Below are 54896 nucleotides of genomic sequence, written 5' to 3'. Positions count from 1 at the left end.
TGTCCCTTGGCGAAGCGCTCCGCGCAGTCTCGCGGCCGCGCGCCCAGCGTGCGCAGGTGCAGCAGCGTGTCCATGCAGTGCAGCCGGATGCTGGCCACCAGGATGGCCGCCACCGGCACCAGCGCGATCGCGTGGCCCGTGTCTAGCCGCATGCGCAGCACCGCGCGCTCGTTGCGGCAGAACAGCCGCTCGATGCGCCTGAGCGCGATCGGGTTCACGTTCCAGGTGTCGCCGGACAGGTAGGTCAGCCGTTGCAGCGTGCCGTCGTGCGGCGCGTGGAAGCGGTGGTACATGGCCGAGGTCAGGCGCAGCGTCGCGTACACGCCGTCGTGCCAGGGGCGGGCCGCCTCGGCGTCGCCGAACAGTTCGCCGATCTCGTACGGGAAGCCCTTGGCCTGGAACACCTGCGTGCCGGCCACCGGGCCGCAGGCGCCGACGATGGCGTCGCAGGGGCTGGTGAGCACCTGCGGATCCATATCCACCGGGCGCGCGCCGGGTTGGAGCGCGCGCGTGAACATCGCATGCAGGCTGCTGAATTCGCGCTCCTGCGCGTCGGACAGGTCGATTTCGGTGCAGGCGCGCCACACGGCGATGGAGGCGCGGCGCACCAGCGGCTGCTCGATCCTGCCGAACCAGCCCATGAAGCGCGTCAGCGCCGCGCGCGGCACGCGGTTGGTCAGCAGGAAGTTCAGGTCCTCCTGCAGCAGCAGGCGGTCGCGCCAGCGCGCGCGGGGGGAGGGGACGGGGGCGTGATTCATCGTGTTGACAAGTAGCCGGGTTACCAATGCGGGGTCTTCACTCGCACGACCCCATGAACGAACTCACCCTTCTGGGCGGCCTGGGCGCCGCCGCCGCGCTGGCCCTGCTGCCGGCCGCGCAGCAGCGGCTCGCGCTGTCGCGCGCCAAGCACCGCTCCCTGGCCGGGCACTCCAAGCTCGCGCGCCGCGTGGCGCGCGGGCTGCCGTACTACGGCTTCGGGCCCGAGCGCTTCTTCGACTCCGACGGCGCGCCGGCCGAGGTGGCCGCGCGCCGCGAGGCGGCGCTGGCGCGGCTGGCCGCGCTGTTCGCGCAGCGCCATCCGCGCACGCTGGCCGCGACCGAGGCCGCGCGCGAGGGCATCGCCGACCTGCAGTTCACCGGCCGCTACCGCGTGCCGTTCCAGTACAGCCGGCTGCTGCGCGAGCGCCTGCCGGTCGGCGCCTTCGTGCAGGCCACGCGCGGCGTGCAGGTCCAGGACCTGGACGGCCACTGGTTCTACGACCTGGCGGGCTCCTACGGCGTGAACCTGTTCGGGCAGGACTTCTACAAGTCCTGCATCGCCGAAGGCAGCGCGCGCGTGCAGGCGCTCGGCCCCGTGCTCGGCAGCTACCACCCGGCCGTGCTGGACAACGTGCGCGCGCTGCGTGCGCTTTCGGGCATGGACGAGGTGTCCTTCCACATGTCCGGCACCGAGGCCGTGATGCAGGCCGTGCGGCTGGCGCGCTACCACACGCGGCGCAAGTACCTGGTGCGCTTCTGCGGCGCCTACCACGGCTGGTGGGACGACGTGCAGCCCGGCGTGGGCAACCCGGTGGGCGCCAGCCACACCTACACGCTGCGCGACATGGACGAACGCGCGCTGCGCGTGCTGGCGCGGCGGCGGGACATCGCCTGCGTGCTGGTCAACCCGCTGCAGGCGCTGCATCCGAACGCCAACGCGCCGTCCGATGCCGGCCTGCTGGCCGGCCGGCCGGCGCCGGCCTTCGACCGCGCGGCCTACACCGACTGGCTGCGCCGGCTGCGCGAGGTCTGCAGTGCGCGCGGCATCGTGCTGATCCTCGACGAGGTGTTCCTGGGGTTCCGGCTCGCGCCCGGCGGCGCGCAGCAGTACTTCGGCGTGCGGGCCGACCTCGTGGTCTACGGCAAGACGCTGGGCGGCGGCCTGCCGGTCGGCGTGGTCTGCGGGCCGCACCGGCTGATGCAGCGCTGGCGCGAGGACCGGCCGGCCGACGTTTGCCTGGCCCGCGGCACCTTCAACGCGCACCCCTACGTGATGGGCGCGATGCAGGTGTTCCTCGAACGCCTGGCCACGCCCGGCGTGCAGGCACTGTACGAGGGCCTGGACGCCACCTGGGGCGCGCGCGCCGCGCGGCTCAACGCGCTGCTGGAGCAGGCCGGCGTGCCGGTGCGCGTGGGCGCCATGTCCACCGTCTGGGCGGTGGGCTACACGCAGGCTTCGCGCTACCACTGGATGCTGCAGTACTACCTGCGGGCCGAGGGCCTGGCGCTGAGCTGGGTCGGCACCGGCCGGCTGATCTTCAGTCTGGACCATGGGGAGCAGGATTTCGAGGAAGTGGCCCGCCGCTTCGTCGCCGCCTGCCGGGCCATGCAGGCCGACGGCTGGTGGTGGCAGTCGCAGGGGCTCACGCAGGCGTCGATCCGGCGCAGCATCCTGCGCGAACTGCTCCGGCGCTGAGAAGCGGTGGTGAACCCATCCCTCACACCCACGCGAGCTTCCCGATGAGTGTCCACGTGCACCGCCAACGCGGTGCCCGGGGTCTCGCCCTTCGGGCCGGGGCACGCCAGGCCGCATGCGGGCGCTGCCGTCCTGGCCCCGGCAACCCGCCCGGGCGGCGGCCTGCGCCTACGCCAGGGGGCCGGCGGCGCCTCCCGTCGTGGGCGCGATCGATCCATTCACGGCCTCTGACGCGGCGGGCCGGTCCGTGTCAGCGGGCCGCGCCGTGCATGGGGTCGATCAGCTCGCCGCGCAGCAGCGCGAGCGGGCTCTTCCAGTACAGCCTGATGTCGTGGAAGGGATCGGTCAGGATCTTGGTGGCCCAGGCCAGGCCGCTCACCACGCCCTGCAGGAAGAACAGGTGCACGGTGCGTACCAGCACCGCGGCGGCGCCCAGCGCCAGCCAGGCCAGGCCCACGTGGCGCAGCCAGCCGTCCAGGCTGGTGGCGGGTTGCAGCAGGCCGAAGGCGCCGGGCTCCAGCCACAGCGCCAGCGGCACGGCCAGCCACAGCAGCATCAGCACCACCTTGCGGCGCAGGTTGTAGCCGACCTTGATCGCTTCCTTGTGGGCATGCGTGGCCTGGTTCACATGGTCGTAGCCCTTGGGCTCGAAGAAGAAGTGGCCGGCCTGGCGCGCGCACATCGCCACGGTCCAGCCCAGCAGCGCGGCCGCGGCCGGGTCCACGAACAGCAGGGCATAGCAGGCCACGAAGGTGCAGGCCGACAGCAGGTGCAGGCTCTGGTTGATGCGGCTGTGGTGGTAGTAGCGGTGGTCGTCGTCGCGCTGGGTCTGCAGGGTTTTCAGGAAATCGTGCACGCTGGCTCCCGTGGTGATGCGGGGCGATCGTGGCGAGAGGGAATGAAGGGCTGATGACAGGGCGGCCGGCGCTGGGGCCCTGACGCCGGACCGACACGCAGCCGTCACGCCGCTGTCGCGGCCGCCCCCCAGCATCGGGCCATGCCACCCGCCGCCCCCGCCCCCATCGCTGCGGACGCGCCGGCGCCCGCGCGTCGCCCGCTGCGCATCGCCGTCGTCACCGAAACCTATCCGCCCGAGGTCAACGGCGTGGCCGCCACGCTGGCCTGCTGCGTGCAGGGCCTGCGCGCGCGCGGCCACGCGGTGCAGCTGGTGCGTCCGCGGCAGGACGCCTCCGATGCCGCTGCCTCCGAGGTACTGCTGCGCGGCCTGCCGATCCCGTGCTATCCGCACCTGCGCATGGGCCTGCCGGCCACGCGCACCCTGGTGCGGCTGTGGACGGCGGCGCGGCCGGACCTGGTGCACGTGGTGACCGAAGGGCCGCTCGGCTGGTCGGCGTTGCACGCGGCGCGCCGGCTGCGGCTGCCGCTGTCCTCGGACTTCCGCACCAACTTCCACGCCTACGGCCGGCACTACGGCCTCGCCTGGCTGCACGGGCCGCTGATGGCCTACCTGCGCCGCTTCCACAACCGCTGCGGCCTGACCATGGTGCCGACCGAGTCGCTGCGCCGGCAGCTGGTGGACGAAGGCTTCGCGCGGCTGCAGGTGGTCGCGCGCGGCGTGGACACTCGGCTGTTCCATCCCGGCCGGCGCAGCGAACCGCTGCGCGCGGCCTGGGGCGCCGCACCGGACACGCCGGTCGTGGTCCATGTCGGCCGGCTCGCGCCCGAGAAGAACCTCGGCCTGCTGTGGCAGGCGGTGCAGGCCATGCGCACGGTCGATCCGCGCGTGCTGCTCGTGGTGGCCGGCGACGGCCCGCTGCGGCCTGCGCTGGAGCGGGCCTGGGCCGGCCAGGGCGTGGTGTTCGCCGGCGTGCTGCGCGGCGAGGCGCTGGCCGCGCACTATGCCAGCGGCGACGTCTTCCTGGCTCCCAGCACGACCGAGACCTTCGGCAACGTGACCACCGAGGCGCTGGCCAGCGGCCTGGCGGTGCTGGCCTACGGCTACGCCGCCGCCGCGCGGCTGATCGTGCACGGCGACAACGGTCTGCTCGCGCCCTACGACCAGCCCACGCGCTTCCTGGCCGAGGCGCGGCGCCTCGCGCGCGCGCCGGAACTGGTGCGGCGCCTGTGCGCACGCGCGCCACAGGCCGCCGCAGGCCTGGCCTGGGACCGGATCGTGGCCGAGATGGAGACCGCCTTCGTCCAGCTGCTGCAGGCGCACGCGCCCGGGCGGGCCGTGCGCGCGCTGCCACCCGCCGTCGCGGGGCTGCCATGAAGGTCGATCTCGTCTACTTCGACGCCGGCGGCGGACACCGTGCGGCCGCGCTGGCGCTCCAGGCCGCCTGCCGGCTGCAGCAGCGGCCCTGGCAGGTGGAACTGGTGCACCTGGTGGACCTCGTGGATCCGCAGGGCCTGTTCCAGCGCTGCCTCGGCATGGCGCCCGAAGACCTGTACAACAAGCGCCTCGCCCGCGGCTGGACGCTGGGGCTGGCGCAGGAGCTCAAGCTGCTGCAGGGCCTGATCCGCATGGCCCACGGCCTGTTGTGCCAGCGCCTGGCCGGGCACTGGCGCGCGCGGCGGCCGGACTGCGTGGTCTCGCTGATCCCCAACTTCAACCGCGCGCTCGGCGAGAGCCTGGCCCAGGCGCTGCCGGGCGTGCCCTTCGTGACGGTGATGACCGACATGGCCGACCATCCGCCGCACTTCTGGCGCGAGGACGGCATCGCCCAGCACCTGGTCTGCGGCACGCCGCATGCGCTGGCGCAGGCGCGCGCGGCCGGCCACGATCCGCGGCGGCTGCACGCGGTGGAGGGCGTGCCGCTGCATCCGGACTTCCACGCGCCGCTGGCGCTGGACCGGCAGGCCGCGCGCCGCGCGCTCGGCCTGCCGGCGCACGATGGGCAAGGGCCGCCCGTCGGCGCCGTCATGTTCGGCGGCGCCGGCTCGATGGCGATGGAGCGCATCGCCCGCGCGCTGCCGGACACGCCGCTGATCCTGCTGTGCGGCCGCCATGCGCGGCTGGCCGAGCGGCTGCGCCGCCAGCCGGCCGCCGCGCCGCGCGTGGTGCTGGGCTTCACGCGCGAGGTGCGGCGGCATCTGGCGCTGGCCGATTTCTTCATCGGCAAGCCCGGCCCGGCCAGCCTGTCCGAAGCGCTGCTCACCGGCCTGCCCGTGGTCACCACGCGCAACGCGTTCACCATGCCGCAGGAGCGCTACAACACCCACTGGCTGGAGCAGCAGGGCATGGGGCTGGTGCTGCCCGGCTTCGGTGAGGTGGGACCGGCCGTGCGCGACCTGGCCGCTGCGCTGCCCGCCTACCGCGCGCGCGTCGCGGGCTTTCGCAACCGCGCCGTGCTCGAACTGCCCGACCGCATCGCCGGCGTGATGGCCGCAGCCGCCGATGCCCGGCACCTGCGCCTGGCCGCCTGAGCCGAGAACGTCGAGCGCCTGAAAAATCTCCGTTGTCAAGTTTTCTTGCGGCAGCAATTTGTCGATCTGACATGCACTTGGTCAGTTGCACATAGGCCGCCGCAGTTGCAAAGGGGAAATCAGAGAAGGTAGGGATGTAACGGCTCCCCGTTGGCCCTGGGGACGGGCTTTTTCATCAACTCGACGATCCAGTCGATAAAAACTCGCAGCTTGGCACTGACATGGCGGTTCGGGGAAAATGCCACGTACAGAGGCATGGGGTCGAAACGCCATTGCTCAAATACCGGGATCAATTCGCCACGAGCCTGATGTGCTGCCGCCATATAGGTTGGCAGCCAAAGCACCCCTAGCCCAGCCAGCCCCGCTTCGAGGTAGGCATTTCCATCGTCGACTGCGAGCACATAGCGGCTCTTGACTTCAATGCGCTCATTCCCGCAGTGCATGGTTCTAGGCTCGACCATACCGGTGCGTGGGTGCATGAATCCCACGATGCGATGGTCTGTGTTCTCCATTTCTCGTGGATGCTCAGGAGCGCCAAGGCGTTCTACATAGCTCGGTGCGGCGTAGGCACCGATTTGCAAATCGCCGACATGACGTGCCATAAGGGATTGATCGGTGATTTCACCACCGCGCACCACGCAATCGACGTTGTCGCCGATCAGATCCACCATCCGGTCGCTTACGCCCATGTCGAACTGGATATCGGGGTAGCGCGCGTGGAAAGCTGGTAGCGCTGGCACCAGAACCAGACGGGCCAGTGGGCTGGGGACATCCACCCGCAGCCGCCCCTTGGGCGCAGCCGCAGCGCTGGACAGGCTGGTTTCAGCGTCGTCCATGTCTGCCAGCAGGCGTACGACGCGCTCGTAGTAGGCAGCCCCATCGGGCGTGACACTGAGCTTGCGGGTGGTGCGATGGAGCAGTTTGACGCGCAAGCGCGCCTCCAACTGCTGAACCAGTTGCGTCACCGTGGTTTTGCTCATTTGAAGTGTTTGGGCCGCTTTGGTGAAGCTGCCTGCCTCTACCACCCGGGAAAAGGCGCGCATCGCATCAAATCGATCCATCCCTTGTCCTCCATTACCTTGGATTGTTTGTATTCTACAAACAATGATGAACAAAGTCGCTTGTTTATCAATGCGACCAGTCGGTTGTAAAGTGCCCTCTTCGCTCATCGGGCGGATTTCTCCCCGTTGCAAAGGTATGGACATGGCAAAACGTGAAGTGGTCTTTCCCGCCGGACGACAGGCGCTTTATGAGCGCAATCGGTATTCGCCGGCCGTCAAATCCAATGGTTTTTTGTTCGTCTCGGGACAAGTTGGCAGCCGCGAGGATGGTTCGCCTGAACCCGATCTGAAAGCGCAGATCAGGTTGGCGTTCGACAATCTCGATGCGGTTCTCGCTGCTGCGGGCTGCACGTTTGACGATGTGGTTGACGTCACCCTTTTTGTCGTCGATCCCGAATCGAATCTCGACGCCATCTGGAGTGTCCTTCCGGCATATTGGGGCGAAGCCCCTTATCCGACCTTGACCGGCATTGGCGTGACGTGGCTCTACGGTTTCCAGTTTGAGATCAAGGTGGTCGCCAAGCTGCCTTAAGTGCGCGTTTACGTTCCAAGATAGGGCTGCCGCCACGACGCGCAGGGTCGGAGCGGCGTGGCCGTGGAACGGCTCAGGGCCGCCCCGCCGAGGATGCCGTCCAACACTTGACGCTCTCGCCCACTTGCTCGCGCAGCCATGCATGGGCAGGGTCTCCGTCATGGCGCCGATGCCAGGTCGCGACGACGGGCAGCGGCGACACCGCCAGCGGCAGTGCGGCAGTCTTCAGCTTCATGGCATTGACCAGCAATGCGCTGACGCGCTCCGGCACAACCACCAGCAAGTCGGCGGCCCCTGCCATGCACAAGGCCGCGGCGACCGTCGGCGCGGAAGCGGCTACGCGGCGCGACAGCCCTTGGGCGGCCAGCAGTTCATCCACCGGATCGTGCAATCTGCCCCGGCGAGAAACCGTGACATGGTCGGCCGCAGCGTAGCTGCGTACCGTGAGCCGGCGGCCTGCCAACGGGTGCTCCGGCCGCATGGCGACCATGAGCCTGTCTTCGCCCAGGATGGCGTGCAGCAGATCCGCCTGCGTGGGAATGGTCGCGCCGATATGCAGGTCAACCTGGCCCTGGCGCAGTTCCGGCGTGTCCATCGATGCCTCCGCCAGCACCCTCAGGCTGGATCGCGGCGCCGCGCGGCGCAGGCTGGCCAGCCAGGCGGGGCCGAGCGCGCAGGCCAGCGCGTCGTGGCACTGGATGGTGAAGCTGCGTTCCATCTCGGCCGGCTCGAAGCGGCGCTGGCGCGCCAGCACGGCCTGCGCGCGCGTGACCACGGCATGCACCTCCTCGCGTATGGCCAGCGCGTAGGGCGTCGGCGACATGTGGCGGCCGGTGCGCACCAGGATGGCATCGCCCGTCATGTGCCGGATGCGGTCCAGCGTGCGGCTCATCGCGGGAGAGCTGACGTGCATGCGGGCCGCGGCGCCTCCCACGCTCCCCTCGTCCAGCAGCGCGTCAAGCGCCACCAGAAGGTTCATGTCCAGTTGCATATGGGTTAATTGATCGTTAACGACGTTTGATTTGATGTTAATTGGGCGGCGGCCAAAAATGAACCCATCACACACCCGGGCGGCAACGCTGCAACCCTCAAAGGCATGAAATGGACTCCTCGACCAATCTCTCTCTCGCGACCGCCCAGCGCTTCGCCAGACACGCCGCCACCCATGCGGACGACGACGGCGCGCTGCTCGCAGCGGTCGTAGCCGCCGTGCGCGCCGCCGGCGTCCACATGCTGGCCCGCTTCGACGCCCAGACGCGCACTCCCGACGATCTGCAAGGCGTCGTGGCCGCCATCCATGCAAACGACGACGCATCGCTCGCCGTGGCGCGCGAACTTCTCATGGCCGCCCGCCCGAACGCTGGCTGGGTGGACGATGAGCTGGAAGGCGGCGCGCTGTCTGGCGGAGAGTGGTGGGTGTTCGACCCCGTGGAAGGCAACGTGAACCACGTGCATGGCCTGCCCGCATGGGGCGTCAGCGCGACGCTGGTACGCGACAACGTTCCCGTGCTGACCGCCGTCCACGAACCCGTGGCCGGCCGCCTTTACACCGCCGTGCGCGGCAGCGGCGCGGCATACGTGAACGGCGTGCCGATGCGCCCGTCCACCAAGACCGAACTCAAGGCCGCCATCGTCACCACCGGCCAGGCCAGGCCCGGCGAGACGCCTGAAACCCACCGCCGTCTCGGCGAATCCATCACGTCCATGCTGAATGCGGCGCTGGTGGTGCGCATGACGGTGCCGGCCACCTTCGAACTCGGGATGGTGGCTGCCGGGCAGATCGAAGGCTTCTGGCAGTACAGCGACGTGCGCTCGGGCTTGGCCGCAGGCGCGCTGCTGGTGTCCGAGGCCGGCGGTGTCGTCACCGACACCCGGGGCCGTCCCTGGACATTGGCCAGCGAGGATTTCCTGGCCAGCGCGCCGGGCGTACATGGCGAAGCGGTGCGCGCGCTGAGCCCCGTGGCCTGAACACCGCCGTCGAACCTACTCATTTCATTTCCAGGAAACCCTCATGAACATCAGCATCCTCGGCTCCGGCCGCGTCGGTACCACGCTCGCACAAGCTCTGGCCGCCAAGGGACACGACGTCACCCTTGGCCACCGTGACCCCGCCATCGGGAAGAACCAGTGGCAGGGACCGCCGCTGCGGCATGCGTCGCTCGCCGACGCGGCAGCGGCGTCCCCACTGGTCATCAACGCGACGCCGGGCGACACCGCCCTGCAGATGCTGCAGGCGCTGCAGGCGCCGCTCCAGGGCAAGGTGCTGCTGGACGTCTCCAACGCCACGGAGCGCACGGCCAACGGCATGCCCAGCGGGCTGCTCTACCCGAACAGCAGCCTGGCCGAGCGCCTGCAGGCCGCACTGCCGCAAACGCGCGTCGTGAAATCACTGAACACCATGCTTTTCACCGTCATGGCGGCACCCCAAAGCCTGCCGACTCCGCCCACGGTGTTCATCAGCGGCGACGACACAGGCGCCAAGGACCAGGTGAAGGCGCTGCTGGCCGAGCTCGGATGGCTGGCCGGGCAGATGCTGGACCTGGGCGGCATCCAGTCCGCGCGTGCAACCGAGGCGCTGATCCTGATGGCTCCCTACCTGATCGCCGCCCGGGGGCTCAAACCGTTTGCATTGACAGTGGCGTAACCAGACGAGAGATGCAGGCATCGATGAGGAAAGACCCGTTTCCCAGGGGCCTCATCGGGCCACCAGCAGGGAAGGCGGGCCAGGTTTCGGAACGCACCGGCATCTGGCGAGCTCGCCCAAGTCATTGATAAACCTGCTGTATCCGGCTTTGGCGTAGTCCAGCGAAATGCGGCGCTGGAGTCATGGGGAAATGAAAAAAGGCGGCCCGCAGGCCGCCTCGCGTGGGATGCCGGACCGCTTCAGTCGCGGCGACGGCGGCGGGCCGCCACCAGGCCCATGCCCAGCAGGCCGCTGGCCAGCAGGGCGATCGACGCGGGCTCTGGCACTTCGCCCGGTTCTTCGGGGTCGACGGGCTCCAGGGCCGCGTTGAACCAGATGTACTTGTTGTCCACGACGTTGTTCATGCCGGCCTGGTTGGAGCCGGCGATCACGATCGCGTTGCCTGCACCGTCGCCGAAGCCCACGGCGGCCGTGGTGCTGGTCTGCGTGCGTTCCCAGTCCATGTCGCCGTAGAAGAAGCCGATCAGGCCCTCGCCGGCGGGCAGTGCATAGCCGTCGCGGCGGATCACGATCTGGAAGCTGTTGAGCGGGCTGCCTTGCGTGTTGTAGTAGCCCACGTGGTCCCAGGTCACGACCAGTTCGTCGGCCGACAGGTTGTAGTGCATCACGCCGGAAGCGGTGGCGCGCGTGTCCACGTCGCCGAAGAAGGCCGAGATCACGGGGGAGTTGGCGCCGGTGGGGCCGGTCGGCACGTAGGCCGAGATCCCGTTACCGAAGCTGAGGTTGCCGTTGTTGTTCAGGTACAGGCTGTTGTAGGTCGAGCCGAAGAACGTGAAGTTGAAGCCCAGGCTCAGCGCCATGAAGCCGTCGTCGTTGCGGCCGCTGGCCGCGCCCACGTTGGCCGCGTTGCCGCCACCGGTCATGACGGCCACGGCGCCCAGGTTGTTCGTGTAGTAGCCGTTCGGCGTGTAGACGTTGGCCGAGGAGTGCAACGCGGAGGCGGGAAGCGTGACGATGTCGGCGAACGCCGCAGGCGCCAGCGCGCCGACGAGTGCCAGAGCCGCGGTTGCCTTGTGGATGAGCTGCATGGATGACTCCGTTGGATGGATCGAGGGAACACATTGCCAATGTGGCCAAATGCAACAGCACGTTACATGCCTGTTTTAATACACGCATGTTTTACAAAGGGAATCTGTGAGATTTGACAGGTCTGCAGTGCTTATGAGGAGCTAGTCTGTCAAGTTTTTCGACGGATTGGTGGCGATGCCAAGGGACTGATGGCGGCCGTCTGCACCACATCGCGCGTCGTGGGTCGTGCAATGGTCACGGAATTGACACAATTTTTGCCGTGTCGACAGTGTCCAATGCGGGTTCGCCCTAGTGCCCCGAACGAGGAACCTGCCTTTGAACGCCATCAAGGAAGCCAAGAAACTGATCGCCAAGGACCCGTACGCGCCTGCCGCCAAGACGCTGGCCGACCTGGTCCTGTCGCTCGAATCCCGCGAACCCTTCCACCTCGAGCGCCTCTACGCGCTGAGCCTGGCCGAGTTCGACCTGGCCGTGCAGATCGTCAAGGAATGGCGGCTGGACCGCTACTACGCCGGCAAGGCCAAGCTGTACGACGTCGCCGTGCAGGTGCAGGGGCTCGGCGCACCCGAGGGCGGCGCCAAGCCGGCCTGAGCGCCGGCTAGCCCTTCTTCTTCCAGAACCTCGGCGCGCCGCCCAGCGCGCGCAGGGCCTTGCGTCCTGCGCGCGCGAGTTGCGTCTGGCGCGCCTGCAGCCAGCCCACCGCGAACCAGGCCTCGGGCACGCGGGCGGCCAGCGTGCGGCATGCCGCCAGCGCCACCTGCTCGTCCAGGCAGGCGCCCAGGGCGTCCTGCGCGGGCGCCAGCAGGCGCGCGAACCGTTCCGCGCCCCCGGCGCCGAAGACCGGCCCCGCGAACTCCGCCAGGTAGCGCAGCCGCTTGAGCCGCTTGCGCAGCGCGTGCTGGCGCTCGGGCGGCAGCGCGTCGAAGTGCCGGCCCTCGTGCAGCAGCCCCGCGTGCAGCCGGTCCAGGCGACGCTTCAGGTGGCGGCGCACCGCCTGCGGCGCCATGCCCGCGCCGGCGGGGCCGGCCGCCGCGCCGATGGCCTTGACCAGCACGGCCTGCAGTGCCTCGCCGCGCACGACCGGCCCGGCCGCGGGCGCGAGGTCGTCGCCCTCCAGCGCCAGGGCCGGTCCGCCGGCCGCGCGCAGCTGCGGCACGACCACGGCCTGCAGCAGCTGCCGGTCGCGCCGCGCGCCGAGCGCCGCGAACGCCTCGCGCAGCGGTGCCTGCCAATGTGCCGGCAGGTGCGGGCCCAGCGGCGCCAGTTCGCGCAGCGCCGTGCGCAGCCGGCGCAGGCCGACGCGCAGCTGGTGGATGTGCTCGGCCTCGTCGCTGCCGGCGGCGACCTCGCTTGCGTTCGGCAGGATCTGCGCCAGGCAGGCGCGCAGCACGGCCTGCTGCAGCGCCGCGCCGCCGGGCATGCCGCCACCGGGGTCCGGCGGCCGTGCCTTGACGGCCGGGCCCGTGGCGAGGTCCCGCGCCAGCCGCAGCCCGCGCTCGGCCTTGGACACGGTGCTGAACCACAGCCCGTGTTCGCGGGCCCACTGCCCGGCCAGCGCCGCCAGGTCGGCGACCTCGCCTTCGAGCAGTTCCAGCTCCAGTTCGCAGACCGCGGCGCGGCGCGCCGGCGGCGCGGTCACGTGGCCTTCGTCCAGCGCCAGCTCGATGCGGCTGGCGCCATGGGCGACGACGCGCGTGGTGCGCCGGATGTCGGTACCGTAGACCTCCAGCAGCGCGCCCGACCGGCCGGCGAGCGCCTGCCGCAGCCGGTCGCCGGCCGGCGTGCCGGCATGCAGCTCGGGCTGCACGATGGCCGGCGTGGCGGCGCCCAGCGCCACGTTGTGCTCCAGCCGATGCACGGGTCCCTCGCCCAGGGCCTTGGCCGTCTGCACCCAGTGCCGGCCCTCCTTGCGCAGCCGCAGCACGGCGCCCTGCGCGGCCAGCGCGCCGTCGGCCGTGTCGAAGTAGCGCGCCTGCAGCCGCTGGCGGCGCGTGTCGCCGGCCTGCAGGGCCTGGGCCACGCCGGCCAGCCGTTCGGCCGGGATCTGGAACTTGAACTCGATCTCCATGGGGCGATGGTCGCACGCGGCCCGCGGGAGCGGGCGATTCAGCGCTCGCGCCCGGCGCGCCAGGCCAGCCAGCCGGCGAACACCGTGAAGGCGCCGACCAGCGCGACCAGGATCCAGAAGCCGTGCGGGTTCTCGGCCAGCGGGATGCCGCCCACGTTCATGCCGAACAGCCCGGCCAGGATGTTGATCGGCAGCGCCAGCACCGTCACGATGGTCAGCACGTACAGGCTGCGGCCCGTGCCTTCGTTGACGGCGGCGGCGATCTCCTCCTGCAGCAGCTTGGTGCGCTCCTGCAGCGCCGCCATGTCGCGCAGCGCGACGGGGAACTCCTCGCAGGCCTGGCGCAGTTCGTCCACGTCGCCCTCGGCCATCCAGGCCGGCGGGCGCTGCAGCAGCCGGAACAGCGCGGCCGGCTCGGGTGCCAGCAGGCGCTGCAGCCGCACCAGCAGCCGGCGCAGCACCCCGAGCCGCGTGCGTTTGTGGTCCAGCTTGCCGGCCAGCAGGTCGTCCTCCAGGCCGTCGATGCGGCGCGTCACGCCGCGCACCACGTCCACCAGCACGTCGGCCTGCGCGCGCAGCAGCCGCTCCAGCAGCTCGGTGGTCGAGCGCATGGTCTCGCCGCGCTTGATGGCGGTGCGCAGCCGGTCCACCGAGCGCAGCGGCGACTGCCGCGCCGTCACCACGAGCCGCCGGTCCACGCCGATCCACAGCGTGGCGATGTCGGAGGATTCGAACGCGAAGTCGAACTGCACGTCGTTGATGACCGCGATCAGCGCATGCGCGTCGCGCTCGATGCGGGTGGAATGCTGGCCGTCGTGCAGCGTGTCGAAGAAGGCCTCGGGCAGGCCGGCGTGGCGGCGCAGCCAGCGCTCGGCGCCCGCGTGCGCGAGGTTGAAGTGCAGCCAGGCGAAGCCGGCGCCACCGTCCGGCGCCCCGGCTTGCGCCAGCCAGCGCGCGGCTTCGTCCGAATCCAGCGCCTCGGCCGGCGCCAGCGGGTCCGCGAAGCGGTAGCCGCAGATCAGCCCGTGCGCGTCGGCGCCGTACCGGGTGCATTCGAGCAGGCGGTCGCGCGAGTGGGCAGGCGGGCGGTCTTGGTCCATCGGCAGGCAGGGCGCAGGTCCGGCATGCTGCGTCGGCGGTGTGACGGCACCGTGACAAAGGCGTGACCGACGCCGGGCATTCCGTTCGGCAGGCCATCGTGCGGCAGGCGGCCGTGCCGTTCAGCGGCCGTCATCGTCGTCGCCGGTGCCCTCGATGCCTTCGTCCGCGCCTTCGCCGTCCTCGCCGGCCAGGCCCGGCACTTCGCCGTGGCCGTCGGCCGTGGCGCCCACGCCGGGCGCCACGATGCGGCCGGGCCGGATGTCGGCGCCGTCGCCAGCGGCATCGCCGGCCGCGGCGGCGCGCTCGCCGGTGCCGGCGGGGCGGGTAGGGGCGGGGGGTTACCCCCGAGGAGGCTGCTGCGGGCGGTGTCGTTCATGGCGTTTTCCAAGCCAAGGCATGAGCCAATGGCTAGACGCCTCTCGGCCCCAGGGCTTGCAACCGCTCCACGAAGCGGGCCAGTGCCTGCGACGGCTCGGCGTCGCGGCGCAGCAGATAGGTGGTCAGCGGGGGTGGCTTGCCCGCCAGCGTCCGGCCGACACGAAGGTCATCAGCATGCCCGCCTTCCTGATCCGCTTGGGTGCGGATTCCGGCATCGTCATCGAGGCGTTTTCAACAGGCGAACCGGGCATGCGGCGGGGGTTCAGCCGTTGTCAGAACCCGATGCGCGCCACGCTCTCGGGCGCGTCCTTCGGGTCGTTCGGGCCGTTCTTGACCGACACGTACAGCACGTTGCGCCGCGCATCCAGCGCCAGGCTGTTCGGGTGCGTGGGCAGGCTCACCGTACCCAGCGGCGCGTAGCTGGCGCTGTCGTAGACGTTCACCGTGCCTGCGGCCCGATTGGTCACATACAGGCGCTTGCGCGGTGCATCCAGCAGGATGCCCATCGGGCCGGCACCCGTGGGGATGCTGTGTACCAGCTTGCCGCTGTTGGCGTCGAGCACGGCCACGCGGTTGCCGGGGTGCTTCGAGGTGAAGCCCGGAATGCTGCGGGTCTGGAAGGCGCGGATGTTCTCCGCGCCCTGATCGGTCACGAACAGGCGCTGCGTGGCCGCGTCGAAGGCGATGTTCAGCGGCTGCTCGGCCTCGGTCTTCACGCGGTTCGTGATCTCCAGCGTGCGGGTGCTCAGGGTGATCAGCTCGCCCAGCAGGTTCGTCACGAACAGGCGCTGGCCCGCCGCGTCGAAGGCCAGTCCAGGGGCCTTGGCGTTGCCCAGGCCGGGGATGATCTTCTCGACCTTCAGGGTTTCGGTGTTCACCACGTACAGCACGCTGCCGTTGGCGCCGCCGTGGCCCTGCAGGAACAGGCGCTTGCTGGCCGCATCGACCGCCAGCTCGCGCAGGTCGCGCGGGTAGCGCTGCACGTCCTTGCCGTCCTTGTCCTTGGCGGCGACTTTTTCCTCCAACTGCACCACGCCGACCACGCGGCTGTTGACGATGTCCACCACGGTCACCGACAGGTCCACGGTGTTGCCCACGTACAAGCGCCCGCCTGCGTCATCGAGGGTGACGCCGAAAGCCTTGCGCTCCAGGGGAATCTCACGCTCGACGGCAAGGGTCTGCGGGCTCAGGCGCAGCACCTTGGCCGGCGCCGCATCGGGGCCGAAGCCGCCCGAGGAGGCGACGAACACGGCGTTCTGGTGCGGGCTGTAGGCCAGCTCGTACAGGCCCTTGGCGAGCGCCTGGCGCTGTACCTGGGCCGAGGCGGTGGCCACGGAGGCAGAAGTACCCGAAGCCGTGGGGCCATTGCCTGCGCAGCCGGCCAGTACAACGCTCAGAGCAGCAGCGGCCAGCAGGGAAAAGCGGAAAGTCATGACAGTACCTTTCAGAAAGAGACAACAGAGAAAAAAGAAGAACGGGGGGCGAAGGCTTGCACACCATTTTGTGAACCATGGATTACAATTCCCGCATGTACACCCTCCGCCTGATGCCGCAGTTCGAGGCTTGGCTGTCCGGGCTGCGAGACGGTATGACTCAGCGCCGTTTGCTGGCCCGGCTTCGCAAGGCTTCGCTTGGCAACCTGGGCGACGTGAAGCCGGTCGGCAATGGTGTGTGCGAGATGCGCGAGTTCTTCGGTCCGGGCTGGCGCATGTACTACGTGCAGCGCGGTTCCGTGGTGATCGTGATGCTGGGCGGTGGGGACAAGTCCACCCAGCAGGCGGACATCGCGGCTGCACGGGCACTGGCCGCGACTCTGGAGCCCGAAGAGGGCGAGACGAAGGAGTGAACCATGAGCAGCAAAGTCAAAGTTGCAGAGTTGGCGGTGTTCGATGCCGCGAACTACCTGCAGGATGAGCAGGCGTGCGCGCAGTACCTGTCTGCCGTGCTGGAGGATGGCGACCCGGCGCTGCTGGCCGCCGCCCTGGGCGACGTTGCCAAGGCACGGGGTATGACTCAGGTCGCCCGCGATTCCGGCCTGACGCGCGAGGGCTTGTACAAGGCGCTGAGCAGCCAGGGCAACCCCAGCTTCGCCACCGTGCTGAAAGTGCTGCATGCGCTGGGACTGCAGGTCAGCGTGCAACCGGCGGCGCGCGCCTGAACGGCGGCGGTTCGTGGCCTGCATGGGCCTCAAGCCTCCTGCGCAGCAGCTTGCACAGTGGGCGCAACGGGCGCCTTGCGCGCCGACCACACGCTGTCCACCGGGCCGTGCTTCACGCGCCGCGCCGCGGCCCGTGCCATCAGGCGAAGCACAGGGCCGCAACGGCCAGCGGGGAAAAGCGGAAAGTCATGACAGCACCTTTCAGAGAGGGAAAAGAGAAAAAAGAGGTGTTCAGCGTAGCCGCCAGCGCTCGATGCCGAGCAGCGCCAGGAACACCGCGCCCGCGCCGAAGCTGGTGTGGCCTGAATAAGCCACCAGCCCGAGCGACCAGCCAGAGGCGCGCACCAGCAGCGCGAGGGCCAGCAGCAGCAAGGCCCAGCCGCCGAAGCGCAGCAACCGGGTGCGCGCGGGCGCCAGGGGGGGCTTGAACAGGTCTTCCTGATGACGCTCCATCGCCAGCGCCAGGCCCGCGAAGCCCGCCACGCACAGCAGCGCGGCGATCAGGTGTACGGTCGTCATGGGTTGGCCTCGCGCAGCGCAGGCTGCGGCTCGGCCTTGGCCGCCGCCTTGCGCACCGGGCGCACCTTGGGCTGGTGGCGCGCCGTGCGGATCGCCAGCGCCGCATGCAGGGCGGCCAGCGCCCACAGCGTCAGATCGAAGCCGGCGAACACCCAGTCGCCCTCGGCCAGGCTGCGCCACAGCGGCCGCTCGGTCGTCAGCGCGCTGAGCACCGGCAGCAGCGCCAGCAGCGCGGCACCCGCCCACAGCAGCTCCACCCATGCCTTCTTGGCCGGCCGCGCGAAGGTCCATACCAGTGTCGCGCCCCAGGCGATGAACATGGCGTGGATCTCCCAGTCGCGCCGGCCTGACAGTCCAAGCGGCAGCAGCCGGTTGGCCCACAGCATGGCGGCCATGCCCACGGATAGACCCGCGATGGCCGCAATGTTCAGTCGCTCCACCAGCCAGAAGCCGAAGTACGGCTTGTCGGGGGCGGGGAGCTTGGCGCGGCGCTTGACGGTCCAGAGCACCAAACCCGTGCCCACCATGGCCGTGCCGGCCAGGCTGACCAGGAAATACAGCCAGCGCGTCACCGTGTCGCTGAAGCGGCCCAGGTGCAGTGCGTACATCACGCCGTGCGTTTCGGCGGCGGGGCCGACGCGCTCCTTGGCCTGCAGCAGCCGGCCGGTGGCGCCGTCGAAGAGCAGGTATTGCGGGCTGACCGAGGCGCGACCCTCGTCGCCGCGGGTGATGCTCACGCGCGCGCTGGCGTCGCCGGGGTTGGAGACGATCACGCGGTCGATGTTGTCGCGGCCCCAGCGCGCCTGGGCCTGGCGCACCATGTCCTCGATGGAGGCCAGTGGCGCGGTCTGCCCGGTGGGCTTGCCGGGCTGGACGAAGGCGCTCGTCTCGGCGCGCAGTTGCTGGCGCTCGGGCGCCGTCTTGAAAGCCGCCTGCTCGCCCCACGGCATGTACAGCGACATCAGCGTCACCAAGCCGGTGTAGGTGATCATGGCGTGAAAGGGCAGGCCGAAGACGGACAGCGCGTTGTGCGCATCGAGCCAGCTGCGCTGCCCCTTGCCCCAGCGGAAGGTGAAGAAGTCGATGAAGATCTTCTTGTGCGTGATCACCCCGCTGACGATGGCCACCAGCATGAACATGGCGCACAAGCCCGCCAGCCAGCGCGCCCACAGCACCGGCATGTAGTGGAACTGGAAGTGAAAGCGGTAGAAGAATTCGCCGCCGCCAGTGTCGCGCGCTGCCACCTTGTGGCCGGTGGCGGGGTCGAAGGTGGCGTTCTGGAAGGCCCGCCCCCCTTCCACGCCCGGCGTGCGCCAGAAGGCGCTGGCGATGTTGTTGCGCGCATCGGGCAGGCCGATGCTCCACTGCGGGCTGCTTGCGGCCACCATCTGCAGCTCGCCCGCGATGCGCGCGGCCACCAGCGCCGGGTCGGGCACCTCGGCCTGGTGCGGCAGCTCGGGCCGCATCCATTGCGAGATCTCGTCCTTGAAGTAGCTCACCGTGCCGGTGAGGAACATGGCGTAGAGGATCCATCCCGCCAGCAGCCCGGCCCAGATGTGCAGGTCGGACATGGTCTGGCGGATGCCGCGCGGTTGCGGCCCCGCCTGGGCCGGCTTCGTGTCGTTGGGGCGGCGGGTCATGAGGGGGAGCCTCCGTTCCAGACGGACCAGGCGGCCAGCCCCAGTGGCACCGCCGCCACCAGCAGCCCGGCCCAGGCGCGCCGCGCGCTGCGCACGGCGAACACCCAGACCACTGCGCCCGCGTACACGGCGAAGCTGGCCAGCATGCCCGTGAGCACGGCCTGCGCGCGGTCGATTGGCAGCGCCACCGCGGCCACGCTGGCGAGCGCCGCCAGCGCATAGCCGCCCAGCACCGCGGCGGCGATGCGCGAGACAAGCGGCCCCGCGCCCAGGGCCCTGGCGAGCACGGCGCTCACTGGTTGGGCGCCGCTGCCGGGGCGGGTGGCACGCCACCCGTCCTGATGCGGGTTATTGCACCGTCCTTGGCGGGTTGTTCGAGCCAGAGCTGGTGAGCATGGGCCGATACAGCCAGGCTGGCTTGGGTGAGTGAGAGCAGGGTTCTCATCAACATTGGGCTCTCCATTGATCAACAACAGCTATCCGCGATTGGCTGGCAGGCGCCGGAACCCGGTTCGACTAGAAATCCATCGACGCCGAAAGCCGGACGGTGCGCGGGTCGCCCGCGAACAGGCCCTGCTGCCAATAGCTCCTGTCGGCCACGTTGAGAACGTTCGCGCGGAAGGTCATGCCGCGTCCCTGGATGCGGGTACGGTACTGGGCGCCGACGTCGAAGCGCGTCCATGCGGGAATGCGGAAGGCATTTGCGTTGTCCAGGTACTGTGGCCCGGTGTAGATCATCCCGGCGCCGAAACTCAGCCCAGGCACCGCTTCGATGTCTTTGTCCACCTGCAGGTTGAAGCGCGTCTTGGGCTGGCCGGGCGCCGTGTTGCCCTCGTTGGCGCCATCGCTCGTGCGGGCCAGCTTGGCGTCGATGTAAGCCAGGCCGCCCAGCACGCGCAGGCCGCGCCACGGTTCGCCAAAAACGTTCAGCTCGATGCCGGAATTGCGCTGCTGCGCGTTGACGCTGTAGTGCCGCGTGGACGGGTCCAGACCGCCGCTGGGCTTTCTGATCTGGAAGACGCTGGCCGTCACCGCGAAACGCCCCAGGTCGAACTTGACGCCCGCCTCGCCCTGCTTGGATTTGTAGGGGGCAAACACATCGCCCGCGTTGGCCGCCGTGGCCGGTGCCATTTCGCCGGGGCTCAGCCCCTCGATGTAGTTGGCATACACCGAGGTGGACGGGCTCAGCTTCCACAGCACGCCCACCATGGGCGTCAGCGCGAATCGGTCATAAGTGGTCGCCTGAATCCCGGTCGTCGCATTGAAGCCGAGGATCTGAACCTGCTGGCGGCGCAGGCCCAGCGTCAGTTGCACGCGATCCTCGGCAAAGCCCAGAGTGTCGGACACGGCGACGCTGGACAGCCGCCGCCGACCACTTCTGACGGTCGAATCGGGCATGTTGATCGCCGTCGGATAGGGCGCCACGACGGGGTCGTACAGATTGGACGTCAAAGTACCGGGCAGCACGGTGCCCACCCGGTTCCAGCTCTCGTAGTCCAGCCACGCATAGCCGACGTTCCATTCGTGGCCGACCGCTCCCGTCTTCAGGCGGCCTCTCATGCCGACGTTGGCAGCCCTGACCTCGTAAGGGGTGACGTGCGTGCGGAACGCCTGCCTCAGCGTACCCGCATCGTCCAGGATGGTTCCATTGGACGTCACGTAGTGCTGTTCGCTCTTGTTCCGCCCCGCAGCGCCGTAGAGGGAAAGATGCTCCGAGATGTCGTATTCGGCCCTCGCCGCAACGACGCTGTCATCAATGTCGCTGCTTTCCCAGGGCTGGTTCCAGTTGCGGGTATTGGACGGCGCGGCGGGCACCTTGGTGACCGTCGGCGCCAGGGCGGGAGAACCCCATAGCCCGCCATGCGTCACCTGCTTCTGCTGCATGACATCCAGTTCCAGGCGCAGGCGCTCGCCCCTGTAGTCCAGGCCCAGCGCCATCTGCCGGCTGCGTTCCTCCGCCGAGTCGCGCGCGTGGTCGCCGCTTCTGTAGGTGCCGTTGAACCGGATGCCGAACTCTTTTCTTTCTCCGAAGCGGCGGCCCAAATCCACGCTCCCCTGCCCCACGCTCTTCGACTCATAGCTCGCCGTCACGCGCGAAATGGGCGCATCTGTCGCGCGCTTGGGCACGACGTTGATCGCTCCGCCCACGTTGCCGGACGGGGCAGAGCCGTTGAGCAAGGCGTTGGGGCCTTTCAGCACCTCGATGCGCTCCAGGAATTCGGGCATCAGCCGCCACACCGGCGCGATGCCGGTAATGCCGTTGAACGACACGTCCACGCTGTTGAAGGCCAGGCCGCGAATCTGAAAACCGTCCGCGAAGGTTCCCTGACTGCCGTACGTACGCACCGAGGGGTCGGCGATGGACACCACGTCGGCCAGGCTGCGCGCCTGCGTGTCCTCGACGACCTGGCTCGTGTAGTTCGTGACGTTGAACGGCGTCTCCATGAAATCCTTGTTGCCCAGAACGCCAACGCGGCCGCCCCGCGCGACCTGTCCGCCGGCGTAGGCTTCGGGCAAATCGCCTGGGCGCACTGCCTGCGCACTGACCATGACTTCCGCCAGCGTTGCTGGTGACGACGAAGATGGCGCCGGCGCGGGACGCACCACAACTTCGGTCCCATTGATGCTGGCCCCCAGTCCGCTGCCCGCGAGCAGCCGATCCAGCGCTTGCCGGGGCGTCAGGTTGCCCGATACGGCGGGGGCTTGCTTGCCGGCCACCAGATCGGGATGAACCATCAACTGCAACCGCGCCTGCCGCGCCAGTTCGTTCAGCGCCGTGCCCAGCGGCTGCGCGGGCAGCGAGATGGCAACGGGGGCTTCGGCGCTCTGAGCGTGGGCCGGCAGCGCAGCAAACCCCAGTGAGGACAAGGCCAGTGCGGTGGCCAGGGTGAGCGGGGCGAGCCGGAAACGTTGGGCCGGGTGCGGCATGGGTGCGATCTCCACAGTAGAAAAATAGGGTTCCTACCTGTGCTGACGCACGACCCGCAAAAGTGTTGAGGTCGCCGGGCGACTTTTTTCATTGGTCCTGGGCGACGCGGCGAAGCCATTGAGCTTCGAGCAGCAACTCGCCAACGGTCGCGACGGCTCGGCCAGCCAGGTCGTTCGCGCCGGACTGGCCCGCGCATTGACGTGGTAAGGAGTTTTCCTTGCGATGAGGGGTCGCCATCGGGAGAACCGTCATGCCTGCTATCCATGAAGTCGCCACACTGACCTCCAAGGGCCAGATCACGCTGCCCAAGCCCATCCGCCAGGCGCTGGGGGTGGATACCGGCGGCAAGGTGGCGTTCGAGCTGCGCGACGGCGAAGTCGTTGTGACCCGTGCTGATGCCGAGCACGAAGACCCCGCCATTGGTGCGTTCCTGAACCTGCTTGCTCGTGATCTCGAAGCTGGCCGGAACATTCGCGGTCTACCGGAGGATCTGGCACGCACGATGCTGGAGCACGCGGGCCACAAGCTGAGCCTGGACGACGACTTCGACGAGGACGTGGAAATCTGATGCAACGGCATGGCTGGGCACTGCTGTTCCACGACAACCTGATCGGGCAGTTGATGAAATTGCGCGCAGCCGTGCTGCGTGCGCAGGAGAACGACCCGCAGGGATTCGGGTCGAACGCCAACGTCAAGTTCTTCCGCGCGTTGGTCCACTTGATGGAAGACGTGGTGCCGGGTGATCCGGCGCATGACGAGTACCGTCGGGTCAATACGATGGGGCCAGCCTATCGCCACTGGCGCCGGGCCAAGCTGGGGAGGCGGTATCGGCTGTTCTTCCGGTACGACTCGAAGGCCAGGGTCATCGTCTACGCCTGGATCAACGATGAGCAGACCCTGCGGTCATCGGGCAGCAAGTCCGATCCGTATGCCGTGTTCGAGAAGATGCTCGGACGCGGAAACCCGCCGGACGAGTGGAATGCATTGGCAAAGGCAAGCAAGAAGGATTGGCACAAGCCCGGGCCAGGAACCGACGCTTGACCTTACCCGCCGGGGGCCAGGGCGATCTCGGTTTGCCCGTCCCTGGTGTGCAGCCGGACGGGCAGGACCTGCGGCAGCGCCTTGGCGAAGGCGCCGACCCGCCGCACATCGAAGCTGCCATGCACCCGGAGCGCGGCGACCGCCGGGTCGCGGATGACCAGGCCGGTGTCGCCATAGCGCTCGAACTCGGCCAGCGCCTGCGCCAGCGGGGTGCCGTTGAAGCTGACGCGCCCCTCGCGCCAGGCGGCCGGGGCGGCATCGCGGCCCACCGGCCCCAGCGTGCCGGCGGCATTCACCGTGACGGCCTGGCCCGCGCCGAGTTCGATGGCCTCGCCCTCGGCGGCCCCCGTGGCGGCAGGTTCCTGCTCCTGCCCCGAACGGCTGGCGACGCGCACGCGCCCCTCTTCCACCACCACGCTGACGCCGCCTTCGTCACCCAGCCCGCTGCGCGTGCGCCGCACCGTGAAGCGCGTGCCGACCACGGTGACGCGCGTGCTGCCCGCCAGCACGTGGAAGGGCTGACCGGGGTTGGACTGGACGGCGAAATGCACCTGCCCGTCCGCCAGTCGCACCTCGCGCCGCTGGCGGTACAGGGCCACCTCGATCCGCGTGGCGGTGTCCATCATCAGGGTGCTGCCGTCGGGCAGCTTCACGTTCTGCTGCTGGCCTCGGACGGTGGTGAATGCCTGCTCGAAGACGGGCTGTCGCTGCCACACGTTCCAGCCGTACCAGCCGCCGCCCACCACGGCCGCCGCCGCCGCGGCCTGGGGCACGAGGCGGCCCAGGCCCAGCAGCCAGGAGCGCCGGCCCGGGGATGCGGGCGACGAAGGCCGGGCCAGCCGCCGCCGTGGCTCCGTGGCCTGCGGAGTCGGTGCCGCGACCGAAGGCGGCAGCACCGCGCCGGTGGCATGCGACGGCAGCCCGGCCTTGAGCGCATCCACGCCTTCCTCGGGCAGTTCTTCCAGCCGGCCCCAGACGCCCTCCACCTGTTCCAGGGCCTTGGCATGGGCCGGGTCGGCCGCCAGCCATTCCTCCAGCTCGGCCTCTTCCTCGGGCGTCAGGCCGTCCTGGCGGCGCACCATCCAGCCGGCGGCGGCCGCATCCACCGGGTCCTGGCCTGCGATGAATTCGGCGAAGTCGCGTGCGTCCGCTTCTTCCTGCGGGGATGGCGGTGTGTCGGCCTTGGGGGAAGGACGGCTGGGATCGGGCTGGCTCATGTGGGAAAGGTGGGCTTCCTATCTGTACAGACGCACGAGAGCCCGATCAGTGGAGGTCTGAAAGCAGCTGTTTCGGTTTTTTATTCCGCTGCCTTCGTTCTTCGGCCATGAAACCGGTCGTCGCAGGCTTTGCAGACCAGCACGCCCCGGATGACGTGCTGGGCCACCATGTTGCGCGAAATACCCATCTGGTCCGCTACTTCCTGATGCGAGAGGCCGTCGAAGCGGTTCAGGATGAAGGCTTCGCGGCAGCGCGGCGGCAGGCTTTCGATGGCGGCGTGGATGGTCTGCGCGTACTGGCTGAAAGCATGGACTTCTTCGGGCTGCAAGTGCTGGGGCGCCAGGGGCTGGTCTTCTTCCAGCAGCGTGTCCAGGCTCAGGTGCTCGCGCACTTTCGCGCGCCGGTGCTGGTCGGTCAGCAGGTTGCGCGTGGTGCGGAACAGCAGCGCGCGAGGGTTGGCAATGGCCGCGCCGGACTGCTGTGCGCCCAGGAAGCGCACATAGGCCTCCTGCACCAGATCGGCCGCGGCGGCGCGGTCCTTCAGGGTGCGGGCGCAGAAACTCAGCAGTTGGTTGTAGTAGTGCGCTGCCACGGAGAATCCAATCCACCCTGCAATGACGATGCCCCGTCGTGCAGCGGCTGAGACGTGGCAGCGGCTGGATCCATGGCGCAAGGTGTGACGGGGAGCACCAATTATAGATGTCCAGGTGAGAATAACTCGCATTAGCACGCCCCGGCCGCCTGAAATGCGACAGGGGTGGGCTCAGACGGCCGGCCCGCGCTGGCGGCCAAGCTCCCACGACACGCCTGCGCCGCGCACCGTGGCGCTGATCTGCTGGCCCAGATGCCGCTCGATCACCGGCTGCCACGGCACCAGGCTGCAACCCGGGCCGTCGTCGAGCATGGCGTGGCGCCCGCTGGCGAGCATGACGCTGCGGCGGTAGATGCCGGCCGTGCGCTGCCCATCGGCCACGGGCCGGTGCTCCAGGCTGGTCTCGGCGGCGTGGTGCTGCCGGTCACGGGATCGGTGGGCGGAGCTGCTCCATCAGCCCGTCGACACCCCGGGCGATCAGGTCGAAGGCGTGTACGAAGTCCTGCGCGCTGCCGTACCACGGGTCCGGCACGTCCCGGCCCTCGGCGCCGGGCACGAAGTCCAGCAGCAGCGCCACCTGCGCCTGGCTGCCGGCGGGCGCCAGCCGGCGCAGCGCCGCGCAGTGCGCGGCGGTCATGCCCACGATCCAGTCGAAGCGCGCGAAGTCGTCGCGCCGCACCTGGCGCGCGCGGTGTTCGTGCGCCGGCACGCCGCGGCGCCGCAGTTCCGCCGCGGCGCGCCGGTCGAACGGGTTGCCGCGTTCTTCGTCGGAGATCGCGGCGCTGTCCACCTCGACGGGCAGGCCGGCCGCCCGGGCCTGGTGGACCAGCAGCGCATGGGCCGTGGGGGAGCGGCAGATGTTGCCGGTGCAGACGAAGAGGATGCGGGGCGGTCGGGCGGCAGAGGGCATGGGCGCGGAAGGGAAGAGGGGCGCGCGGCCATCGTACAAGGGTGTCAGCCGCGGGGCGGCGGCGCATCCGCCGGCGGCAGGTTCCGCATCGACCCGTACTGCCGCGCGTACAGCCAGGTGAACTCCGCCCCCAGCAGGAACACCTGGGCCGAGTAGTAGACCCAGACGAAGATCACGATCACCGAGCCCGCGGCGCCGAAGCTGGAGGCCACGCCGCTCTTGCCGATGTACAGCCCGATCAGGAAGCGGCCCACGGTGAACAGCAGCGCCGTGACGGCCGCGCCGATCCAGACGTCGTACCAGCGCACCTGCACGCGCGGCATGATCTTGTAGATCATCGCGAACACGCCGGTCGTCAGCGCGAAGCCCAGCACCACGTTCAGCAGCTGGGCCAGGACTTCCCAGCCGGCGAACGCGCTGCTCCACCACTTGCCCAGCGCCGAGACCACGGCGCCCAGCACCAGCGAGACCATCAGCAGGAAGGCGAAGCCCAGCACCATGCCGAAGGACAGCAGCCGCGTGTGCAGCAGCTTCCACAGGCCGCCGGAGGTGTCGCGCGCGGGCGCGCGCCAGATGCGGTCCAGCGCGTTCTGCAGCTCGCCGAACACGGTGGTGGCGCCGATCAGCAGCACCCCCAGGCCGATCAGCGTGGAGACGATGCCCTGGGCCGGCTTGTTCACGCTGGCCAGCAGCGTCTCCAGCGCGCGCGCGGCGTCGGCGCCCATCAGGCCGGCCAGCTGCTCGAACAGCTCGCCGTGCGCGGCGCGCTCGCCGAACACCAGGCCGGCGACCGAGATCACGATCAGCAGCAGCGGCGCCATCGAGAACACGCTGTAGTACGACAGCGCCGCGCCCATGCTGGGCGCGTAGTCGCCGGCCCAGCGCGTCACGGTCTGCTGGCACAGCGCCAGCCACTGCCGCGGCGTGGGCATCAGCGGGCGGTCGGGACGGGGCGCCTGCTCGGCCGGCGCCGGGGTGGAAGGGGAGGTCGGTGCGTTCATGGTTGGGCGGTGCGGGGCTTGCGTGGATCGGGTTCGGCGGCACGCGTCGCGGGGCCGGCCTGCGCCAGCAGCTGCCGGCAGTCCGTCTCCTCGCCGGGCCCGGTCTCGACCAGCGGCAGCAGCGCGGCCAGCGGGTTGACCAGGGCCAGCGCCAGCGCGCCGCCGCCGCGCAGCGCCAGGCCCGCCTTGTCGAGCTCGAAGCCGGGCGCGCGGAAGCTGCCGTTCACGTGCACGGGCGTGCGCAGCGAGAGGATGCCAGGCTTCTTGGGCTTTGGCGCGATGGTCAGGTCCAGCCGCTCGTGCGCCAGGTCGAAGCCGCCCGTGCCTTCGATGCGGGTGTCCTCGGTGTCGATGACGAACAGGTCGGCGCGGCCCTGGCCGTCCCGCACGCCGAAGGACGCGGCGCCGCAGCGGACCGCGATCGGCTTGTCCCCGCCCAGCAGCAGCGCGATGACCTTGCCGCCGTTCAGGCCGGAGACGGCGTCCAGCAGGTTGGAGACCTGGCCGCGCGACAGCGCGGCCTGCACCTGCCCGTCGGCCCCGGCGGCCAGGTCGGCGATGGAGTTGCCGCTGCCGCGCAGCTGCGCGCGCAGGCCCACGGTGCCGGCCGCGGGCGCCAGCCGGGGCGAGGGGGGCACCAGCCGCGCCAGGTGCAGGCGCCGGGCCGTCAGGTCCACTTCGGCGCGCAGGCGCTGCTGCCGCGCGTCCAGTCGCAGCGTCGAGCGGATCTCCCCGTCGGCCAGGTCGACGTCGAACGGGGCCAGGCGCAGCACGCCGTCCTTCAGGTCCAGCCGCACGCGCAGGTTCTTCAGCGCGATGAAGTCGGGCGCGTCGATGCGGTCCACGCGCAGGTCGGCCTCGGCGTCGATGGCCTGCATGCGCCCGCCCTCGAAGCGGCCGGCCGGCAGCAGCCGCGCCGGGGCCGGCACGGTGCCGCTGGGCAGCACGCGCCCGCCGCTGGCGCGGCGCTCCCGGGCGCGCGCGCTGTCGCGCGTGGCGGTCTCGGCCTGCGTGGGCGGGCTGGCATCGGTGGAGGCCCGGGTGGTCAGGCCGACCAGCGGGCCCAGGTCGGGCAGGTTCAGCAGCCGGCTGTGCAGCGTCGCCGTCAGCAGCGGGCGCGGCGCGCGCTGCAGGTAGGCGGCCTCGCCGGCCACGTCGGTGCTGCCGATGCGGCCCCGGAGGTCCCGCATCGCGTAGCGGCCGCCGTCCAGCGTCAGGTGGCCGGACAGCTGGTACGGCGGCGAGGCCGGCAGCGGCAGCAGCAGGAAGGGGTACAGGTTGGCCAGCGTGCGGCCGGCGATCTGCAGGCGCACGTCGATGCCGCCGAGGCGGGCCACGTCGGCCACCGTGCCTTCCACCTGCAGCCGCGTGGTGCCGGCGGTCAGCTCCCCCTGGATCGGGAACGGGATGCCGGTGTCCTGCAGGCTCAGCACATCGCCGGTCAGCGCCTGGCCGCGAAAGCCGGCGTCGTGGTAGTGGCCGGAGAAGCGGTAGCGCGTCGTGTAGCGGGCGCGGCCGGATGCGGCACCGGCCTCGGCCTCGGCGGTGCGGGTTGCGGTCCCGGCGTCGCCGGCGCGGGTCGCGGCTCCGGCGTCGCCGGCCGGGGCGGTGGCGGTGGCGCGGTCGACGGTGTCGACCGCGATGTCCAGCGCCAGCGGCACGCCGCGGTCCGCGTAGTGCAGCTGGCCGGCGCGCACCGCCAGGCTGCCGATGCGCAGGCGGCTGGGCGCCTGCGCGTCCGACGGCCCGGCCAGCACCCAGTTGCGGCGGCCGTCGGCGGCCTTCTCGAAGTTCAGCTCGGCATCGTCCAGCGCCACGCGCGGCACGAGGATCCGGCCGCCGAACAGGTCGCGCAGCGAGACCGAGAACTCCAGCGTGCCGATGCGGGCCATCGGCCGCCCGCCGCCGCGGTCGGCCCAGTCGGCGTTGGCGAAGTACACGTCGGTCAGGCGCACCACCGGGTGCCAGCCCAGCCGCACGTCCAGGTGGCTGCTGTCGAAGCGGCGCTGGGTCTTCTCGCTGATCGCGCGGTTCAGCGGGCCGCGCAGCCAGTCCCAGTCGAACACCAGCGCGAACACCACCAGCGCGCCGAACGCGGCGAGCAGGATCCGAAGGCCACGGCCGGGCGGTTGCAGGCGCATGGGCGGTAGCCTACGCCGGCGCGGGCGCCGCCGGCAGGGGCCGGCGCGGCGCCGGCGCGGCGGCCGGGGCCGGCAGCGGCTGTCGGACGGCGCCGACAGCGCCAGCGGATAAGCTCGGCGTCCCCGTTCCTTGCATCACCTGCCGATGACCGCATCTTCCGGCACCTGGCTGGGCGTGGCCTGCGGCATCGCCGCCGGCGCGGCCTGGGGCCTGGTGTTCCTCGCGCCGGAGCTGGCGCCCGAGTTCTCGCCGCTGCAGCTGTCGGCCGCACGCTACCTGGCCTACGGGCTGATCGCCGGCGCGCTGATGCTGCCGCGCTGGCGGGTGCTGCGCGCGCGGCTGGGCCCGGCCGACTGGCGCGCGCTGTTCTGGCTCAGCCTGCTCGGCAACAGCCTGTACTACGTGCTGCTGGCCAGCAGCGTGCAGCTGGGCGGCATGGCCATGACCTCGCTGGTGATCGGCTTCCTGCCGGTGGCCGTGACCTGGGTCGGCAGCCGCGGCGCCGGCGCGGTGCCGCTGGCGCGGCTGGCGCCCTCGCTGGTCCTCGGCCTGGCCGGCGTGCTGTGCATCGCCTGGGAGTCGGTGGCGCGCGGCACCGGGGCGCCGCTGGCGCAGCGGCTGCTGGGCTTCGGCTGCGCGGTCGGGGCGCTGGTGTCGTGGTCGAGCTACGCCATCGGCAACAGCCGCTGGCTGGCGCGGCTGCAGGGCGTGTCGGCGCACGACTGGAGCCTGCTGACCGGCGTCGTCACCGGCGCGCAGGCGCTGGTGCTGGCCGTGCCGGCCTTCGTGCTGGCCGACCTGACGCAGCAGCCGGCGGCGGCCTGGTGGCGCTTCGCCGGCGTCATGGCCGGCGTGGCGCTGCTGGCCTCGGTGGTCGGCAATGCGCTGTGGAACCAGGCCAGCCGGCTGCTGCCGCTGACGCTGATCGGCCAGATGGTGGTGTTCGAGACGCTGTTCGCGCTGCTCTACGGCTTCCTGTGGGAGGCGCGCTGGCCGACCGGCTGGGAATGGGCGGCGATGGCGCTGGTGACCAGCGCCGTGCTGTCGTGCCTGTCGGCGCACCGCGCGCCGCAGGCGGTGGACGAGATGCATCCCTGAACGCGCCGGCGCCGGCGGGCAGCCGCGCCGCGCCTGCGGCGGCTGCCTGCCTACAGCGAAGCGCTTCGGCGTCCTGCGGCGCAGGGAAGGCGGCGGCGCGAGACTGGCCGCCCCGACGACGCGCGAAGGAGCGATGCATGGACGCCGACCTGCTGCAATGGCCCGCCATGGCGATCACGCTGGCCGCCTCGTGGCTGGTCGCTTCGCAGGCCCGGCGGCGGCGCAGCTGGGGCTTCTGGCTGTTCCTGCTCAGCAACGTGCTGTGGATCGGCTGGGGCCTGCACGCCCGTGCGCCGGCGCTGATCGCGCTGCAGCTCGGCCTGGCGGCGTTGAACATCCGCGGGGCGCGCCGCAACGAGCCGGACGCGCCGCACCGGGCCGACTGACCCTGTGGAAACGGCCGTTGACTGGTCGGGACGCAGGCAAATGCTTGCCGCCCCCTGGAATGGATCGGCTGTTCGGCTCACCCATTTGGAACGGCTCCGCAGTTGCCGAAAAACGGCCGGCACCCCGTGCCAGCACTTGCTTTTCTTCGTGTTCGACATCACCCCACTGCCGTTTCCAGGCTGAGCGGCGCGGCGAGGTGTCACTTGTGGGGTCGGTGCTGCTTTCGGTGCGTGCCGCGGCCGGCGAGGCGCCCGGCTGGCTGCGGCGCCAGTCCCAGAGTCGTCCAATTCTTCAGAGAACTTCTTGTGGCGCTCGCCGCGTCAGGAGGCGTCATCCTCGTCGAGCTGGAGCTGGAGCTGGAGCTGGAGCTGGAGCTGGAGCTGGAGCTGGAGCTGGAGCTGGAGCTGGAGCTGGAGCTGGAGCTAGTGCAGGTGCAGGGCGCTACTGCTGGTCGTCGGGGGCGTCGCGGCCCTGGCGCTCGTCTGCCGCGTGGGTGCCGTCGCTCAGCTGGTCGCCGTGGCGGCCATGGGTCTGGCTGCCGGCATGGGGGCCGGTGTCGGGGCGATAGCCGCCCGAGCCGCCCTGGAAAGAGCCCTTGCTGCGGTCGCGTTGCCAGTCGTGCCCGTCGTCGCCGGGTGGGGCGCCTCGGTAGTCCTGGCCGGCGTAGCCGGGGCCGTGGCGGTCGCCCCGCCAGTGGTCGTAGCCGCCATGGTGGCCGTGCCAGGGGGCGCGCGGGTAGCCGCCGCTGGGCTGGCCGTACACGTCGGGCGCGCCGGCCCGGCCGTAGCCGGACTGGACCGGGTCGTGGCGCGAGAAGCCGCCGCGGCCGGAGCGGGCGCCCCCGTCGCGGGCGTCGTCCCCGTCCTGCGGGTGGCGGTGTCGATCGCCGTACTGGCGCGGGCTGTTGGCGTACTGCTCCATCTGCTGCGCGCGCCAGGGGGCTTGCGGGTCGCGGTGTGCCATGTCGGTTGCTCCCGTGGTCGAAGGGGGATGTCGCGGCGCCTCTCTTGCGCCGCGGACCACGACAGGTTGCGGCGCCGCCCGCAGCGCCGGGGCCGGCCTGCCCCGCGAGCCGGCGTAGGACGATGTCCGCCCTGCCCGCGGGCGGTTTCAGCCCTGGCGCGGCAGCGTGATGGTGAAGGTGGTGGCGCCGCCGCCGCACGCGGCCTGCACCTGCCCGCCGTGCGCGCGCACGATTTCCTGCACGATGTACAGGCCCAGGCCCAGCCCGTCGGCGCGGCCGCTGCCGCCGCCGCGCGGCGCACCCTGCGGCGCCGGCCTGGCGCGGCCGCTGCGGAACGGGTCGAAGATGTGCGGCAGCACGTCCGCCGGGATCTCGCCGCCGTTGCGCACGGCGATGCGTACCTGCCGGGCGTCGTCGCCGTCCAGCCGCAGCTGCACCGGCACGGCGTCGCTGCCGTGGCGCAGCGCGTTGCCGAGCAGGTTGGACAGCACCTGCGTCAGCCGGTCCTCGTCCCATTCGCCGTGCAGCGCGCCCTGCGCCTGCAGCTCCACGGCCCGGCCGGGCCAGGCGAGCTGGTGCTCCTGCACCACGCGCGCGCCCAGCGCGGCGAGGTCGAAGCGGCTGCGCGCGATCGGCATGCCGCCGCCCTGGCGCGTGCGCGCGAGGTCCAGCATGTCCTCGATCATGCGGCCCATCCAGCGGCTGCTGCGCAGCAGCCGCTGGCCGACGGTGCGCACGTGCTCGTCGGGCCGGCGCGCCAGCAGCTCGGCCGCCATCGTGATGGCCGACAGCGGTCCGCGCAGGTCGTGGCCCAGCATGGCGGTGAACAGCTCGTGCAGCCGCAGCGTCTCGGTGCGCTCCTGCAGGTGGCGCGCGAGCTGCTGCTTGTGCCGGTGCAGCTGGAAGAACACGTCGGCTTTGCTGCGCAGCACGTGCGGCTCCACCGGCTTGTGCAGGAAGTCCACCGCGCCGGCCTCGTAGCCGCGGAACAGGCGCTGCGCGTCGCGTGCGCCGGCGGTCACGAAGATGATGGGCACGTGGCGCGTGCGCGCGCTGCCGCGCATGGTCTCGGCCAGCTCGAAGCCGTCCATCTCGGGCATCTGCACGTCCAGCAGCGCCAGCGCGACCTCGTGCTGCAGCAGCAGCTCCAGCGCCTCCACGCCCGAGCGGGCCTGCAGCACCTGCACCTCGTCGCTCTGCAGCAGCGCGGTCATCGCGAGCAGGTTCTCCTGCAGGTCGTCGACGACCAGGCACTTGATCGGCCCGTCCTGCGCGGGCGGCGCGGCGGCCGGCGGCGGGTGGGACGGCTGCTCGCCGCCCGCCGGCATCCCTTCGCCCGCAGGGGCTGCGGTGCGAGCACCTGGGGGCGGCCCGGCGGTGTTCATGGCAGCGTGGCCAGCAGGGCTGCCAGGCGCGGCAGCGGGAGCACGAAGTCGACCGGGCCGCCGGCCAGCGCGCTTTCGGGCATCAGCGCGACCTGGGCGTCGGCCGGGTCCTGCACCGCGGTCAGGCCGCCGGCGGCGCGGATGGCGTCCAGGCCGGCGCTGCCGTCCTGGTTGCCGCCGGTCAGCACCAGGCCCAGCAGGTGCGGGCCGTACAGCTCGGCGGCGGACTGGAACAGCACGTCGATCGACGGGCGCGAGTAGTGCACCGGCGCGTCCACCGACAGCGCTAGCCGCGGCCCGGCGTCCAGCAGCAGGTGGTAGTCCGGCGGCGCGATGTACACGGTGCCGGGCTCCACCGGTTCCTTGTCCTGCGCCTCGCGCAGCGGCACCCGGCAGCGCGGCGCCAGGATGTCCACCAGCAGGCTGGGGCGTTCGCGCGGCAGGTGCTGCACGACGAACACCGGCGTGCGCAGCCCGGCCGGCAGCGCCGGCAGCAGCCGCAGCAGCGCGTCCACGCCGCCGGCGGAGGTGCCGATGGCGACGGCCTGGACGTCGTCGAGCGGGTGCGGCGTCATGGTTCGGCGGCCTTGCGGTAGATGCGCTCCTCGCGCACGAAGTCCACGAACGCGTCCGCGCAGGCCGAGAACCGCAGCGATTCCTTGCTGCCCAGGCCCAGGAAGCCGCGGTGGCACAGCGCGTCGCGGAACAGGCCGAGCGCGCGGTCCTGCAGCGCCCGGTCGAAGTAGATCAGCACGTTGCGGCAGCTCACGAACTGTACCTCGGCGAACACCGAGTCGGTGGCCAGGCTGTGGTCGGAGAACACCACGTGGCGGCGCAGGCTCTTGTCGAACGCCGCGCGGCCGTAGGCGGCGGTGTAGTAGTCCGACAGCGAGCTGGTGCCGCCGGCGCGCTGGTGGTTCTGCGTGAAGGCGGCGATGCGGTCCAGCTCGTAGACGCCGGCCTCGGCGCGCTGCAGCGCCTGCGCGTTGATGTCGGTCGCGTAGATCAGCGAGCGCTCCAGCAGGCCTTCCTCGCGCAGCAGGATGGCCAGCGAGTACACCTCCTCGCCGGCACTGCAGCCGGCCACCCAGATCTTCAGCGAGGGGTAGGTGCGCAGCAGCGGCACCACCTCGCGCCGCAGCGCGAGGAAGTAGCCGGGATCGCGGAACATCTCGCTGACCTGCACCGTGAGGTAGTCCAGCAGGGCGGCGAAGCTGCCGGCCTCGTGCAGCACGCGGTCCTGCAGCTGCGACAGCGTGGCGCAGGAAAAGCGCGCCATCGCCGCGCGCAGCCGCCGGCGCAGCGAGGCCCGGGCATAGCCGCGGAAGTCGAAGTGGTAGCGCCGGTAGATCGCCTCCAGTAGCAGCGCCATCTCGATCTCGAACACGGTGTGGGGCATGGCAGCGGCCGCTCACGATGTCCCGCGGGGCATCCAGACCCGCAGCAGCGACAGCAGCCGCTCCACGTCCAGCGGCTTGGCGATGTAGTCGTTGGCGCCGGCGGCCAGGCATCTCTCCTGGTCGTCGCGCATGGCCTTGGCGGTCAGCGCGATGATCGGCAGCTTGTGCCAGTCGGGCTGCCGGCGGATCTCGCGCATCGCGGTCAGGCCGTCCATCTCCGGCATCATGATGTCCATCAGCACGAGGTCGATGCGGGCCTCGGGCGTGCCGCCGCGGGCGCGCTCCAGCGCGGCCAGCGCCTCCAGGCCGTTGCGCGCCAGCTCCACCTTCACGCCCTTGGGCTCCAGCACGCTGGTCAGCGCGAAGATGTTGCGCACGTCGTCCTCGACCACCAGCACGGTGCGGCCTTCCAGCGTGCCGTCGCGGTCGCGCGCCAGGCGCAGCAGGCGCTGGGCCTCGGCCGGCAGCTGCGACTCCACCTGGTGCAGGAACAGCGTGACCTCGTCCAGCAGCCGCTCGGGCGAGCGGGCGTCCTTGATGATGATGGAGCGCGAGAAGCGGCGCAGGCGCTGCTCCTCCTCGCGCGTCAGCGAGCGGCCGGTGTAGACGATCACCGGCGGGAACGCCGTGCCCTCCCGCGCGGCCATCTGCTCCAGCAGCTCGTAGCCGGACAGGTCGGGCAGGTTCAGGTCCATGATCATGCAGTCGTAGGTCTGCTCCTCCAGCGCCGCCAGCGCCTCGGCCGCGGTGGCCGCGGCGCGGATCCGCACCTCCGGGCCGGCCAGCAGCTGGCCGATGCTCTCGCGCTGGCGCGGGTCGTCCTCGACCACCAGCACGCGGCGCAGCGCCTGCGAGAACTTGGCCTCCAGCCGCTGCAGCGCCTCGACCAGCTGGGCGCGCTGCACCGGCTTGAGGTCGTAGCCGACGGCGCCGCGCTCCAGCGCCTCCTGCGTGTAGTCGGCGACGGACACCACGTGCACCGGGATGTGGCGCGTGCGCGCGTCGTGCTTGAGCCGGTCCAGCACGCCCAGGCCCGAGTGGTCCGGCAGGTTCATGTCCAGCAGGATCGCGCTGGGCTGGTACTGCAGCGCGGCGGCCAGGCCGTCGGCGGCGCTGTGCGCCAGCACGCACTGGAACTGCATCTCGTGCGCCAGGTCGCGCAGGATGGCGGCGAAGCGCCGGTCGTCCTCGACCACCAGGATCAGCCGCGCGCCGGGCCGCAGCGCCGCGCGGTCGTCGTCGGGCGCGGGTTCGTGCACGGCCGGCGCGGCGGGCGGCACGGGCAAGGGGCCGGGCGGCGCGGCGCGGGGCGCCGGCGCGGCCGGCGGCGGCGCGGTGGCCGCCCCGGCCGGCGTCCAGCGCGCCGGCAGCGCCAGCGTGAAGGTGCTGCCGGCGCCGGGCCGGCTGTCCACGCGCAGCGTGCCGCCGAGCAGATGCGCCAGGTCGCGCGAGATCGACAGGCCCAGGCCGGTACCGCCGTAGCGCCGGTGGGTGCTGCCGTCGGCCTGGCGGAAGGCTTCGAAGATCAGCCCGTGCTGCTCCGGCGCGATGCCGATGCCGGTGTCGCGCACCGCCAGCACGGCGCCGCCGTCGGCCCCGGCCGCCAGGCTCAGCGCGACCTCGCCCTGGTGCGTGAACTTGATGGCGTTGGACAGCAGGTTCTTCAGGATCTGGCCGGCGCGCTGCGCGTCGGTCACGATCTGCCGCGGTGCGTCGGGCGCGACGGCCACGGTGAGCGCCAGGCCCTTGTGCTCGGCCGTGGGCCGCAGGCTCTTGGCCAGGCCCTCGACCAGGCCAGCCAGCTGCACCGTCTCGGCGCGGACCTCGACCTTGCCGGCTTCGATCTTGGACAGGTCCAGGATGTCGTTGATCAGTGCCAGCAGGTCGTTGCCGGCCGAGGCGATGGTCTGCGCGTAGCGCACCTGTTCGTCGCTCAGGTTGCCGGCCTTGTTGTCGGCCAGCAGCTTGGCCAGGATCAGCGTGGAGTTCAGCGGCGTGCGCAGCTCGTGGCTCATGTTGGCCAGGAACTCGCTCTTGTACTGGTTGGCGCGCTCCAGCTCGGCGGCCTTCTCGGACAGCACCTGCTGCGACTGCCGCAGCGCGTCGTTCTGCGTCTCCACCAGCAGGGAGTTCTGCGCCAGCTGCGCGTTGCGCTGCGCCAGCTCGGCCTGCTGGATCTCCATCTGCGCCTGCGATTCGCGCAGCGCGCGGCTTTGTTCTTCCAGCTCCTCGTTGGTCACGCGCAGTTCCTCCTGCTGGACCTGCAGCTCCTCGGCCTGGCGCTGGGTTTCCTCCAGCAGCTCCTCCAGCCGCGTGCGGTCGTGCGAGGTGCGCACCGCGATCGCCAGCAGCGCCGACAGGCGCTCCAGCAACTGCTGGTCCACCGGCCGCAGCCGCCGGGTGAAGCCCAGTTCGACGACGGCGTGCACGCGTCCGTCGACCTGCGCCGGGGCGACCAGCAGCTCGCACGGGTCGCCCCGGCCCAGCGCCGAGCTGACCGGCAGGTAGCCGGGCGGCACCTCCTGCACGCGCAGCGTGCGCCGTTCGCGGGCGGCCTGGCCCAGCAGCCCTTCGCCCGGGCGCAGCGCCGCGCCGTCGGCCGGCAGCGCGAAACCGGCCAGCCGGCGCAGGCTGCCGTCCGGCTCGGCCAGGTACAGCGCGCCGACCTGCGCGTCCAGGTAACCGGCCAGGTAGGACAGCACGCGCTCGCCCAGCGCCTCCAGCCGGTGCTCGCCCTGGATGCGCTGCGCCAGGCCGGTCTGGCCGGCGTGCACCCACAGCTCGGCCTCGCGCCGCCGGTGCTCGCGCACCGCGATCGCAGCCGCGGCCAGGATCAGCACCAGCAGCGTCGCCGCGCCCAGCACCTGCACGTGCGTGGAATACGCGACGGCGGCCTGCCATTCCTCCTGGTGCACCTGGCGGCGCGCGCGCTCGTCGGCCCCGGCCTCGGCCACCAGGCGGCGCAGCTCGTCCATCATGTCCCGGCCGCCGTCGCCCAGCATGATCGCCAGCGCGCCGGAACCGTCGCCGGCACGGCGCAGCGCGATGGTGCGGGCCAGCTCGTCGAGCTTCTGGTCGGCCAGCTGCCGGATGGAGCGCAGGCGTTCGAGCTGGCCGGGTTGGTCGGCCTCGATCTGCTGCAGCTGCTCGAACGTGGCCTGCAGCCTGGAGCGGCCCTCGTCGTAGGGGCGCAGGTAGGACTCCCGGCCGCTGATCAGGTAGCCGCGCTGGCCGGTCTCGGCATCCTTCAGGTGCGAGAGCAGCGCGTTGAACTGCTCGATCGCGGCGTTGCTGCGCGTGACCCGGCTGGCCATGGACTGGCGCTGGTCCATGGCCTGCAGCGAGAACCATGCGATCAGCGCCACGGCCAGCAGCGCGACGCCGAAGCCGGCCAGGGTCGGCAGCGGCAAGGGCAGCCGCAGGCGCGACCTGGGCAGCGGATCGTCGCGTACCGGCACCCGCGTCACTCCCGGGCGCCGGCCGCCGGCGCAAGAGGAGGACAGCGGGGGCGGCCGAGGGGGTGGGCGGGTGCGGGCATGTGCCCGGGATTCTAGAAAGCGCGCGGCGCGCGCCCGTGTAGGAGCCTTCCTATGCCGGTGTCGGAGAAGCGCGGCGGGGCCGGCGGGTTCCCGCCCAGGCGCGCGGTACGCCGACGGTGCGCATGCCGCGGCGGCTGGCCGGCGGCCGTGCCGCGCCCTCGCTCAATTGATGGTGATGCCGGCCGACTTCACCACCTGCTTCCAGTGCTCGGCGTCCTTGTCCATCTGGGGCTTGAAGTCCTTGGGCAGCGAGCCCACCGGGATCAGCCCCATGTCCAGCAGGCGCTGGCGGACGGCGGGCGACTGGACGATGGCGGCCACTTCCGCCCCCAGCTTGTCGACGACGGCCTGCGGCGTCTTGGCGGGCACGAACAGGCCGAAGAAGCCGTTGGCCTCCAGGCCGGAAATGCCGGACTCGGTCATGGTCGGCACGTTCGGCAGCGCGGGGTGGCGCTGGGCGCCCGCGACCGCCAGGATGTTGACCTTGTCGGACTTCAGGTGCGGATAGGCCGTGGTGGCATCGACCAGCGCGAGGCTGACCTGGTTGCCCAGCAGGGCGGCCATGAGCGGGCCTGCGCCCTGGTAGGGGACGTGCACCATGTCGATGCCGGCCTGCTGCTTGAAGCGTTCGCCGTTCATGTGCGAAGAAGTGGCGTTGCCGTAGCTACCGTAGCTGAACGTGCCGGGTGCGGCCTTGGCCTTCTCGATGAACTGCTGGATCGTCGTGATGCCGGAGCTGCGCGGCACCATCAGCATGTCTGCCGACTTGGCGATCTGCGAGACGGGCGTCAGGTCGGAGAGCTGGTAGGGCACGTCCTTGTACAGCCACGGGATCTGGATCAGCGTGGTGATGCCCAGCAGCACCGTGTAGCCGTCGGCGGGCGCCTTGGCCACCGTGTTGTAGCCCAGGATGCCGCTGGCGCCGGGCTTGTTCTCGACCACCACCGGCTGGCCCCAGCGGGTGTTGAGCTGCTGCCCCACCAGGCGCGCGATGATGTCGGTGCCGCCGCCCGGCGGGAACGGCACGATCATGCGGACCGGTTTGGAGGGGTAGTTGTCGGCGGCCAGGGCGCCCGTGCTCCAGGTGCCGGCCAGGGCGAGGGAGGCCGCGCCCATCAGGCGGGCCAGGCTGCGGCGGCGGGTGATGTTCATGGTCATGTGCATGTCTCCGTCGGAATGGATGCGTTGAGGGAAGGGGAAGGTGCAGGCGGCAGAGGGTGTGCGTTCAGAGCGTGCGCGCGATGATTTCCTTCATGATCTCGTCGCTGCCGCCGTAGATGCGGCCCACGCGCGCGTCGGCCCAGGCACGGCCGATCTGGTATTCGCTCATGTAGCCGTAGCCGCCGTGCAGTTGCAGGAACTCGTCGAGCAGGCGGTTCTGCAGCGCCGTGGCATTGAGCTTGGCCATGGCGGCGCGCTCGGGCGAGAGCGCGCGGTGCAGGTGCAGCGCGATGCAGTCGTCGACGAACACGCGCAGCATCGTGGCCTGGGCCTTGGCCTCGGCGAGCTTGAAGCGCGTGTTCTGGAATTCGAACACCGGCTGGCCGAAGGCCTGGCGCTCGCGGGTGTAGTCGATGGTCCTGTGCAGGAAGGCCTCGATGGACATGGCCGCGCGCACGGCCACCACCAGGCGTTCCTGCGCCAGCTCGTGCATCAGGTACTTGAAGCCCTGGTTCTCCTCGCCGAGCAGGTGGTCCGCCGGCACCCGGACGCCGTCGAAGAACAGCTCGGACGTGTCCTGCGCCAGCAGGCCGATCTTCTCCAGCTTGCGGCCCTTGGAGAAGCCGGGCGTGCCGTCCTCGACCACGATCAGCGACACGCCCCTGGCGCCCAGCTCGGGCGCGGTCTTGGCGACGACGATGACCAGTCCGGCGTTGATGCCGTTGGTGATGAAGGTCTTCTGCCCGTCGACGACGTAGTGGCCGCCGTCGCGTCGCGCCGTGGTGCGCACCGACTTGAGGTCGCTGCCGGCGCCGGGCTCGGTCATGGCGATGGCGCCGATCAGTTCGCCGGCCGCCATGCGCGGTAGCCAGCGGTCCTTCTGCGCGGTGCTGCCGTAGCGGTGGATGTACGGGGCGACGATGTCCGAGTGCAGCGCGAAGCCCAGGCCGCTGGCGCCGGTGCGGGCGGTTTCCTCGATCAGTACGGCGGCATGGCCGAAGTCCCCGCCGCCGCCGTAGGGCTCGGGCAGCATGGTGTTGAGCAGCCCCTCGCGGCCGGCCTTGCGCCACACGTCCTTGGGCACGATGCCGGCGCGCTCCCATGCGTGGTGGAAGGGCACGACCTCGTTCTCGAAAAAGCGGCGCACCTGCTCCCGGAACAGCTCATGGTCTTCGCGGTAGACGGTGCGTTGGATCAGGTCTTTCATAGGCGTCTCACGGGTGGACGGAAGACTGGCACGCAGCACATACCATCCTGGTGGATTTTGGATCAATAGTCTCGAAAAACTAATTTTTCGAAGTGTGTTCTGAATTTTGTGGGCCAATATATAGGGAAAACACTACGTATGATTCATTTTTCGATAGTCTAAGATGAATTTTTCGGAACAAATGGACCATTAAGCAGATGAACACACCCGTCATCGTCGATGCCATCCGCAGCCCCATGGCACGGGCCAAGTCCGACGGCGCACTCGCCCAGGTACATCCGGTGGACCTGCTGTCGCAGGTGCTGGAACAGCTCGTCGCGCGCAACCGGCTCGACCCCGCCACGGTGGACGACGTGGTGTGCGGCTGCGTCAACCAGATCAGCGAGCAGTCGGGCACCATCGGCCGCATGGCCTGGCTGGCCGCCGGCCTGCCGGCGCACGTGCCTTCGACCACCATCGACCGCAAGTGCGGCTCCAGCCAGCAGGCGGTGCACTTCGCGGCCCAGGCGGTGATGGCCGGCGTGCAGGACATCGTGGTCGCCTGCGGCGTCGAGTCCATGAGCCGCGTGCCCATGGGTTCGGCGCGCATGGGCAAGAGCATCACCGGCCCGCGCCTCGATGCGCTCTATCCCGGGCTGGTGGGCCAGGGCGTGTCGGCCGACCTGGTGGCCGCCAAGTGGGGACTGGACCGCCGGCAGCTCGACGAATACGCGGTGCGCTCGCACCAGCGCGCCCACGCCGCGCAGTCGGCCGGCCAGTTCGCGCGCGAGATCGTCGGCATCGACACGCCGGCGGGCCGCGCCACGGCCGACGAAACCATCCGCCCCGGCACCACGGTGGACAAGCTGGCCGGGCTCAAAGCCGTGTTCCAGAACGACGAGTTGTCCGCGCGCTTTCCGCAGATCGGCTGGCACACCACGGCGGGCAACGCCTCGCAGATGACCGACGGCGCCAGCGCCATGCTGATCATGAGCGAGCAGCGCGCCGAGCAGCTCGGCCTGCGCCCGCGCGCGCGCTTCGTCGCCTTCGACGTGGTGGGCGACGACCCGCTGTACATGCTGACGGCGCCGATTCCCGCCACGCAGCGCGTGCTGGCCAGGGCCGGCATGCAGCTTGGCGACATCGCCCACTACGAGATCAACGAGGCCTTCGCCTCGGTGCCGCTGGCCTGGCAGAAGGAGCTGGGCGCGGACGGCGAGCGCCTGAACCCGCGTGGTGGCGCCATCGCGCTGGGCCACCCGCTGGGCGCCTCGGGCATCCGCCTGATGACGACCATGCTGCACGCCCTGGAGGACAGCGGCGGGCGCTACGGCCTGCAATCCATGTGCGAGGCCGGCGGCATGGCCAACGCCACCATCATCGAAGTGCTGCGCTGAGCAGCGGACGAACCATCCCTGAAGGAATTCCATGAAGTTGCAAAAAGGAATGACCGCCCTCGTGACCGGCGGCGTCTCGGGCCTGGGCGAAGCCTCGGCCATCCAGTTGCTCGAACGCGGCCTGAACGTGGTGGCCGTGGACCTGAACGACGAACTGGGCGCCGCCCTGGAGAGCAAGTACCAGGGCCAGCTGCGCTACGTGAAGGCCGATGTGGCCGACGCCGGCCAGATGGCCCAGGCCGTCGCGGCGGCCGAGCAGTTCGGCAACCTGCGCGCGCTGGTGCACTGCGCTGGCATCGGCGGGCCGATGCGCGTGCTGGAGAAGGACGGCAGCCCCGGCTCGCTGGAGAAGTTCAGCAACATCGTGCGGGTCAACCTGGTCGGCAGCTTCAACGTGCTGCGCCTGGCCGCCGCCACCCTGGCGCGCAACGAGCCGGTCGATGGCGAGCGCGGCGCCTGCGTGCTGACCGCGTCGGTGGCCGGCTACGAAGGCCAGATCGGCCAGATCCCCTATGCCTCGTCCAAGGCCGGCGTGATCGGCATGACGATCTGTGCGGCGCGCGATCTCTCGACCAAGCTGATCCGCGTGTGCACCATCGCCCCGGGCCTGTTCGACACGCCGATCCTGGCCAAGCTGCCCGAGAACGTGCGCCAGTCGCTCGGCGCCATGGTGCCGCACCCCGCGCGCCTCGGCCACCCGTCGGAATTCGCGCTGACGGCCCTGCACGTCCTGGAGAACCCCATGCTGAACGGCGAGACGATCCGCCTGGACGGCGCCATCCGCATGCAGCCCCGCTGACGGGCTCCGGCCCCCTTCGACGACGAGAGAACACCTGCCATGACTTCCACCGTACTGGTCGATGTGCGCGACAACGTGCAGATCATGACGCTGAGCAACCCCGAGGCCCGCAATGCCGCCACGCTGGAAATGAGCGAGGCCATGGCCGCGGCGCTGGACGAGCTGGACGCCAACCCGGCGCTGCAGGTCGGCATCGTCACCGGGGCGGGCGGTACCTTCTGCGCCGGCATGGACCTCAAGGGCTTCCTGGCAGGCAGGCTCCCGACCCTGCCGGGCCGGGGCTTCTGCGGCCTGGTGCAGAAGCCGCCGCAAAAGCCGCTGATCGCGGCCGTCGAGGGCTATGCATTGGCCGGCGGCTTCGAGATGGTGCTGGCCTGCGACCTGGTCGTGGCGGCGCGCAACGCCAGGTTCGGCCTGCCCGAGGTCAAGCGCGGCCTGGTCGCGGCCGCCGGCGGCCTGCCGCGCCTGCCCAAGCGCCTGCCGTACTACATCGCCATGGAATACATCCTGACCGGCGACATGCTCGATGCCGAGCGCGCCCACGGCCATGGCATGGTGAACCGCCTGGCCGAGCCCGGCCAGGCCCTGGACGCGGCGCTGGAGCTGGCCCAGCGCGTGGCCGCCAACGGCCCGATGGCGCTGATCGCCAGCAAGCGCGTGGTGCAGGAGTCGGCCGACTGGCCGCAGTCCGAGATGTTCGAACTCCAGCGCGCCATCACCAACCCGGTGTTCGCCTCGCAGGATGCGCGCGAGGGCGCAGCCGCCTTCGCCGAGAAGCGCAAGCCGGTGTGGAAGGGCATCTGATCAGCAAGCACCGGACCGCCGGTCCCTACGAGGCAATCGCATGACGGTTTCGCATCCTCCCCATTGGCCGAAGGGCGTGCCCCTGGAGCTGCGCGTTCCCCAGGTCACGCTGGACGACCACCTCTACGTGGCGGCCCGCCGCTACCCCGACAAGCCCGCCATCGTCTTCGGCGGCGCGAGCATCGCCTACGGGTCGCTGCTGGCCCAGGTCGAGGCGCTGGCGGGCTACTGCCAGCAGCGCCTGGGCGTCGCCCACGGCGACCGCGTGCTGCTGCAGAGCCAGAACTGCCCGCAGTTCGTGGTCGCCTGCTACGCCCTGTTCCGCGCCGGCGCCGTGGTGGTGCCGGTCAACGCCATGACCACCGCCCACGAGCTGCGCCACTACGTCGAGGACAGCGGCGCGCGCGTGGCCATCGTCGCGCAGGAACTGGTGGCCAGCGTGCAGCCCTGCATGGACGAAGGGCTGCTCGGCGCCGCGCTGGTCCATGCCTACAGCGACGTGCTGCCGGCGCAGCCGGTCGACCCGCTGCCCGATGTGGTGGCGGCGCCGCGCATGCCGCTGCCGGCCGGCAACTACCACGGCTTCCAGGCCGCCGTCGAGGCCGGGCTGGCGCCCGCCCCGCGCACCGCCGGGCCGCACGACCTGGCCATCATTCCCTACACCTCCGGCACCACCGGCCATCCCAAGGGCTGCATGCACACCCACGCCACGCTGCAGGCGCCGGTGGTGTCCGCGCTGGTCTGGCGCGGCATCCATGTCGACTCGACCAGCCTGGCCGTGGCGCCGATGTTCCACATGCTCGGCCTGCAGGCCGGCATGAACACGTCGATCATGTGCGGCGGCACGGTGGTGATGATGCCGCGCTGGGATCCGCTGCTGGCCGCGCGCCTGATCGAGCGCCACCGCGTCACGGCCTGGACGGCGCCGCCCAGCATGGTGATCGACCTGCTGGCGCAGGCCGATGCGCACCGGATCGACCTGTCCAGCCTGGCGCTGCTGGCCGGCGGCGGCGCGGCCATGCCCGAGGCCGTCTCGGCCACGCTGAAGGAGCGCTTCGGCCTGTCGTACAACGAGGCCTACGGGCTGACCGAGACCGCCGCCTTCCTGCACGCCAACCCGCTGCAGCACGGCAAGCGCCAATGCCTGGGCATTCCGACCCAGAGCGTGCATTCGATGGTCGTCGACCCGGAGACGCTGCAGGAGCTGCCGCAGGGCGAGGTGGGCGAGCTGGCCACCAGCGGCCCGCAGGTGATGCTGGGCTATTGGCGCAACGAGGAGGCCACGCAGCAGGCCTTCTTCGAGCACCAGGGCCGCCGCTACTTTCGCACCGGCGACCTGGTCTCGGTCGACGAGGAGGGCTACTACTTCATGCGCGACCGCCTCAAGCGCATGATCAACGCCTCGGGCTACAAGGTCTGGCCCGCCGAGGTGGAAGCCATGCTCTACGCCCACCCGGCCGTGCAGGAGGCCTGCGTGATCGGCGTCGAGGACGCCCGGCGCGGCGAGACCGTCAAGGCGCTGATCGTGTGCAAGTCCGGCGCGGGGCCGGTCACCGAGGAGGACATCATCGCCTGGAGCCGCGAACAGATGGCCGCCTACAAGGTGCCGCGCATCGTGGAGTTCGTCGCGCAGCTGCCCAAGTCCGCCACCGGCAAGATCCAGTGGCGCGCCTTGCAGGAGGAAGGCAAGGCGCAGCGCTCCTGAGCGCGCTGCCTTGCCGGACCAGAGGCCAGCGCTGGCGAGTCCGCATCGTCACGACACGCCCGACGAGCCCACCACGCCTTCCACGGAGCGCACCAGCGTCTGCAGCCGCGGGCCGAGTTCCGCGTCCCACTTGTCGTTGAGCGGGCTGAAGACCGGCAGGGTCAGCGAGAACACCCAGTGCTCGCCATCGATCGGCTGCGCCATCGGCACGGCGATCGAGTTGATGTCGCGGTGCAGGTCCTGGTGGCTGCGGCAGAAGCCCCGCTGGTCGAGGTCGCGGCGCGCATCGGCGAGCCGCTCCACCAGCCTGTCGGCGCGCTCGGGCGCCTGGGCGCGCAGGTCCCGCAGGTAGGCGTCCAGTTCCCGCGGCGGCAGCTTGAGCAGATAGGCCCGGCCGGTGGCCGTGCGCGGCAGCGAGATCTGCACTCCCTCCTCGGGGCGGAACGCGGAATTGCCCATGCCATTGGCCAGTTCCACCAGGCACAGCTGGTGCCGGTAGCCCACGGCCAGCTGCACCTGCCCTTCGGTCAGGTCTGCCAGCGCCTGCATCTGCGGACGGGCGAACTGGCGCAGGGCCAGCCGCGTGAGCACCGGCGAGGACAGGTTCAGTAGCCCGATGCCGGGCACGTACTTCGACAGCCGCTCCGAATAGCGCAGCAAGCCCAGTTCGCACAAGGTGTCGACGAGCCGAAACAGCGTGGGCTTGGGCAGCCCGGTCAGCTCCATCAGCTCCTTGCTGCTGCGTTCCTGGCACTTGTTGGAAAAGCACTGCAGGATGGAGATGCCTCGCACCAGCGCGCTGACCAGTTTTCCATCCGTGTCCGAACTCACATCAACCTCTCGACTGCTTTGGCCCGCAGGCCGCTTATCGGGAAGCCGTGCCGGCACGTGGGGAAGGGCCCATGAAAAAGGCCCCATGCGCGGGGCCGTTTCCTTGCCTGGCGGAAGCGGTGGGATTCGAACCCACGAACCCTTGCGGGTCGCCGGTTTTCAAGACCGGTGCATTCAACCGCTCTGCCACGCTTCCGGCAGGCGCGGATTCTACTCAGGCGCCCTGGCGCAGCAGGCCGCGCTCCTCGATGAAGCGCACCACCTCGTCCAGCCCCGCGCGCGTGCGCAGGTTGGTCATCACGAAGGGCTTGAGCTGGCCGCGCGCGTTGGTGCGCATGCGGCGCGTATCGGCCTCCATGACGGCCAGGTCCGCGCCGACGTAGGGCGCGAGGTCGGTCTTGTTGATCACGAACAGGTCGCTCTTGGTGATGCCGGGGCCGCCCTTGCGCGGGATCTTCTCGCCGGCGGCGACGTCGATCACGTAGATCGTGAGGTCCGACAGCTCCGGGCTGAAGGTGGCGGCCAGGTTGTCGCCGCCGCTCTCGACGAAGACCACGTCGGCGTCGGGAAAGTCGGCCAGCATGCGGTCGATCGCCTCCAGGTTGATCGAGGCGTCCTCGCGGATCGCGGTGTGCGGGCAGCCGCCGGTCTCCACGCCCATGATGCGCTCGGCCGGCAGCGCGCCGCTGACGGTCAGGAGGCGCTGGTCCTCCTTGGTGTAGATGTCGTTGGTGATCGCGACCAGGTCGTAGCGTTCGCGCATGGCCTTGCAGAGCATCTCCAGCAGCGTGGTCTTGCCGGAGCCGACCGGGCCGCCGATGCCCACGCGCAGCGGCGGTAGGGGTTTGGTGCGGTGCGGGATGTGGTGCAGGGCGGTGGTGGTCATGGCAGGTTCAGGATCGGAACAGGCGGGAATACTGGGTTTCGTGGCGGGCCGACAGGATGGCCAGCATCGGGGCGAAGGCCTGCTGCGCGCCGGCCGGCACGGCGATGGCCTGCTCGACGGCGGCCGGGATGGCCTGGGCCAGCCGCTGCAGCATGCGCTGGCCGGCGCTCTGGCCCAGCGGCACGGCCTTGACGGCCGCGGCCACCATGTTCTCGGCCCAGCCGAAGGCGTAGGCCAGGCAGGCCTCGCGCGGCGCGGCGCCGGCGCGGGCGGCGGCGAAGGCGAAGGCGACCGGGTAGCTGGGCGCCAGGCCGGCGAAGGCCGCGGGCGCGTCCGGGTGCTGCAGCTTGAGCCATTCCAGCAGCGACCGGCCCATCTGCTCGGTCTGCAGCACGAACTCGGCGGATTCGCGGGTGCAGAGCATCCAGCGGTCCAGCGCGGCGATGCGCGCGGCATCGGCCTGCGCCCAGCCGTCCACGGCCTGCGCCAGCACGGCCAGGTCGCCGCGCGCCAGCGACAGCTGCAACTGGTCCAGCAGCCAGGCGCCGGCCTGCGGCTCGCCGTCGGCCAGGCCGGCGTCCACGGCCGCCTCCAGCGCCTCGGAGTAGCTGAAGCCGCCGACCGGCAGCGCCGGCGAGGCCAGCCAGATCAGGCCGAGCAGCGTGGCGGGGGCGAGGGCGAGCGGGTTCAGAGGCGGCCCAGCAGTTCGGTCTTCTTGGCCTGGAACTCGGCCTCGTCCAGCACGCCCTTGGCGCGCAGCTCGGCCAGGCGCTCGATCGTGGCGAAGACGTCGCTGCCCGCGGCGGCCGGTGCCGGCGCGGCTGCGGGCATGGACGCATACGCCGGGGCGGCCGCGGGCGCCGGCGCCTGCCCGTCCACCGAGACCACCGGCAGGCTGGCCAGGTCCACCGTGCCGTACTGGCTGGTGAAGGCCAGCAGGCCGCTGCCGGACTGCTGCTGCGAGACACCGCCGATCTGGTGGTCCAGCGTGTCGTAGATGGTCACGTGGCCGCCGGTGTCGATGGCCAGGCGCCGGGCCTGCGCGAAATAGGCGTAGCGCTGGCCGTTCTGCGCGCCGGTGCTGTTGGGCCAGCGCAGGCTGGGGCCCCACCAGTCGGGCGGCGGCGGGGCGAACAGGCCGCTGCCGCCGGTGTCCGCGGCGGGCGCTGCGTAGCTGCCGTGGTACTGCTCCTGCCCGTTCTGGGACTGCGACTGGAAGCTGCCGGTCTGCACCAGCCCGGGCTCGCGGGCGACGAGGTCGGACAGCGCCAGGCACAGGCTGTCGACCCGGGTCTTCAGCGCGTTGTTGAACATGTCCGACACCATGGTCATGCCGCCGCGCATCCATTGGCCGGAGCCGGCGAACTCCGGGTGGCTGAACTGGGCCATGCTGCCGTTGCCGCGGACCACGGCGTCCAGCATCGCGAGCGCGGCCTCGGTGCTGACGCCGTGCCGGCGCGCGATGTCGTCGATCGCCTGCTGGCCGGCGGGGGTGAGTTGTCGCATGGAGGAGCCTCGTGCTGCGGAAATGAAAAGGGGCGGATTCTGGCAGCCGGCGCGCGGCGCGGCCGTCGGACGGCTACTGCTGGTGGCCGTGCCCGTGCGGATGGGCGTGGTGTTCGTGGTGGTGGCCGTGGTCGTGCTGGTGGGCCGGCCCGCCGTGGGAGGCGTGCGCATGGTCGTGGCCATGCTCATGCTCATGTTCATGCGCGTGGCCGTGCTCGTGCCCATGCCCCTGCGCGCCGTAGGCGCCGCCCTCGGGCTCGAAGGCCTCGACCGACGGCGTCACGATCAGGTGCATGGCGCGCAGCATGTCGGCCAGCACGTGGTCGGGCTCGATCTTCAGGTGGTCGGGCTGCAGCTCGATCGGCACGTGCCGGTTGCCCAGGTGGTAGGCCGCGCGGGTCAGGTCGAACGGCGTGCCGTGCGCGGTGCAGTGCGTGATCCGGAGCACGTCCTGCGGCGCGGCGAGCACGCGGACCAGCGAGCCGTCCTCGGCCACCAGCACGTCGCCGCCGCGCACCACGCTGCCGCGCGGCAGGAACACGCCGATCTGGCGGCCGAGGGAATCGACGGCGTCGAAGCGGCTTTTCTGGCGGATGTCCCAGTCCAGTTCGATCGTGGCGGCGCGCTTGAGCAGCACGGGTGCGAGGCCGGCGCCCCGGGGCATGAGTTTGCTGGCGGTGAGCATGGTGGTTGCAGTGGCGTGGAAGAGGGGTGGTCGACCGAGGGTTATAACCTCATGTGGCGAGGCGGGAATCGGACCGGCCGCGAAGTGCTTGTGCATGACGCGCGCCTGGCCATGCCGGACGTGGCGGCCGGCCCTCGGGCCGAAGCCGGCTGCGCGCAGGGGATCCGCGGGCAGGCCGTGCGCCGCTGAGCGTCCGGCCGGCGGCCGTTGCTCCGCCAGCAGGGCATGCCGTGCGCCATCGGCCCGGCCGTGACCCGTCGTCCGACATCCGCGCCGTTTCTGCGATGGCGCCCGCCGTCGCCCGGCCAGCCAGGCGTTCGCGCCGAGCCAGCCAGCGCATTCCCGCCCGCCCTGTCTCATGGATCATCGACGCCCCAACCGAATCGCCGCCGCGCTGCTCGCGGCATGCGCCGCGCCCGCGGCGCTTTCCCAGGCCGCACTTGCCCAGGCCCGCTTGCCCAGGCCCGCTTGCCCGAGGTGCGGGCCCAGGGCAGCCAGGACGCTGCCTACAACCCCGTCGAATCCACCAGCGCCACCAAGATCGACGTGCCGCTGCGCGACGTGCCGCAGACGGTGAACGTGGTCACGCAGGAGCTGATGCGGGACCGCGGCGTGCGCTCGATCGAGGACGCCGTGAAGGCCGTGCCCGGCGTGAGCCTGTCGCATGGCGACGGGCAGCGCGACCAGGTGCTGATCCGGGGCTTCCGCGCGCTGGGCGACCAGTTCGTCGATGGCTTCCGCGACGATGCGATGTACTGCCGCCACCTGTCCAACGTGGCGCAGATCGAGGTCATCCAGGGGCCGGCCTCGGTGCTGTACGGGCGCGGCTCCCCGGGCGGCATGATCAACCGCATCACCAAGAAGCCCGGCATCGACAGGAGCGAGGTGGCCCTGCAGCTCGGCCGCTGGAGCCAGCGCCGCGGCGAGTTCGATATCGCCCGCAACGTGAGCGACACCGTGGCGATCCGCCTGACCGGCGCCGTGGAGCGCGCGGACGGCTTCCGCGACCAGCAGTTCCTCGAGCGCGAGGCCATCGCCTCCTCCATGCTGCTCAGGTGCGGCCCCGACACGCGGCTGCTGCTGCAGGCCGACTACCTGCACGACAAGCGCGTGACCGACTGGGGCATTCCCGCGTGGCAGGGCCGTCCGATCGACGTGGCGCCCGGCACCTACTACGGCGCCGCGAACGCGCGCGACGCGGACACGGCGACCTCGACGGTCAGTTCGGGCGGCGCCACGCTGGAGCACCGCTTCAACGGCGAATGGTCGATCCGCAACGCGCTGCGCTACTACGACTACGAGCTCGACCGCTACATCACCTCCGCCGGCGCGGTGTCGCCCGACGCGAACCTGGCGCTCTACCCGTCGGGCTTCAAGGTCGCGCGCAGCCGCCAGGAGCACGGCCTGTTCAACCCGACCGAGCTGACGCAGAAGGCCACGCTGGGCGGCATGGCGCACCAGATCCTGTACGGCCTGGAGCTGGGCAAGCAGGACCGCGGCCAGGTCAGCCGCTCGGGCAGCGCCACGCCGGTCGACGCCTACCGCCCGGTCTCGCCGGTCGCCAACCCCACGCCGACGGTGAGCGCGGGCGGCACCAGCACCGGCGGCAGCAGCGTCGCCGCCTACGTGCAGGACCTGATCACGCTCTCCAGCCACTGGAAGGCGCTGCTGGGGCTGCGCTACGACGCCTTCCACCAGAAGGTGGACGTCGCCGCCATTCCCAGCCGCACCGACACCGCCTGGAGCCCGCGCGCGGGCCTGGTCGACCAGCCCACGTCCATTCAGTCCTACGACGTCTCGGTGAGCCGCTCGTTCCAGCCGGCGGGCGAGAACGTCAACCTCACGGCGGGCAACGGGACCACCGAGCCGCAGAAGACCACCAGCCCGGAGATCGGCGCCAAGATCGACCTGCTGGACGGCCGTGCCACGGCCACGGCGGCGCTGTTCAACCTGGAGCGCGCCAACATCGTCACCGGCGACCCGGCCAACCCCAGCGTGGCCATTCCGGTGGGCATGCAGCGCACCAACGGGCTGGAGCTGGCGCTGGCGGGCGACCTGCGCGAGGGCCGGCGCGTCTCCGCCGGCTACGCCTATCTGGACGCGAAGATCAGCCGCTCGCTGAACCCCGCCGTGCAGGGCAAGGCCGCCACGCCGACGCCCCGCAACAGCGCCAGCCTCTGGCTGACCAAGCAGCTCGCCCATGGCCTGCAGGCCGGCGCCAACTACGTGGCCGCGCGCTATGCCGACTCCACCAATGCCACGACGCTGCCCGGCTACGTCACCGTGGATGCCATGGTCGCCTACCGCTTCGACAGGTTCGACCTGCAGCTGAACGTCCACGACCTGTTCGACCGCAGGTACATCGCCTCGGCGCACGGCAGCGTCGCCAATTCGCTGCTGCCCGGCGCGCCGCGTTCGGCCATGCTGAGCGCGCGCTACACGTTCTGACGGCATCCGCGGCCCGCGGCCGCGGGCCGGGCGCCGGCGGCCGCCGCGGGTTGCGGGGCGCCGGTGCACTAGAACAGGAAGTAGCGCTGCGCCATCGGCAGCACCCTGGCCGGCTCGCAGGTCAGCAGCTGCCCGTCGGCGCGCACCGCGTAGGTCTGCGGGTCGATCTCCATCACCGGCAGGTAGCCGTTGTGCACCAGGTGCTGCTTGCGCACCTGGCGGATGTCCTTCACCGCGCTGAGGGGCTTGGCCAGGCCGTAGCGTTCCTTCACGCCGGCGGCCAGCGCGGCCTGCGAGACGAAGGTCAGCGAGCCGCGCGCCACGGCACCGCCGAAGGCGCCGAACATCGGCCGGTAGTGCACCGGCTGCGGCGTGGGGATGGAGGCGTTCGGGTCGCCCATCGCGGCCAGCGCGATGAAGCCGCCCTTGAGCACCAGCGCCGGCTTGACGCCGAAGAACGCTGGCTTCCAGAGCACCAGGTCGGCCCACTTGCCGACCTCGACGCTGCCGACCTCGTGGGCGATGCCGTGCGCGATCGCCGGGTTGATCGTGTACTTGGCCACGTAGCGCCTGGCGCGGAAGTTGTCGTTGCGCGCGCCGTCGCCGGGCAGGGCGCCGCGCTGCGCCTTCATCTTGTGCGCGGTCTGCCAGGTGCGCAGCACGACCTCGCCGACGCGGCCCATGGCCTGGCTGTCGGAGCTCATCATGCTGATCGCGCCCAGGTCGTGCAGCACGTCCTCGGCGGCGATGGTCTCCTTGCGGATGCGCGATTCGGCGAAGGCCAGGTCCTCGGCGATGCCGGCGTCCAGGTGGTGGCAGACCATCAGCATGTCCACGTGCTCGTCCAGCGTGTTCACGGTGTACGGCATCGTCGGATTGGTCGAGGAGGGCAGGAAGTTGGCCTCGCCGACCACGCGCAGGATGTCCGGCGCATGGCCGCCGCCGGCGCCCTCGGTGTGGAAGGCGCAGATGCCGCGGCCCTTGGTCGCCGCGATGGTGTTCTCGACGAAGCCCGACTCGTTCAGCGTGTCCGAGTGGATCGCCACCTGCACGTCGGTGGCGTCGGCCACGGCCAGGCAGTTGTCGATCGCGGCCGGCGTCGTGCCCCAGTCCTCGTGCAGCTTCAGGCCGATCACGCCGGCCTCGACCTGCTCCAGCAGCGCGCCGGGCAGGCTGGCGTTGCCCTTGCCGAGGAAGCCCAGGTTCATCGGGAACGCATCGGCGGCCTGCAGCATGCGCGCGATGTTCCAGGGGCCGGGCGTGCAGGTGGTGGCGAAGGTGCCGGTGGCCGGGCCGGTGCCGCCGCCCAGCATGGTGGTGACGCCGGAGGCCAGCGCCTCCTCGATCTGCTGCGGGCAGATGAAGTGGATGTGGCTGTCGATGCCGCCGGCCGTGACGATGGCGCCTTCGGCCGCGATGATCTCGGTGCCGGGGCCGATCACGATGTCCACGCCGCTCTGCACGTCCGGGTTGCCGGCCTTGCCGATGGCGGCGATGCGGCCGTCCTTCAGGCCGATGTCGGCCTTGACGATGCCCCAGTGGTCCAGGATCAGCGCATTGGTCAGCACGCAGTCGACGGCCCCCTGCGCCCGCGTGCGCTGCGACTGGGCCATGCCGTCGCGGATGGTCTTGCCGCCGCCGAACTTGACCTCCTCCCCGTAGCCGCCGGCGCGCAGCGTGTAGTCGTCCTCGACCTCGATCACGAGGTCGGTGTCGGCCAGGCGCACGCGGTCGCCGGTGGTCGGGCCGAAGATCTCCGCATAGGCGCGGCGGTCGATGGTGGCCATGGTCAGAGCTTTCCTTGCACCAGTCCGCGAAAGCCGTGGACCGTGCGGTCGCCGGCGTAGTCCACCAGTTCCACGGTGCGCTGCTGGCCGGGCTCGAAGCGCACGGCCGTGCCCGAGGCGATGTTCAGCCGCATGCCGAGCGCGGCCGCGCGGTCGAAGTCCAGCGCGCCGTTGGTCTCGGCGAAGTGGTAGTGCGAGCCGACCTGGATGGGCCGGTCGGCGGCGTTCTTCACGAGCAGCGTGAGCGTGCGGCGGCCGGGGTTCAGCGCGTGGTCGCCGTCGTCGGTGATCAGTTCGCCGGGGATCATGGGCTCAGAAGGTGTGAATGAATCGATCGCATCCCGGCCCACAGGGCGAGGCCCTGGGAGCACGCGTGATGCGAGAAGCAGGCGGTCATCGGGTCGCGCGTGGGTGTGAGCGGTTCGTTCACGCCTTTTCAGGCCAGGCGCAGCAGCAAGGTGGCGCCGAACAGCGCGACGGCCGCGCCGGCCAGCCGCGGCAGCGCGGCGGCGCGTTCGCGCAGCAGCCAGCCGATGGCGATGCCGGCGCCGTGCAGCAGCGCCGTGGCCAGCACCATGCCGGCGATGGCGGCCGTGCCGGCCAGCTCGGTGCCGTGCGCGATGCCGTGGAACAGCGCGAACGTGCCGACCAGCACGGCCGCCACCGGCCCCGGCAGGTGCAGCCGCGTGGCCGCCAGCAGGCCGATCACCAGCAGCGAGGCCGCGATCATCGGTTCCACCGCCGGCAGCGCGAGGCCGGCCCGGCCCGCCAGCGCGCCGGCCAGCAGCATGGCCGCGAAGCCCAGCGGCGCCCAGAGCAGGTCGCGCGGGCGGCGCGCGGCCAGCGCGCTCCACACGCCGACGGCCAGCATCGCGGCCAGATGGTCGGCGCCGGTCAGCGGGTGCAGCAGGCCGGCCGCGAAGCCGTGGTGCGCGCCGGCGTCGGCGCCGGTGTGGGCGGCCGCCAGCAGCGGCAGCGCGGCCAGGGCGGCGGTGGCGGCAAGGCGCAGGGGACGCTTGGTGTCGGGCATGGTGTCTCCAGGGGGGTCAGACGATGGGCTGGTGCACGGTCACCAGCTTGGTGCCGTCGGGGAAGGAGGCCTCGACCTGGATGTCGGGGATCATCTCGGGCACGCCCTCCATGACGTCCGCGCGCGCCAGCACGCCGCGGCCTTCGCTCATGAGCTGGGCCACGGTCTTGCCGTCGCGCGCGCCTTCCATCACGGCGGCCGAGATCAGCGCCACGGCTTCGGGGTAGTTGAGCTTGAGGCCGCGGGCCCGGCGGCGCTCGGCCAGCAGGGCGGCGGTGAAGACCAGGAGCTTGTCCTTCTCGCGCGGTGTCAGTTCCATCGGGCCATTCTCCAGCAAGGGCCGTGCCCGCCCAACCCTTGCCAGCCGGGCGTGGCATGAAAGCTGCGCAGCCCCGTGGCCGTGCACGACGACATCCCCGCCCCCGACAAGAGCGCGCCGCAGCGCATCGTGAAGGTCCGGCGCGACTACAACGACTGGGTCGCGCGCGAGACCATGGAAGACTACGCGCTGCGCTACACGCCGCAGCGCTTTCGCAAGTGGTCGCCCTGGCGCGTGGCCAACACCGCGTTCGGCGCGGCCTCGTTCCTGATCCTGGAGGCCGTGGGCGCCACGCTGCTGGTGCAGTACGGCTTCGTCAACGCCGTGCTCGCGATCTGCGCCACCGGGCTCATCATCTTCCTGGCCGGCCTGCCGATCAGCGTCTACGCGGCCCGCTACGGGCTGGACATGGACCTGCTGACGCGCGGCGCCGGCTTCGGCTACATCGGCTCGACCATCACCTCGCTGATCTACGCGAGCTTCACCTTCATCTTCTTCGCGCTGGAAGCGGCCGTGATGGCCTACGCGCTGGAGCTGGCGCTGGGCATCCCGCCGAGCTGGGGCTACCTGGTCTGCGCGCTGGTCGTGGTGCCGCTGGTCACGCACGGCGTGTCGGCCATCAGCCGGCTGCAGCTGTGGACGCAGCCGCTGTGGCTGGTCATGCTGGTCGTGCCCTTCGTCTACGTGCTGATGCTCGATCCCGGTGCGTTCGCG

55 protein-coding genes, 1 tRNA gene and 2 pseudogenes (2 of these 58 only partly in view) are annotated in these 54896 nt (G+C 70.9%); 19 read left to right on the top strand and 39 right to left on the bottom strand.

The window, feature by feature from the left end; all coding sequences use genetic code 11:
• Positions 1-758: the 5' portion of an archaetidylserine decarboxylase gene (gene asd, locus QM782_RS02945; protein WP_415201440.1), read on the bottom strand. Its footprint begins 130 nt before the window's first position; only the first 758 of its 888 coding nucleotides appear in the window; it begins with the start codon at positions 756-758; its stop codon lies beyond the left edge, outside the window.
• Between the two features lie 53 nt (positions 759-811).
• On the opposite strand from asd, the gene QM782_RS02940 reads away from it, so the two are divergent.
• Positions 812-2455 (top strand): aminotransferase class III-fold pyridoxal phosphate-dependent enzyme, encoded by a 1644-nt coding sequence (locus QM782_RS02940; protein ID WP_415201439.1) that lies wholly within the window; start codon positions 812-814, stop codon positions 2453-2455.
• 250 nt (positions 2456-2705) lie between these two features.
• Here the strand turns inward: QM782_RS02940 and QM782_RS02935 are convergent, their stop codons facing one another.
• Positions 2706-3311 carry a hypothetical protein gene (locus tag QM782_RS02935; RefSeq protein WP_415201438.1) on the bottom strand — a complete coding sequence of 202 codons (606 nt, stop codon included), beginning with the start codon at positions 3309-3311 and terminating at the stop codon, positions 2706-2708.
• Between the two features lie 141 nt (positions 3312-3452).
• Between QM782_RS02935 and QM782_RS02930 the strand changes: the two genes are divergently transcribed.
• Both QM782_RS02930 and QM782_RS02925 read left to right on the top strand, forming a co-directional pair.
• On the top strand, positions 3453-4688 hold the full coding sequence (locus QM782_RS02930; protein WP_415201437.1) for a glycosyltransferase family 4 protein: 1236 nt from the start codon (positions 3453-3455) through the stop codon (positions 4686-4688).
• The gene (locus QM782_RS02925; protein WP_415201436.1) at positions 4685-5842 is read left to right on the top strand and encodes a galactosyldiacylglycerol synthase; all 1158 of its coding nucleotides are present in this window, start codon (positions 4685-4687) and stop codon (positions 5840-5842) included. The genes QM782_RS02930 and QM782_RS02925 overlap by 4 nt, the downstream gene beginning before the upstream one ends.
• Positions 5843-5961: 119 nt before the next feature.
• On the opposite strand, the gene QM782_RS02920 is transcribed toward QM782_RS02925, so the two are convergent.
• Complete coding sequence (locus QM782_RS02920; RefSeq protein ID WP_415205572.1) at positions 5962-6903, bottom strand: LysR family transcriptional regulator; 942 nt, start codon at positions 6901-6903, stop codon at positions 5962-5964.
• Between the two features lie 142 nt (positions 6904-7045).
• Between QM782_RS02920 and QM782_RS02915 the strand changes: the two genes are divergently transcribed.
• On the top strand, positions 7046-7435 hold the full coding sequence (locus QM782_RS02915; protein WP_415201435.1) for a RidA family protein: 390 nt from the start codon (positions 7046-7048) through the stop codon (positions 7433-7435).
• A 73-nt stretch (positions 7436-7508) separates the two neighbouring features.
• Here the strand turns inward: QM782_RS02915 and QM782_RS02910 are convergent, their stop codons facing one another.
• Positions 7509-8414, bottom strand: a complete 906-nt coding sequence (locus QM782_RS02910; protein ID WP_415201434.1) for a LysR family transcriptional regulator — start codon at positions 8412-8414, stop codon at positions 7509-7511.
• Positions 8415-8536: 122 nt separating this feature from the next.
• Here QM782_RS02910 and QM782_RS02905 point away from each other — a divergent pair, with 122 nt between their 5' ends.
• A complete protein-coding gene (locus QM782_RS02905) occupies positions 8537-9403 on the top strand; it encodes an inositol monophosphatase family protein (protein ID WP_415201433.1) in 867 nt (288 codons plus the stop codon).
• A gap of 43 nt (positions 9404-9446) precedes the next feature.
• Positions 9447-10079 carry an NADPH-dependent F420 reductase gene (locus QM782_RS02900; RefSeq protein ID WP_415201432.1) on the top strand — a complete coding sequence of 211 codons (633 nt, stop codon included), beginning with the start codon at positions 9447-9449 and terminating at the stop codon, positions 10077-10079.
• Positions 10080-10318: 239 nt separating this feature from the next.
• On the opposite strand, the gene QM782_RS02895 is transcribed toward QM782_RS02900, so the two are convergent.
• Positions 10319-11167, bottom strand: a complete 849-nt coding sequence (locus tag QM782_RS02895) for a nidogen-like domain-containing protein (RefSeq protein WP_415201431.1) — start codon at positions 11165-11167, stop codon at positions 10319-10321.
• Between the two features lie 316 nt (positions 11168-11483).
• Here QM782_RS02895 and QM782_RS02890 point away from each other — a divergent pair, with 316 nt between their 5' ends.
• Positions 11484-11759 carry a hypothetical protein gene (locus tag QM782_RS02890; RefSeq protein ID WP_415201430.1) on the top strand — a complete coding sequence of 92 codons (276 nt, stop codon included), beginning with the start codon at positions 11484-11486 and terminating at the stop codon, positions 11757-11759.
• A gap of 7 nt (positions 11760-11766) precedes the next feature.
• Here the strand turns inward: QM782_RS02890 and QM782_RS02885 are convergent, their stop codons facing one another.
• The 6 genes and pseudogenes from QM782_RS02885 to QM782_RS02860 all read right to left on the bottom strand — a co-directional run bounded on the left by QM782_RS02885 (position 11767) and on the right by QM782_RS02860 (position 16049).
• Entirely contained in the window at positions 11767-13236 is a 1470-nt protein-coding gene (locus tag QM782_RS02885; RefSeq protein WP_415201429.1) for a CHAD domain-containing protein, read from the bottom strand.
• Positions 13237-13274: 38 nt separating this feature from the next.
• Positions 13275-14336, bottom strand: a complete 1062-nt coding sequence (locus QM782_RS02880) for a transporter (RefSeq protein ID WP_415201428.1) — start codon at positions 14334-14336, stop codon at positions 13275-13277.
• A gap of 120 nt (positions 14337-14456) precedes the next feature.
• Positions 14457-14579: a hypothetical protein gene (locus QM782_RS02875; RefSeq protein WP_415201427.1), complete on the bottom strand. Its 123-nt coding sequence runs from the start codon at positions 14577-14579 to the stop codon at positions 14457-14459.
• Positions 14580-14745: 166 nt separating this feature from the next.
• Positions 14746-14874: pseudogene (locus QM782_RS02870) on the bottom strand (LysR family transcriptional regulator); the annotation flags it as partial.
• The gene (locus QM782_RS02865) at positions 14838-14966 is read right to left on the bottom strand and encodes a hypothetical protein (protein WP_415201426.1); all 129 of its coding nucleotides are present in this window, start codon (positions 14964-14966) and stop codon (positions 14838-14840) included. The pseudogene QM782_RS02870 and the gene QM782_RS02865, both read right to left, overlap by 37 nt.
• A 21-nt stretch (positions 14967-14987) precedes the next feature.
• Complete coding sequence (locus QM782_RS02860; RefSeq protein ID WP_415201425.1) at positions 14988-16049, bottom strand: YncE family protein; 1062 nt, start codon at positions 16047-16049, stop codon at positions 14988-14990.
• A gap of 194 nt (positions 16050-16243) precedes the next feature.
• Between QM782_RS02860 and QM782_RS02855 the strand changes: the two genes are divergently transcribed.
• On the top strand, positions 16244-16561 hold the full coding sequence (locus QM782_RS02855) for a type II toxin-antitoxin system RelE/ParE family toxin (protein WP_415201424.1): 318 nt from the start codon (positions 16244-16246) through the stop codon (positions 16559-16561).
• A gap of 3 nt (positions 16562-16564) precedes the next feature.
• Positions 16565-16873 (top strand): addiction module antidote protein, encoded by a 309-nt coding sequence (locus QM782_RS02850; RefSeq protein ID WP_415201423.1) that lies wholly within the window; start codon positions 16565-16567, stop codon positions 16871-16873.
• Positions 16874-17104: 231 nt separating this feature from the next.
• Here the strand turns inward: QM782_RS02850 and QM782_RS02845 are convergent, their stop codons facing one another.
• From QM782_RS02845 to QM782_RS02825, 5 genes are all read right to left on the bottom strand, one after another.
• The gene (locus QM782_RS02845; protein ID WP_415201422.1) at positions 17105-17392 is read right to left on the bottom strand and encodes a DUF3325 domain-containing protein; all 288 of its coding nucleotides are present in this window, start codon (positions 17390-17392) and stop codon (positions 17105-17107) included.
• Entirely contained in the window at positions 17389-19032 is a 1644-nt protein-coding gene (locus QM782_RS02840; RefSeq protein ID WP_415201421.1) for a PepSY-associated TM helix domain-containing protein, read from the bottom strand. The genes QM782_RS02845 and QM782_RS02840 overlap by 4 nt, the downstream gene beginning before the upstream one ends.
• Complete coding sequence (locus QM782_RS02835) at positions 19029-19328, bottom strand: DUF3649 domain-containing protein (protein WP_415201420.1); 300 nt, start codon at positions 19326-19328, stop codon at positions 19029-19031. Before QM782_RS02835 ends, QM782_RS02840 begins: the two co-directional genes overlap by 4 nt.
• A gap of 220 nt (positions 19329-19548) precedes the next feature.
• On the bottom strand, positions 19549-21960 hold the full coding sequence (locus QM782_RS02830; protein ID WP_415201419.1) for a TonB-dependent siderophore receptor: 2412 nt from the start codon (positions 21958-21960) through the stop codon (positions 19549-19551).
• An 88-nt stretch (positions 21961-22048) separates the two neighbouring features.
• Positions 22049-22213, bottom strand: coding sequence for a hypothetical protein (locus QM782_RS02825; RefSeq protein ID WP_415201418.1), 165 nt, complete (start codon positions 22211-22213; stop codon positions 22049-22051).
• Here QM782_RS02825 and QM782_RS02820 point away from each other — a divergent pair.
• Positions 22212-22529: a type II toxin-antitoxin system PrlF family antitoxin gene (locus QM782_RS02820; RefSeq protein WP_415201417.1), complete on the top strand. Its 318-nt coding sequence runs from the start codon at positions 22212-22214 to the stop codon at positions 22527-22529. The genes QM782_RS02825 and QM782_RS02820 overlap by 2 nt on opposite strands.
• Positions 22529-23002, top strand: a complete 474-nt coding sequence (locus QM782_RS02815) for a type II toxin-antitoxin system YhaV family toxin (protein ID WP_415201416.1) — start codon at positions 22529-22531, stop codon at positions 23000-23002. Before QM782_RS02820 ends, QM782_RS02815 begins: the two co-directional genes overlap by 1 nt.
• Positions 23003-23004: 2 nt before the next feature.
• Here QM782_RS02815 and QM782_RS02810 read toward each other — a convergent pair whose 3' ends face one another.
• The 6 genes and pseudogenes from QM782_RS02810 to QM782_RS02785 all read right to left on the bottom strand — a co-directional run bounded on the left by QM782_RS02810 (position 23005) and on the right by QM782_RS02785 (position 28864).
• Positions 23005-24219 carry a FecR family protein gene (locus QM782_RS02810; RefSeq protein WP_415201415.1) on the bottom strand — a complete coding sequence of 405 codons (1215 nt, stop codon included), beginning with the start codon at positions 24217-24219 and terminating at the stop codon, positions 23005-23007.
• A gap of 80 nt (positions 24220-24299) precedes the next feature.
• Positions 24300-24812, bottom strand: coding sequence for an RNA polymerase sigma factor (locus QM782_RS02805; RefSeq protein WP_415201414.1), 513 nt, complete (start codon positions 24810-24812; stop codon positions 24300-24302).
• 171 nt (positions 24813-24983) lie between these two features.
• Positions 24984-25223, bottom strand: a pseudogene (locus QM782_RS02800) (DUF3363 domain-containing protein); the annotation flags it as partial.
• A gap of 13 nt (positions 25224-25236) precedes the next feature.
• The gene (locus QM782_RS02795; RefSeq protein ID WP_415201413.1) at positions 25237-25722 is read right to left on the bottom strand and encodes a low molecular weight protein-tyrosine-phosphatase; all 486 of its coding nucleotides are present in this window, start codon (positions 25720-25722) and stop codon (positions 25237-25239) included.
• Positions 25723-25766: 44 nt separating this feature from the next.
• Positions 25767-26654 carry a YihY/virulence factor BrkB family protein gene (locus tag QM782_RS02790; protein ID WP_415205571.1) on the bottom strand — a complete coding sequence of 296 codons (888 nt, stop codon included), beginning with the start codon at positions 26652-26654 and terminating at the stop codon, positions 25767-25769.
• Positions 26655-26719: 65 nt separating this feature from the next.
• Positions 26720-28864 (bottom strand): AsmA family protein, encoded by a 2145-nt coding sequence (locus QM782_RS02785; RefSeq protein WP_415201412.1) that lies wholly within the window; start codon positions 28862-28864, stop codon positions 26720-26722.
• 145 nt (positions 28865-29009) lie between these two features.
• Between QM782_RS02785 and QM782_RS02780 the strand changes: the two genes are divergently transcribed.
• Positions 29010-29963, top strand: coding sequence for a DMT family transporter (locus QM782_RS02780; RefSeq protein ID WP_415201411.1), 954 nt, complete (start codon positions 29010-29012; stop codon positions 29961-29963).
• Positions 29964-30100: 137 nt separating this feature from the next.
• Positions 30101-30349 (top strand): hypothetical protein, encoded by a 249-nt coding sequence (locus QM782_RS02775; RefSeq protein ID WP_415201410.1) that lies wholly within the window; start codon positions 30101-30103, stop codon positions 30347-30349.
• Between the two features lie 442 nt (positions 30350-30791).
• On the opposite strand, the gene QM782_RS02770 is transcribed toward QM782_RS02775, so the two are convergent.
• The 7 genes from QM782_RS02770 to QM782_RS02740 form a co-directional block, all read right to left on the bottom strand.
• Complete coding sequence (locus QM782_RS02770; RefSeq protein ID WP_415201409.1) at positions 30792-31313, bottom strand: hypothetical protein; 522 nt, start codon at positions 31311-31313, stop codon at positions 30792-30794.
• A gap of 147 nt (positions 31314-31460) precedes the next feature.
• A complete protein-coding gene (locus QM782_RS02765; RefSeq protein ID WP_415201408.1) occupies positions 31461-32699 on the bottom strand; it encodes a response regulator in 1239 nt (412 codons plus the stop codon).
• On the bottom strand, positions 32696-33274 hold the full coding sequence (locus QM782_RS02760; RefSeq protein ID WP_415201407.1) for a chemotaxis protein CheB: 579 nt from the start codon (positions 33272-33274) through the stop codon (positions 32696-32698). The genes QM782_RS02765 and QM782_RS02760 overlap by 4 nt, the downstream gene beginning before the upstream one ends.
• A complete protein-coding gene (locus QM782_RS02755; protein WP_415201406.1) occupies positions 33271-34098 on the bottom strand; it encodes a CheR family methyltransferase in 828 nt (275 codons plus the stop codon). The genes QM782_RS02760 and QM782_RS02755 overlap by 4 nt, the downstream gene beginning before the upstream one ends.
• A gap of 12 nt (positions 34099-34110) precedes the next feature.
• Positions 34111-37557: a response regulator gene (locus tag QM782_RS02750; protein ID WP_415201405.1), complete on the bottom strand. Its 3447-nt coding sequence runs from the start codon at positions 37555-37557 to the stop codon at positions 34111-34113.
• Positions 37558-37800: 243 nt separating this feature from the next.
• Positions 37801-38790, bottom strand: coding sequence for a Bug family tripartite tricarboxylate transporter substrate binding protein (locus tag QM782_RS02745; protein WP_415201404.1), 990 nt, complete (start codon positions 38788-38790; stop codon positions 37801-37803).
• Positions 38791-38863: 73 nt separating this feature from the next.
• Entirely contained in the window at positions 38864-40006 is a 1143-nt protein-coding gene (locus QM782_RS02740; RefSeq protein ID WP_415201403.1) for an acyl-CoA dehydrogenase family protein, read from the bottom strand.
• Between the two features lie 197 nt (positions 40007-40203).
• Here QM782_RS02740 and QM782_RS02735 point away from each other — a divergent pair, with 197 nt between their 5' ends.
• From QM782_RS02735 to QM782_RS02720, 4 genes are read left to right on the top strand one after another with little or no spacing between them, the layout of a single operon-like run.
• The gene (locus QM782_RS02735) at positions 40204-41382 is read left to right on the top strand and encodes a thiolase family protein (protein ID WP_415201402.1); all 1179 of its coding nucleotides are present in this window, start codon (positions 40204-40206) and stop codon (positions 41380-41382) included.
• Positions 41383-41413: 31 nt separating this feature from the next.
• On the top strand, positions 41414-42181 hold the full coding sequence (locus QM782_RS02730; protein WP_415201401.1) for an SDR family NAD(P)-dependent oxidoreductase: 768 nt from the start codon (positions 41414-41416) through the stop codon (positions 42179-42181).
• Positions 42182-42220: 39 nt separating this feature from the next.
• Positions 42221-42985 (top strand): crotonase/enoyl-CoA hydratase family protein, encoded by a 765-nt coding sequence (locus tag QM782_RS02725; protein WP_415201400.1) that lies wholly within the window; start codon positions 42221-42223, stop codon positions 42983-42985.
• A 40-nt stretch (positions 42986-43025) separates the two neighbouring features.
• Entirely contained in the window at positions 43026-44690 is a 1665-nt protein-coding gene (locus QM782_RS02720) for a long-chain-fatty-acid--CoA ligase (RefSeq protein WP_415201399.1), read from the top strand.
• A 48-nt stretch (positions 44691-44738) separates the two neighbouring features.
• Here the strand turns inward: QM782_RS02720 and QM782_RS02715 are convergent, their stop codons facing one another.
• The 6 genes from QM782_RS02715 to ureE all read right to left on the bottom strand — a co-directional run bounded on the left by QM782_RS02715 (position 44739) and on the right by ureE (position 48598).
• Positions 44739-45521 (bottom strand): IclR family transcriptional regulator, encoded by a 783-nt coding sequence (locus tag QM782_RS02715; protein WP_415201398.1) that lies wholly within the window; start codon positions 45519-45521, stop codon positions 44739-44741.
• Between the two features lie 108 nt (positions 45522-45629).
• Positions 45630-45717, bottom strand: a tRNA-Ser gene (locus tag QM782_RS02710).
• Between the two features lie 18 nt (positions 45718-45735).
• Positions 45736-46407 carry an urease accessory protein UreG gene (gene ureG / locus QM782_RS02705; RefSeq protein ID WP_415201397.1) on the bottom strand — a complete coding sequence of 224 codons (672 nt, stop codon included), beginning with the start codon at positions 46405-46407 and terminating at the stop codon, positions 45736-45738.
• A 7-nt stretch (positions 46408-46414) separates the two neighbouring features.
• Positions 46415-47098 (bottom strand): urease accessory protein UreF, encoded by a 684-nt coding sequence (locus tag QM782_RS02700; protein WP_415205570.1) that lies wholly within the window; start codon positions 47096-47098, stop codon positions 46415-46417.
• Complete coding sequence (locus QM782_RS02695) at positions 47095-47913, bottom strand: SHOCT domain-containing protein (RefSeq protein ID WP_415201396.1); 819 nt, start codon at positions 47911-47913, stop codon at positions 47095-47097. The genes QM782_RS02700 and QM782_RS02695 overlap by 4 nt, the downstream gene beginning before the upstream one ends.
• 73 nt (positions 47914-47986) lie before the next feature.
• The gene (ureE, locus tag QM782_RS02690; protein ID WP_415201395.1) at positions 47987-48598 is read right to left on the bottom strand and encodes an urease accessory protein UreE; all 612 of its coding nucleotides are present in this window, start codon (positions 48596-48598) and stop codon (positions 47987-47989) included.
• A gap of 477 nt (positions 48599-49075) precedes the next feature.
• Between ureE and QM782_RS02685 the strand changes: the two genes are divergently transcribed.
• A complete protein-coding gene (locus tag QM782_RS02685; protein ID WP_415205569.1) occupies positions 49076-51046 on the top strand; it encodes a TonB-dependent receptor in 1971 nt (656 codons plus the stop codon).
• 68 nt (positions 51047-51114) lie between these two features.
• Here the strand turns inward: QM782_RS02685 and QM782_RS02680 are convergent, their stop codons facing one another.
• The 4 genes from QM782_RS02680 to QM782_RS02665 form a co-directional block, all read right to left on the bottom strand.
• Positions 51115-52833, bottom strand: coding sequence for an urease subunit alpha (locus QM782_RS02680; protein WP_415201394.1), 1719 nt, complete (start codon positions 52831-52833; stop codon positions 51115-51117).
• A gap of 2 nt (positions 52834-52835) precedes the next feature.
• Complete coding sequence (locus tag QM782_RS02675) at positions 52836-53141, bottom strand: urease subunit beta (protein WP_415201393.1); 306 nt, start codon at positions 53139-53141, stop codon at positions 52836-52838.
• A gap of 128 nt (positions 53142-53269) precedes the next feature.
• Positions 53270-53863: a HupE/UreJ family protein gene (locus tag QM782_RS02670; protein ID WP_415201392.1), complete on the bottom strand. Its 594-nt coding sequence runs from the start codon at positions 53861-53863 to the stop codon at positions 53270-53272.
• A 16-nt stretch (positions 53864-53879) separates the two neighbouring features.
• Positions 53880-54182: an urease subunit gamma gene (locus tag QM782_RS02665; RefSeq protein WP_415201391.1), complete on the bottom strand. Its 303-nt coding sequence runs from the start codon at positions 54180-54182 to the stop codon at positions 53880-53882.
• A 75-nt stretch (positions 54183-54257) separates the two neighbouring features.
• Between QM782_RS02665 and QM782_RS02660 the strand changes: the two genes are divergently transcribed.
• Positions 54258-54896, top strand: partial view of an ATP-binding protein gene (locus QM782_RS02660; protein WP_415201390.1) — the beginning only. It continues 2811 nt past the right edge of the window; only the first 639 of its 3450 coding nucleotides appear in the window; the start codon lies at positions 54258-54260; its stop codon lies off the right edge, out of view.

Source organism: Pseudorhodoferax sp., from assembly GCF_047601025.1.
In the GTDB taxonomy this organism is placed as follows: Bacteria; Pseudomonadota; Gammaproteobacteria; order Burkholderiales; family Burkholderiaceae_C; genus Pseudorhodoferax.
Note: the sequence above shows the minus strand (reverse complement) of the source record. Positions and strands in the feature narration are given on the sequence as shown.

Coding starts and splice junctions, on each gene's coding strand:
- QM782_RS02880 (WP_415201428.1), bottom strand. CDS start 14,336: ATGGACCAAGACCGCCCGCCTGCCCACTCGCGCGACCGCCTGCTCGAA.
- QM782_RS02820 (WP_415201417.1), top strand. CDS start 22,212: ATGCCTGCTATCCATGAAGTCGCCACACTGACCTCCAAGGGCCAGATC.
- QM782_RS02680 (WP_415201394.1), bottom strand. CDS start 52,833: ATGGCCACCATCGACCGCCGCGCCTATGCGGAGATCTTCGGCCCGACC.
- ureE (WP_415201395.1), bottom strand. CDS start 48,598: ATGCTCACCGCCAGCAAACTCATGCCCCGGGGCGCCGGCCTCGCACCC.
- QM782_RS02735 (WP_415201402.1), top strand. CDS start 40,204: ATGAACACACCCGTCATCGTCGATGCCATCCGCAGCCCCATGGCACGG.
- QM782_RS02895 (WP_415201431.1), bottom strand. CDS start 11,167: ATGCAGCTCATCCACAAGGCAACCGCGGCTCTGGCACTCGTCGGCGCG.
- QM782_RS02855 (WP_415201424.1), top strand. CDS start 16,244: ATGTACACCCTCCGCCTGATGCCGCAGTTCGAGGCTTGGCTGTCCGGG.
- QM782_RS02770 (WP_415201409.1), bottom strand. CDS start 31,313: ATGGCACACCGCGACCCGCAAGCCCCCTGGCGCGCGCAGCAGATGGAG.
- QM782_RS02865 (WP_415201426.1), bottom strand. CDS start 14,966: ATGCCCGGTTCGCCTGTTGAAAACGCCTCGATGACGATGCCGGAATCC.
- QM782_RS02930 (WP_415201437.1), top strand. CDS start 3,453: ATGCCACCCGCCGCCCCCGCCCCCATCGCTGCGGACGCGCCGGCGCCC.
- QM782_RS02910 (WP_415201434.1), bottom strand. CDS start 8,414: ATGAACCTTCTGGTGGCGCTTGACGCGCTGCTGGACGAGGGGAGCGTG.
- QM782_RS02695 (WP_415201396.1), bottom strand. CDS start 47,913: ATGCGACAACTCACCCCCGCCGGCCAGCAGGCGATCGACGACATCGCG.
- QM782_RS02780 (WP_415201411.1), top strand. CDS start 29,010: ATGACCGCATCTTCCGGCACCTGGCTGGGCGTGGCCTGCGGCATCGCC.
- QM782_RS02720 (WP_415201399.1), top strand. CDS start 43,026: ATGACGGTTTCGCATCCTCCCCATTGGCCGAAGGGCGTGCCCCTGGAG.
- QM782_RS02795 (WP_415201413.1), bottom strand. CDS start 25,722: ATGCCCTCTGCCGCCCGACCGCCCCGCATCCTCTTCGTCTGCACCGGC.
- QM782_RS02845 (WP_415201422.1), bottom strand. CDS start 17,392: ATGACGACCGTACACCTGATCGCCGCGCTGCTGTGCGTGGCGGGCTTC.
- QM782_RS02920 (WP_415205572.1), bottom strand. CDS start 6,903: ATGGATCGATTTGATGCGATGCGCGCCTTTTCCCGGGTGGTAGAGGCA.
- QM782_RS02825 (WP_415201418.1), bottom strand. CDS start 22,213: ATGACGGTTCTCCCGATGGCGACCCCTCATCGCAAGGAAAACTCCTTA.
- QM782_RS02740 (WP_415201403.1), bottom strand. CDS start 40,006: ATGAAAGACCTGATCCAACGCACCGTCTACCGCGAAGACCATGAGCTG.
- QM782_RS02940 (WP_415201439.1), top strand. CDS start 812: ATGAACGAACTCACCCTTCTGGGCGGCCTGGGCGCCGCCGCCGCGCTG.
- QM782_RS02815 (WP_415201416.1), top strand. CDS start 22,529: ATGCAACGGCATGGCTGGGCACTGCTGTTCCACGACAACCTGATCGGG.
- QM782_RS02850 (WP_415201423.1), top strand. CDS start 16,565: ATGAGCAGCAAAGTCAAAGTTGCAGAGTTGGCGGTGTTCGATGCCGCG.
- QM782_RS02670 (WP_415201392.1), bottom strand. CDS start 53,863: ATGCCCGACACCAAGCGTCCCCTGCGCCTTGCCGCCACCGCCGCCCTG.
- QM782_RS02665 (WP_415201391.1), bottom strand. CDS start 54,182: ATGGAACTGACACCGCGCGAGAAGGACAAGCTCCTGGTCTTCACCGCC.
- QM782_RS02760 (WP_415201407.1), bottom strand. CDS start 33,274: ATGACGCCGCACCCGCTCGACGACGTCCAGGCCGTCGCCATCGGCACC.
- QM782_RS02905 (WP_415201433.1), top strand. CDS start 8,537: ATGGACTCCTCGACCAATCTCTCTCTCGCGACCGCCCAGCGCTTCGCC.
- QM782_RS02925 (WP_415201436.1), top strand. CDS start 4,685: ATGAAGGTCGATCTCGTCTACTTCGACGCCGGCGGCGGACACCGTGCG.
- QM782_RS02775 (WP_415201410.1), top strand. CDS start 30,101: ATGGACGCCGACCTGCTGCAATGGCCCGCCATGGCGATCACGCTGGCC.
- QM782_RS02915 (WP_415201435.1), top strand. CDS start 7,046: ATGGCAAAACGTGAAGTGGTCTTTCCCGCCGGACGACAGGCGCTTTAT.
- QM782_RS02765 (WP_415201408.1), bottom strand. CDS start 32,699: ATGAACACCGCCGGGCCGCCCCCAGGTGCTCGCACCGCAGCCCCTGCG.
- QM782_RS02730 (WP_415201401.1), top strand. CDS start 41,414: ATGAAGTTGCAAAAAGGAATGACCGCCCTCGTGACCGGCGGCGTCTCG.
- QM782_RS02840 (WP_415201421.1), bottom strand. CDS start 19,032: ATGACCCGCCGCCCCAACGACACGAAGCCGGCCCAGGCGGGGCCGCAA.
- QM782_RS02790 (WP_415205571.1), bottom strand. CDS start 26,654: ATGCCCACGCCGCGGCAGTGGCTGGCGCTGTGCCAGCAGACCGTGACG.
- QM782_RS02885 (WP_415201429.1), bottom strand. CDS start 13,236: ATGGAGATCGAGTTCAAGTTCCAGATCCCGGCCGAACGGCTGGCCGGC.
- QM782_RS02675 (WP_415201393.1), bottom strand. CDS start 53,141: ATGATCCCCGGCGAACTGATCACCGACGACGGCGACCACGCGCTGAAC.
- QM782_RS02785 (WP_415201412.1), bottom strand. CDS start 28,864: ATGCGCCTGCAACCGCCCGGCCGTGGCCTTCGGATCCTGCTCGCCGCG.
- QM782_RS02725 (WP_415201400.1), top strand. CDS start 42,221: ATGACTTCCACCGTACTGGTCGATGTGCGCGACAACGTGCAGATCATG.
- QM782_RS02830 (WP_415201419.1), bottom strand. CDS start 21,960: ATGCCGCACCCGGCCCAACGTTTCCGGCTCGCCCCGCTCACCCTGGCC.
- QM782_RS02810 (WP_415201415.1), bottom strand. CDS start 24,219: ATGAGCCAGCCCGATCCCAGCCGTCCTTCCCCCAAGGCCGACACACCG.
- QM782_RS02745 (WP_415201404.1), bottom strand. CDS start 38,790: ATGAACATCACCCGCCGCCGCAGCCTGGCCCGCCTGATGGGCGCGGCC.
- ureG (WP_415201397.1), bottom strand. CDS start 46,407: ATGACCACCACCGCCCTGCACCACATCCCGCACCGCACCAAACCCCTA.
- QM782_RS02755 (WP_415201406.1), bottom strand. CDS start 34,098: ATGCCCCACACCGTGTTCGAGATCGAGATGGCGCTGCTACTGGAGGCG.
- QM782_RS02900 (WP_415201432.1), top strand. CDS start 9,447: ATGAACATCAGCATCCTCGGCTCCGGCCGCGTCGGTACCACGCTCGCA.